Consider the following 56,365-nt stretch of genomic DNA (forward strand, 5'->3'; position numbering starts at 1 on the left):
TCAACAACTACATTCAAAAAAATCAGACATTTTTTCCAATCCGCTGTTTTTGCCCGGTTTTGTGGTGATCGGGGTGTCGTCGGCCTCGCCCCGGATCCGGCGGACTTTCCGCCCACCTGCGCGCCTTTCCCCTTATCCACAACATGCCCTGATTAAGCCATCTTCGGCCCTCAAGAACTGGGCGCGCATGCGTGCCGGTGGCATTCCCTGATAGCGGAAAGCCCGGCCAAGGAATTTGACACCGGCTGCGATATTCGGCACATGGATTGGACGATACTTATGCGCTCGAACAAGGGCCGCGAGACCACAGGCGAATGAAAAGCAAGAACAATCCCGCTCGCTCATTCGGGAAGAAAAACCCGATTGTCGTCGACGGCCGCACGCCGCCGGCCAGACGGGATGTCTCCATCCGCTGGCTTGCCGGCGCCTGCCTGACCGGGCTCACCAGTACGGCACTGATGGCGGTGGCGCTTTCGGCCGCAGTCGATGGCCGCCAGCGGCTTGCCGTACCGGCCGCCGCCTTCGCCAAGACCGCGATCGACCGTCCCGATCTTGATGATGGCGCTGCCAGGGGCAACAGGCTGGTTCCGACCACCGTGATCGCGAAACCTTCCAATCGCCGCGTGCTGCAGGTCCCGACCGCAGTCCGGCAAGGCGACCGCGACGTCATCCATTTCGAGCCCTTCTCCGAGGTGAAGATGGCGCTTGCCGCCAATTACGGCGATCCACCCTCCTACCCTGCCTTCGACCCGTTCAAGGTCTTCGCAACCTCCGACGCAGCTGACACGCCGCCCCGCAACAGCGACGTGATCTATGACACCGATGTCGCCGGCGAGGTCGAGCTGAAGACCGTCGCGTTCCCGCTCGGCAAGCCGGACCTTCCCTTCGCCGCCGACCTGACGGGCGATGAAATCGAGCGGATGATCCTCGACAACGAGAATGCGCTCACGAACAGCGTCGGCGAAATCTCGATGCTGAGCTATGTCGACCCGGACCGGTTCGAGCCCGAGACCTCGCTGATGCCGCTGAAGCCGCCGCTTACCGCACAGATCGTTGACGAGAACGTCTCGATCAGTGCGCTGCAGTCGGTCTTCACCCAGGATTTCAACGACGACGTGCTGCCGGTGCGCCAGACGGTCGATACCGAGACCCTGCTGACCGCCGCCGGCTATCCGCCGCTGCAGGCGCAGGAACTTGGCCGGCTTGTCGACCAGGGCACTGGCTCGCCGATGCTCGAGGCTGGTGACACGCTGCGCATCGGTCTCGTGCGGGTCGGCCGCAACGTGCGTGTCGTGCGTCTCAGCCTTTATCGCAGCGGCCGCCATCTGATGACCATGGCGATGAACGACAAGGGCGCGTTCGTCGACGGCGTCGAGCCGCCGATGAGCGATGCGGTCGCCAACGCCACGGCCGACGATTCCGATCTGCTGCTCGGCACCTCGCAGAAGCCGGTACGCATCTATGACGGCATCTACCGCGCGATGATGAGCTACGGTCTCACCACGCAGATGGCCGGACAGCTTGTCAATCTCCTGGCGAGCAAGGTCGACCTTCAGGCCATGGCTTCGCCGGATGACGAGCTGGAATTGTTCTTCTCCGATGCCGACGAAAGTGGGCGGGCGACCGAGAGTTCCGAGCTCTTCTATATTGATGCCCGCATCGGCGGCGAGGATATCGAGCTCTACCGCTTCCGCGATCCGGACAGCGGCGCACTCGACTTTTTCGACAGAGACGGCCGAAGCATTCGCCGGTTCCTCATCAGGAACCCGGTTCCGAACGGCCGCTTCACCTCCGGTTTCGGCATGCGCCGTCACCCGGTTCTGAAATATGCGCGTCTGCACCCCGGCGTCGACTGGGCGGCCCCCGTCGGAACCCCGATCATCGCGGCTGGCGACGGCATTGTGGAATCGGCCGGCTGGAACAGCGGCGGCTACGGCAACCAGACGATCGTCCGCCACCCGAACGGTTACGAGACCTCTTACAACCACCAGAGCAAGATCGCCAAGGGCGTCGTGCCCGGTGCCCGCGTCAAGCAGGGTCAGGTCATCGGCTATGTCGGCGCGACCGGCCTGGTCACCGGCGCCCACCTCCACTACGAGGTGTTGGTCAACGGCACCAAGGTCGATCCGATGAAGATCCGCTTCCCGAACTCGGAGGCGCTTGCCGGCGCCGAGCTCGCCCAGTTCGAGACTGAACGCAAGCGCATCGATGCGCTGCTCGGCATACCCGACGACAAGGTGGCAAGCCGCTGAGAGCGTGCTGCCAAGCAAAAGCCCCGCCGGATCGCTCCGGCGGGGCTTTTTTTTTCACATTGACGCGCCTTTGCCTCAGGCCACCTGATCGAGATGGCCGCGGGTTGCAAAGATCAGCCTGTCCGAGCCGGCATCGACCCGGACATGCGCGCCGTCGGTGATCTCGCCGCCGAGGATCTTCTCCGCCAGCGGGTCCTGAACCGCGGTCTGGATGACCCGCTTCAGGGGACGCGCACCATAGGCGGGGTCGTAGCCCTTCTCGGCAAGCCAGATCCTCGCCTCCGGCGTCAGGTCGAGTTCGATCTTTCGGTCGGCCAGCAACCGTTCCAGACGGCCGAGCTGGATGTCGACGATCTGGCCCATATCGTCCCGGTGCAGTCGGTGGAACAGGATTATGTCGTCGACGCGGTTCAGGAATTCCGGCCGGAAGGCCGCCTTCACCACATCCATCACCTGCTCGCGGGCAGCGGAGCTGTCTTCGTTGTCGGCCAACTGCGTCAGGAACTCGGCACCAAGGTTCGAGGTCATGATGATGATGGTGTTGCGGAAGTCGACCGTGCGGCCCTGGCCGTCAGTCAGCCGCCCGTCATCAAGCACCTGCAGCAGCACGTTGAAGACATCAGGATGGGCCTTTTCGATCTCATCGAACAGGACCACCTGATAGGGCCTGCGGCGCACGGCTTCCGTCAGCAGACCGCCCTCGTCGTAACCGACATAGCCGGGAGGGGCGCCGATGAGCCGGGCCACGGAGTGCTTCTCCATGTATTCCGACATATCCATGCGCACCATCGCGGTCTCATCGTCGAAGAGGAACCGTGCCAGCGACTTGGTGAGCTCCGTCTTGCCGACGCCCGTGGGACCTAAGAAGATGAACGAGCCGATCGGCCGGTTCGGATCCTGCAGCCCGGCGCGGGCACGGCGGACCGAGCGGGATACGGCCTGAACCGCCTCGCCCTGGCCAACGACCCATTTCGCCAGCTCGTCTTCCATCCGGAGCAGCTTCTCGCGTTCGCCCTCCAGCATGCTGTCGACCGGGATACCGGTCCAGCGGGAGACGACCTGAGCGATGTTGTCAGGCGTGACAACCTCCTGCAGGATGGAATCCGTCACCGTATTGTCCTCGGCTTCGGCCTCCACCAGTTCCTTTTCCAGCTTCGGGATCGTGCCATAGGCCAGTTCGCCGGCCTTCTGGTACTCGCCGCCGCGCTGAGCGATCGCCAGTTCGTTGCGGGCGGCGTCGAGCTGCTTCTTCAGGTCGGCGGCCCGGTTGAGCTTGTTCTTCTCGGACTGCCAGCGCGCCGTCAGCGTATCCGCCTCCTCCTCGAGGTTCGCCAGTTCCGCTTCGAGCTTTTCCAGACGATCCTTCGAAGCCTGGTCCGTTTCCTTCTTCAAAGCCTCTCGCTCGATCTTGAGCTGGATGATGCGGCGGTCGAGCTCATCGAGCTCTTCCGGTTTCGAATCCACCTGCATGCGCACGCGGCTCGCCGCCTCGTCCATCAGGTCGATGGCCTTGTCGGGCAGGAAGCGATCGGTGATGTAGCGGTTCGAAAGCGTGGCGGCAGCAACCAGCGCGCTGTCGGAGATGCGCACCTGGTGGTGCTGCTCATACTTCTCCTTCAGGCCGCGCAGGATGGAGATCGTGTCTTCCACCGTCGGCTCGTCAACCATCACCGGCTGGAAACGACGGGCAAGAGCCGCGTCCTTTTCCACGTGTTGGCGATATTCATCGAGCGTGGTGGCGCCAACGCAGTGCAGTTCGCCGCGGGCAAGCGCCGGTTTCAGCAGGTTAGACGCATCCATCGCGCCGTCCGCCTTGCCGGCACCGACCAGCGTGTGCATCTCGTCGATGAACAGGATGATGTTGCCGGCCTCGGCCTGAACCTCGTTCAGGACAGCCTTCAGCCGCTCCTCGAATTCGCCACGATATTTCGCACCGGCAATCAGCGCGCCCATGTCGAGCGCCATCAGCTTCTTGTCCTTCAGGCTCTCGGGAACGTCGCCGTTCACGATCCTGAGCGCAAGACCTTCGGTGATGGCGGTCTTGCCGACGCCGGGCTCACCGATCAGCACGGGATTGTTCTTGGTGCGGCGCGACAGCACCTGGATGGTGCGGCGGATCTCGTCGTCGCGGCCGATCACCGGGTCGAGCTTGCCGTCGCGGGCATCCGCGGTCAGGTCGCGCGCATACTTCTTCAGCGCGTCATAGGCCTGTTCGGCGCTGGCGCTGTCGGCGGTGCGGCCCTTGCGGATTTCGTTGATGGCGGTGTTGAGGCCGTTCGGCGTCACACCGGCACCGGAAAGCGTCTTCGCGGTCGTCGCGGACTTTTCGATGGCGAGCGCGAGCAGCAACCGTTCGACGGTGACGAAGCTGTCGCCAGCCTTCTTCGCGGCCTCTTCGGCCGTGGTGAAGACCTTGGCGAGCGGCTGGGAAAGATAGATCTGGCCGTTGCCGCCGGAAACCTTCGGCATCTTGGCGAGCGCTGCATCATTGGCCAGCCGCGCCTTGGCGGCGTCACCACCGGCGCGCTCGATCAGCGAGGCGGCCATGCCCTGCTCATCGTCGAGAAGCACCTTCAGGAGATGCTCGGCGCCAAACTGCTGGTGCCCTTCGGAAAGCGCATAGGTCTGCGCCGACTGCAGGAAACCGCGCACGCGCTCGGAGTATTTTTCAATGTTCATGTCTTTGCCTCCATTCCTCGTTCGGCCCTTGGCAGCGACCGGACGATGACCTAGATGAACCCCCTCTTCGAGGCGGGTCTGTCGCGGCGGGCGGAGCCGCCGCTTGGGTCTGATATGGGGGCAGGATCTGAGGGTTTAAAGAGGCGCCACGACAAAAACGTTGCCGATATGCAACACCCCTTAAGTCCCTCAGCTATGGGCGAAAATGTCGGTTTCTTCCCAGCCGAGCAGGTCGAGCTTGGCCCGCGTTGGCAGGAATTCGAAGCAGGCCGCCGCAAGCTCCATCCGGCGATCGCGGATCAGTCGCTCCATTAGCTTGTCGCGCAGGCCGTGGAGATAGAGCACGTCGGAGGCGGCATAGGCGAGCTGCGCCTCGGAAAGCGTCTCGGCAGCCCAGTCGGAGGACTGCTGCGCCTTGGAGACATCGACCTCGAGCATTTCCTTCAGATTGTCCTTCAGGCCATGGCGGTCGGTATAGGTCCGGGTCAGCCGCGAGGCGATCTTGGTGCAGAACACGTTCGTCGTCGTCACACCGAAGGTATAGTAGAGCACGGCAATGTCGAAGCGGCCGAAATGAAAGATCTTCTGCCGCTTCGGGTCGGCAAGCATCGCGACAAGGTTGGGCGCCTCTTTCTGGCCGGCGGCGATCTGGACGACGTCGGCCGTGCCGTCACCATTGGAAAGCTGAACCACGCAGAGCCGGTCGCGTCGCGGTACGAGGCCGAGCGTTTCGGTATCGATGGCGATCGCGCCGGTGTAGCGGGCGGCATCCTCGGCCGCGATGTCGTGTTTGTGGACGCGGATCATGACGTCTTCTCCATGGCCTCTTTTCAAATCGTTGTGGGGTCATAGCCGATCGCACCAAATTGCGATAGCACCCGACCCAGAAAACCGGCCGACAGCCAAACCGGCCCTCATGACGGCCGATCCGCGCGACAATTGACCACACCATCCGCATCTGAGACATGTTGTGCGCAGATCAGCCGACGGTTAACGGAACAAGCCCCGAGGAAGACGACGATGGCGGAAAGGACTGAAAGTCAGATGGGAAAGCTGCTCCGCGCATTGTGGACCCGCCACCGCGCGCTCTCGATCGCCTTTGTGGCGACGACGCTCCTGACCCTGATCTTCGGCCTTCGGTTCATCCTGTCGGTGTTCTACTGGCACAGCTACGAACATCGCGATCTCGACCTGAAAAGCTGGATGACACTCGGTCACGTCGCCATGATCTACCATATCCCCTCGGACCGCCTGGCCGAGGCGCTCGACCTTCCGGAGGTCTATGGCCGACGCCTGATGCTCCGGCAGATCGCCACCGCCAAGGGGCTCACACTCGACGAACTCGAAATCGAGATTGCTGACGCGCTCGACGACTATGAAAGCGCGAAATCCGATGCCGATGAGTGAACAGTTTCTGGCACTGGTGCCGATCTACGGCGTGCCGGTCATCGCGCTTTGCGTGATGCTGTCATGTCTCGGCGTGCCGCTGCCCTCGGCGCTGATCATGCTTGTCGGTGGCTCGCTGGTGGCCTCAGGCGACCTCCCCTATGCGCCGACCGTCGGCGCCTGCCTGACAGCCGCCTGCACGTCCGACCAGATCGGCTACTGGACCGGCCGTATCGGCGGCAGCCGGCTCGTCTCCCGGTATGCCGCGCGCGGGACGAAGAGCCGGCGGCTGGTGCGTCGGGCGCGCGGATATCTCCACCGCCGCGGCGCGATCGCGATCTTCCTGACGCGCTGGCTGCTGGCGATGATCGGCCCCTATGTCAATCCGGTCGCGGGCGCAGCCGGCATGCGCTGGAAGGTGTTCACGCTCTCGGCGATCCCCGGCCAGATGATCTGGGTGAATTTCTATATTTTTCTCGGCTTCATGTTCGCGAAAAACATCGTCGCCGTGGCCCAGATCGCCGGCAATGCCAGCGGCTTCCTCGCCGCCGGTGTGGTCGCGCTGTTCCTCGGGTGGCGCATCACCCGGATCGTGCAGGGCCGCCGGCGCCGCAGCATCAAACCGCGCGGCCGGATGTAACCGGACTTCCGGCGCCCAATGTTGGCCGCTCCGGCCGTGACTGCACGCCGAGATGGTATAACAATACGTCATTCGCCTGTCACCGGGCGGGATTATCGCGGATGGGCATCAACGCTTCAGCCACTCTTCTCAAAGAGGTTCCCATGCGCGCTCGTCTCGCCGTTCTCGCCGCCGCGACCTTCCTCGCCGGCGCCGCCAATGCCGCCACCATCTATCCGCTCGACCGGGCGAAGATCCTCGTCGGCTCGCCGTTCGATTTCAAGGTCGAACTCGACCAGGTCTACGACGCCGCCGATATCGACGTCACCGTCAACGGCAAGGCCTATGCCGATGTCTTCGGCCACGAGGCCGAATTCGTTTCCGACGAAAAGGGCAAGGACGACGCGAGCCTCGGTTCCGCGCTGATCCTGCGTGATCTTTCGCTCGCCAGCGCCGGCGATTACACCGTCTCCGTCAAGGCCGGCGACGCGGAAGAAAAGACCGTCAACTGGACCGTCTACAACACACCGTCGGTGGCCAAGGCCAAGAATGTCATCTTCTTCCTCGGCGACGGCCTTTCGGTCGCGCACCGCACGGCCGCCCGCATCATGTCCAAGGGCATGACCGAGGGCAAGGCCGACGGTCGTCTCGCCATGGACGACATTCCGCCGGCCGCCTTCATCGGCACCTCCTCGACCCATTCGATCGCCACCGACTCGGCCAACACCATGTCGGCCTACATGACCGGCCACAAGACCCGCGTGAACGCGCTCGGCGTCTATGCCGACCGCACGCCGGCGAGCCAGGACGACCCGAAGGTCGAAACCATTGCCGAGGCGCTGCGCCGCCAGACCGGCAAGTCGATCGGCGTCGTCTCCACCGCCGAGATCGAAGACGCGACGCCGGCCGCCATTGTCGCCCACACCCGCCTTCGCGGCGACAAGGCCGATATCGTCGGCATGTTCTATGAGGTTCAGCCCGACGTCATCCTCGGCGGCGGCTCTGCCTATTTCCTGAAGTCCGACGTGCCCGGCTCCAAGCGCAAGGACGACAAGGACTATATCCAGATGTTCACGGATGCCGGCTACACGGTCGCCATCGACGCCGCCTCGCTGGAAGACGCCGCGAAGAACAACGCCGGCAAGATCCTCGGCCTGTTCCACACCGGCAACATGGACACCAAGCTCGACCGCTCCTTCCTGAAGAAGGGTACGGTGGAAAAATTCCCGGACCAGCCCGGCCTCGTTGAAATGACCGAGACAGCGATCGACCGGCTTTCGCAGAACAAGGACGGCTTCTTCCTGATGGTCGAGGGCGCCTCGATCGACAAGATGAGCCATCCGATGGATTGGGACCGCGCCGTCGTTGACACCATCGAGTTCGACCAGGCAATCGCCAAGGCCGTCGAATTCGCCAAGTCGAACCCGGATACGCTGATCGTCGTCACCGGCGACCACACCCACGGCGTATCGCTCATCGGCACGATCGACGACAATGTCGAGGCTGACGAGATGCGCGAAAAGGTCATGACCTATGACGACGCCGGCTTCCCCGACTATGCCGACACCGATGGTGACGGCTATCCGGACAAGATCGATGTCGACCGCCGCTTCGCCATCTTCTCCAACAACTTCCCGGACTACTACGAGACCTTCCGCCCGAAGATGGACGGTCCGTTTGAGCCTTCGATCAAGGGCGAGAATGGCGAATACGTTGCCAACGAGCAGTACAAGGACGTCCCCGGCGCCGTTCTGCGCGTCGGCAACCTGCCGAAGAATGCCGACACCGCCGTCCACGCCGTCGACGATATCGTGCTCCAGGCAACCGGTCCCGGCTCCGAAGGCTTCAGCGGCTACATGGAACAGTCGGACGTCTACGAAGTGCTTGCCGATGCCTTCGCGCTCGGCACCAGCCAGAAGGCCGGTCAGTAACATCCGCATTCAGACCGGGCGGCCTCTCCGCCCGGTCTGCTTCCAGCCGTCATGAAGGAGAAATGCCATGCGTTTCACCCGCCGCTCTTTCCTCGCCGCTTCCGCGATGCTCGCCGCATCGCCGCGCCTTGCTTCCGCGGCAGCCGCGCGACTGAGTTTCGACGAACTCTACGGCTCCTTCAGCCCTCTCGGGCTCGAATTCTCCGACAAGGTCAAGGATCTCACCGGCAAGACCGTGGCGATCCGTGGCTTCATGGCCCCTCCCCTGAAAGCGGAGGCGCAGTTCTTCGTGCTCTCGGAAATCCCGATGGCGCTCTGCCCGTTCTGCTCGACCGATGCCGACTGGCCGGACAGCATCGTTGTCGTCTATCTCGACAGGAAGCAGACCTTCACCCAGCCGAACCAGATGATCGAGGTCACCGGCGCGCTCGACCGCGGCTCCTGGATCGATCCTGAAACCGGCTTCGTCAGCCAGCTTCGCCTGCGCCAGGCGCGGTATCGGACAGTCTGACCATGCTTGGCCTTTCCCTCACCGCGGTCTCGGTCACCTTTCCAGGCCTCGGCGCACCGGTGCTCGATATCCCCGCCCTTGAGATCGCCGCCGGCGCGCAGGTTGCTGTCACAGGCCCCTCCGGCTCCGGCAAGAGCACCTTCGTCAATATCATCACCGGGCTCGAACGGCTGAAGGCCGGTCGTGCGCGCTGGGGCGAGACCGATCTCGCCGCCCTCGGCGAGGGCCGGCGCGACCGCTGGCGCGGCGAGAATATAGGCCTCGTCATGCAGGATTTTCACCTTTTCCCAGGCCTTTCGGCGCTCGACAATGTGCTGCTGCCGGCGCGCCTTGCCCGTGCAGCCTCCCGCGCCCACCTGGCGCGCGCCCATGCGCTGCTGGAAGAAGTAGGGCTTTCGCGTCCCGGCCAGATGGTCGAGACCATGTCGCGCGGCGAGATGCAGCGCGTCGCGGTCGCCCGCGCGCTGCTGCGCGAACCCGCGATCATCGTCGCCGACGAGCCGACCGCGAGCCTCGACAGCGAGGCGGGTGCGGCCGTCGGCCGGCTTCTCCTCGATCTCGCCGCCCGGCGCAACAGCACCCTCATCGTCATCTCTCATGACCGCCGGATGATCGAGCCGCTCACGCGTCGCATCGGACTTTCGGCCGGCCGCATCGTTTCCGACGAAAGCGGGGAATAGCGTCATGTTCCGCTTCATCCTCTCCGATATCCGGCGGCTGTGGGCCGGCTCCATCGTCATCGTGCTGCTGATCACGCTTGCAGTCGCGCTCGGTGTCACCGTCACCCTGCAGGAGCGTGCGCTACGCCTCGGCAGCGCCCGTGCAGCCGAAAAATTCGACATCGTCGTCGGCGCGCCGGGCAGCGATACGCAGCTCGTGCTCTCATCTGTCTTCCTGCAGCCCTCCGACCTGCCGCTGATGGATGGCGACGTCCTGACCGACCTTGCCGCCGATCCGCGCGTCGCCTGGGCCGCACCCATCGGCTTCGGCGATTCCTATGCCGGCTACCCGATCGTCGGCACCACCACGGCGCTCGTCGGCGACACCATCCGCGGCTTCTCCGAGGGCACCATGTTTGCGCGCGAGGGCGAGGCCGTGATCGGCTCCGCCGTCGATCTTGCCGTTGGCGCCACGATCAAGCCGATGCATGGCAGCGCCGAAACCGGCGGCCACACCCATACCGAACTTGCCTATAAGGTCTCCGGCAAGGCTTTACCCACCGGCACACCCTGGGACCGTGCCATCCTGGTGCCGATCTCGGCCGTCTGGGCCATTCACGGCCTCGGTGATCATGATGAAGACGGGCACCATGGCGAAGAGGCTCATGAAGGTGAAGGCCACGAAGAGCATCACATCGAACCAGAGGCGCCGATCGTCGAGACCTGGGCCCATGGCGAGGCGCCCGGCCTGCCCGCAATTCTCGTCAAGCCGAAGTCGATCGGCGATGCCTACCGGCTGCGGCAGGAATATCGGGAACGGGCAGGAACGCTCGCGGTCTTTCCAGCCGAGGTGCTGACGAGGCTCTATGCCACGCTCGGCGACGCCAAGGAGGTGCTGACCGCAATTGCGGCGGGGGCGGAACTGCTGGTCGCGGCATCCCTCATGCTCGTCACCGTGATCCATGTCGGACAGCGCCGACGCCAGATCGGGGCGCTGAGAGCCTTCGGCGCGCCGCGCGGTTCGGTGTTTGCGATCGTCTGGCTGGAGCTCTTCGTTCTGGTCGCGATCGGCATCGTCCTCGGCCACGGCGTCGGCTTTGCCGCTGCCGAGACGATTTCCCGGTCGATTGCCGCGGAACGCGGCTTCGGCCTGCCGGTCGAATTCGCCCCGACGGACCTCGGCAACGCTGTTGCGCTGACCGTCTTCGCCGCCATCCTCTCGGCGTTGCCGGCCGTCATTGCCTATCGCCAATCGCCCGCTGAAGCGCTGCGCGGCTGAGGCCCCGTCAGCTTGACAGGCATGAGCGCGTGGAACATGGTTCGTCTGCGTTCCTCCCCGCATGCGCCGCCGCGCGAAAGCCAATCATGAATGAAATCTTCAGCAGTGTCGTGCCGATCTTTGCGCTCATCTTCATCGGATGGGCGGCGGTAAGGCTCCGTTATCTCGATGCCAGCCATGCCGGCATCATGACGAGTTTCGTGTTCAAGGTGGCGCTGCCGCTGCTCCTGATGCGCACCGTGGCCAATGCCGATTTCCAAAACGCCAACCCGATCCGCATCTGGCTCGCCTATTTCGGCGCCGTCGCGGTCTCGTGGACCGCCGCAGCGCTGATCGCCAGGCTCGGCTTCGGTCGTGACCGGGCGGCGAGCGTCATCATCGGGCTTTCAGGCACGTTCTCGAACCTCGCCTTCCTCGGCATCCCGCTCGTCAACCACATCATCGGCGAAGAGGGCCTCATCGCCCTGTCGCTGGTACTGGCGATCCACATGCCGGTGATGATGGTGACGGCAACCGTTCTGGTCGAGCGCGCAAAGACCCATGACGGTTCAAATGTCAGCGACCCGATGAAGATCGCCACCACGGTCGGCTATAACCTGATCACCAGCCCGATCGTCGTGGGGCTGGCCGCCGGCGCGCTTCTCCATCTTGCGGGCATTCGCCCCGCCGGCCCCCTGGCGTCAATCGTCGATATGCTCGCGGGCACCGCAGCGCCGGTGGCGCTGATCTCGATCGGCATGACGCTGACGCAATACAAGGTTGCCGGCAATGTCGGCCTCTTCAGCGCCATCACCTTCATCAAGCTGATGGCATTGCCGGCATTCGCCTTCCTCTTCGGACACCTGCTCGGCCTGCCGCAGCCGATGGCTGCGGGCCTGGTGCTGGCGGCCTCGACCCCCGCCGGGGTCAATGCCTTCGTGCTGGCAAACCAGTTCGGCACGGGCAAGAACATCGCCGCGTCGACCATCACTCTGACGACCGCTCTCGGCGTCCTAACCGTCAGCTTCTGGGTCTATATGCTCGGCTACTGATGCGGGGCACCGGCGGCGAAATCTCGCCACCGGTCAGTTGACGCCGGTTACTCGCTCGTTGCGGGCTGCTCGCTTTCGGCGGCGCCGGGCGGCGTCTCGGTGGAGCCTTCCGCAGGTTCAGCCGTCGTTTCCTGAGCCGGCACCTCGGCAGCGCCCGCTTCGGATGGCGCTCCATCGGCCGGTGCGGCTGCGGCATCGCCGCCTTCAGCCGGCGCAGCGGCCTCGGGTTCGGGAAGCGGAACCGGATCGTTGGAAAGGGTTCTGAGATAGGCCAGCAGATCGGCCCGGTCGGTGTCGCTGGCGAGGCCCGCAAAACCCATTGCCGTGCCCGGCACGTCCTTCTTCGGCGCCTTGATGAACACGTTCAGGTTCTCGAAGGTCCAGTGCTTCTCACCGCCTTCGGAGAATTCCTTCATCGCGGCCGAATATGAAAAGCCCTCATGGCTTGCAATCGGGCGATCGACGACGCCCCAGAGGTTGGGCCCGACCTTGTTCGGACCGCCCTCCGTGACGTCATGACAGGCCTGACAGCGCTTGAATACCCGCTCGCCCGCGTCCGCGCTCGCATCCGCCAGCAAGACGGCAATCGGGGTTTCGGCTTCGGCGGCCGGGGCACCGGTGTTCGATGCCTCAGCGACTTCGATCGCATAGCCTTCCTGTTCAGGATGGTGCGGATCAAAGATCGCCTCCGAAACGAAAGATACCGTCATCAGGACGAAGACCGTCCCCAACAGGGCCCCCAGGACCATATTGAGATTGAATTTCATTGCGTTGCAGCTCCCCTTCCATCCGGCCTCTCTACCGGACCACCTTGCAATCTGGAAGAACCTATGTCTTTTGGTGCCGTGATGCAACGGCGCATCGATGCCTATGTCAGCCCGCCCCTACTGTGCGCGGGCAATTAACGAAGAGCAAGCCTGTGGCCACCAGTGACACCATCATTCTCATCCCCGCCCGTTTGGCTTCCACCCGTCTTCCCGGCAAGCCGCTTGCCGATATCGCCGGCAAGCCGATGATCGTCCACGTGGCCGATCGCGCAAGCGAATCAGGCATGGGCAGGGTCGTCGTTGCCGTCGATGACCGTTCGGTTTTCGAGGCGGTCGAAAAGGCCGGCTACGAGGTGGTGATGACCGGCCACCATCACCAGTCCGGTTCGGACCGCATCTTCGAGGCGCTGAAGAAGGTCGACCCCAATGGCGAGGCCCGCCTCGTCGTCAACGTCCAGGGCGACCTGCCGACGCTCGATCCGGCCACCATCCAGGCTTCGCTCCGTCCGCTCGAAAACCCCGCCGTCGATATTGCAACGCTGACGGTCGAAATCACCGATGAATACGAGAAGACGGCCTCGCAGGTGGTCAAGGTGGTCGGTGCGCCGATCGGCGCGACGCGGTTGAGAGCCCTCTACTTCACCCGGGCAACCGCGCCCTGGGGCGAAGGCCCGCTCTACCATCACATAGGACTTTATACCTATCGCCGCGCCGCCCTCGAACGCTTCGTATCGCTGCCGCGTTCGTTCCTGGAGGAGCGCGAGAAGCTCGAGCAGCTGCGTGCGCTGGAACATGGCATGCGCATCGATGTCGAGATCGTGAAGACCGTACCGCTCGGCGTCGACACACCCGAAGATCTCGAAAAGGCGCGCCGCGTTCTTGAGGCGAAAGGTTAGGGTCATGATCATGAAGACCAACAGGATCGCCTTCCAGGGCGAGCACGGCGCCAATTCCGACATGGCGAGCCGCGATGTCTATCCGGACATGGAACCGCTTCCCTGCAAGACATTCGAGGACGCCTTTCTCGCGGTCGAAAACGGCGATGCCGATCTCGCCATGATCCCGATCGAGAACACGCTCGCCGGCCGGGTAGCCGACATCCACTATCAGTTGCCCGATTCCCGCCTGTTCATCGTCGCCGAATATTTCATGCCGATCCGTTTCCAGCTGATGGCCCTGCCCGGCGTGAAGCTCGACGAAATCAAGACCGTCCACAGCCACATCCATGCGCTCGGCCAGTGCCGCAAGATCATTCGTCGCAACAAATGGAATCCCGTGATCGCCGGCGACACGGCGGGAGCCGCGATGCTTGTGCAGGAAAAGGGCGATCGGACCATGGCAGCACTCGCGCCGCGTCTCGCCGCCTCGCTCTACGGGCTCGAAATCCTGGCCGAGAACGTCGAGGATTCCGACAGCAATGTTACCCGCTTCGTCGTGCTTTCGGACAAGGAAAAGTGGGCGGAGATGAATGGCGCCGACCGCACCATCGTCACAACCTTCATCTTCAACGTCCGCAACATTCCGGCCGCCCTCTACAAGGCGCTTGGCGGTTTCGCCACCAATGGCATCAACATGACCAAGCTCGAGAGCTACCAGATCGGCGGCAAGTTCATCGCAACGCAGTTCTATGCCGACATCGAGGGCCATCCGGATGACCCGGCCGTCGCCCGCGCGCTGGAGGAACTGCAGTTCTTCTCCGAGAAGGTCCGCATTCTCGGCGTCTATGAAGGCCATCCGATGCGCCGTCAGCTCCAGAGCAATTCCGACTGAACCACCGCATTTTTCTCAGTTCATCTTTCAAAACGCATTGAAGGCGCTGTTGCGGAGGCCTAACACCGCAGGGCGCCATCGTCCTCCTCCGGGCGTTTTCCTGTTGGCGCAGAAACATGCGGCCCTTCCCGGCATCCCAAGCGCATGTCTTTCTGAGAAGACTGAGAGATGAATATGCACAAGAACAAACTGGTGGTCGTCGGCGTCGGACACGTCGGCTCCTACGTGCTCGCCGACGCCATGAAGACGGGCCTTTTCGCCGAGATCGGCGTGATCGACATCCTCGAAAACGTCGCCTATGGCGAAGCGCTCGACCAGGCGCAGGCAACCGCGCTGACCTATATGAATAATGTCAATGTGCGCTCCGGCGGCTATGAGCAGTGCGCGGATGCCGATGTCATCGTCATTGCGGCGGGTCCAAGCGTCCTGCCGGATCCCGACAATCCGAAAGGGGAACCGGACCGGACGCTGCTGACGAAGACCAACAGCGCGGTGATCCGCGAGGTCATGGCCGGCATCGTGAAATACACGACGACCGCGATTGTCATCCTCATCACCAATCCACTCGATACCATGGTCTATATCGCCGAGAACGAGTTCGGCTATCCGCAGGGACGTGTCTTCGGAACCGGCACCATGCTCGATTCCGCCCGCCTTCGCCGGCTGCTTGCCGATAGCTACGACATCGATCCGAAATCCGTGTCCGGCTACATGATGGGCGAACATGGCAGCACCGCCTTTCCGGTGCTGAGCCACGTCAGCGTCGGCGGCATTCCCTTCGGTGAGCTGGCTTCCTACCTGCAGCCGCGGCAGGACATCAGCGATCCCGAGACTGTGAAGACAAGGATCATAAGCGCCGCCTATGACGTTCTCAATGGGAAAGGCTGGACCAATGCCGGCGTTGCCCAGTCGGCAGTGACCATGGCCAGGGCCGTGCTTCTCGACGAACGCAGCATCTATCCTGCCTCGACAACACTTCGCGGCGAATATGGTCATGACGGCGATGTAGCGCTCAGCATGCCCTGTGTGATCGGCCGCGAAGGTATCTTGAAGCGGTTGCCCGTTACTCTCGATCCGTGGGAATCAAGCAAGCTTGGCGAAAGCATCGCCTTCATCCAGGCGGCAATGCGTGACGCGAAGACCGGCCCCGCCAGGATTGCGGAACCGGCCTGAGTTCACTGAGAGAAGTTGGAGCGCGGTTGTTGCGCTCTTCGCTCAGTCCGGCTGGCAAACGCGGATGCGGTGGCCGTCCGGATCGGTGATCACGAAGGTGGGGCCGAAAGGCGACTGCACCAGCGGCTGGGCGAAGCTGCGGCCTTCCTTTCTGAAGCGCGCGTAGAGCGCTTCGACGCCTCCCTTTTCCGGCGTCATGATCCCGATCTCGGCTGAGCCCGGCCCACCTTCCGCCGGCGGATGCGCCGTCGCCTTGCGCCAAAGCCCCAGCGTCAGACCGGCTGCGGTCGCAAGCGAGGAGAACCCGTCCGACAACGCCCTGGGTTCGAGCCCAAGGACTTCGGCATAGAAAGCGGCGCTGGCTTTGGGGTCCTCGACGTAGAGAACGACGAGGTTGAGGGGAAGAGCTGACATGGTGTTTCTCCTGTTTTGAAAGACAGGAGACCGTCTAGCGCCGGCAGGTGTCAGTTTCCGTCAGCAGCAAACCGCGCAAGACGCCGTCGGTCAGTTGTCGAGATTGAGTTTCCGCCACTCGGCAAGAAGGACAGCACGTCGTTGCGGATAGCGTTCGCCGGTCTCGCGCATATTGACGATCCGGTCCGTACGGAAGTGGCGGAAGTCCTGCCTCAGCTCGCACCAGCCGAGCACCACCCGCACCTGTTCGAAATAGGCCAGACCGAAAGGCCATATCACCCGCTCGGACACGGCGCCGCCTTCGGCGCGGTAAGCGATCTCGACTTTCCGCATTGCCCGTATTGCGGCCCTGAGAGCAGGGATATCGGCCGTATCGGTGACGAGACGCCGCGGGCCGACGCTGAGCGCAGTCTCATCCACCGTTTCGGCGAGACTTTCCGGCAGCACCGCCGCGATCTTGGCAAGCGCCGTGCTGGCCGCAGCCGAAAGATGTTGATCCGTCACGCGCTCCACCCAACGCGTGCCCAGCACCAGCGCCTCGATCTCTTCCGTCGAGAACATCATCGGCGGCAGCAGGAAACCGGGGCGCAGCACATAGCCGATGCCCGCCTCGCCTTCGATCGCCGCCCCTTGTGCCCTGAGGCTTGCAATATCGCGGTAGAGCGTCCTGAGGCTGATGCCGAGCTGTTCCGCCAGCGCCGCACCGGAAACGGGATAGCGATGACCGCGCAGCGTCTGCAGGAGCGACAGCAGCCGCTCGGAGCGCGAGCCCGCCATGCTCAGCGCCAGTCGAGAAAGTCGCGCATCAGCCGGAACGCGATCGCGCCCTCCGGCGGGCCGTTGATGCCATCGGGATGGCGGTGCTCGGTGATCGCGGCCAGTTCATCGCGGGAGAACCAGCGGCAGTCTTCCAGCTCGTCGTCATCGTAGCTGACATCGAAGCTTTCGGCCTTGCCGTAACAGGCGAGCATCAGCGAATGCGGCATCGGCCAGGGCTGGGACGCGTGGTAGCGCACCGCGCCGACGCGGATGCGGCTTTCCTCCAGCGTCTCGCGCCGCACCGCGTCTTCGACCGTTTCGCCAGGCTCGACGAAACCGGCAAGGCAGGAATAGCGGCCGGCCGGGAAATGCGGGCTGCGGCCGAGCAGAACGCGGTCGCGCGCCTCATCGACGATCAGCATGATGACGACCGGATCGGTGCGCGGGAACATCATGTGGCCGCAGACCGTGCATTGCCGGCGGAAGCCGCCGGCCGTCCCATCCGACTTGCCGCCGCAGCGGCCGCAGAAGCGGTGATTACGGGTCCAGGCATTGACGCTGACGGCCAGCGCGAAGGCACCGAGCGCCTCGCCCTCGAGCAGACCCTCGCTATAGGCTGCACGGGCGCTCAGCGTCTTCAGATGGCCGGGCAGCGCCTTGGTGTCGAGCGCACTATCGATTGCAATCAGCGGCGCGCCGGCCGGCGTATGCCCGAGAAGCACAGCACTTTCGCGGTCGGGCTGAAGCGCCTGCACCTCGTAGCGGGCGAAATAGGGATCGAGCACCTGGCGTTCGTGCTTCACCAGCGCCACGCCATCGGCGAAGACGAAGAACCGGGCTTCGGGCTCGGCGGCAGCCTTCGACAGCGCATCGTCTTCGCGGTGTTCGGAATCGCGGATGATGCGACAGCCGGCAAAAGCGGTCATTGCGCTCGGGTCGTCATGCGGTCCGATGCGGTCGAAAATCGATGTCATTTTTCGCTCAGGGCCTCCGCGATGCGCCGCGCCAGCGCCGCGATTTCCGCATCGCTCATCGGCTCCGCGGTGCCAAACCCCCAGACGGGGCCGGGCCAGTTGGGATCACCCTCTGACCGGGCGATGATGTGAACGTGAAGCTGGCGCACGATATTGCCGATGGCGGCAACATTGATCTTCTCGGCGCCGGTGGCAATCGAGAGCGCGCGCGCCACCTCGTTGATCTCGAAGGTCAGCATCGTCTGGTCGAGGGGCGCGAGTTCGAACATCTCGGTTACCCCGGCTCGCTGCGGCACGGCCAGCAGCCAGGGCCAGCGGCCATCGCGCATCAGCCGGATCTGGCAGAGCCCCAGCGTCGCCACGGCAACACTATCCCTCTTCAGCCGTTCATCGAGCTCGAAATCCTGCATGACGCCCCTTTGTTGTTCCCGCCTGTTCTCTTGCCTTTGACATGTTTAACAAATAGGGCGGCTTCAACAACAGCAAACATCCAACGCGCGGGAAAAGCATCCGAGTTTTTTTGAAGCTGCGTGCTTGCATTCACACTGCAAATTGACGATATGTGCCCTCGGGAGGCTGGTGGCGGACGTGCCACTCGCCAACCGGGTCAGGTCCGGAAGGAAGCAGCCCCAACGAGCCCGGCATGGGTCGTCTTGCCAGCCTCCCACCTTATGTCCGGACTGCCGCGGAGACGTTGATGAGCATCGAAAGTGTGCGAGAACACTTGAGCCAGGCAGCCCCCGATCTCGATATCATCGAAACCGAAGACAGCAGCGCCACGGTTGCCGAGGCTGCCGCCGCGCATGACGTGGCAACCGCGCAGATTGCCAAGACTCTATCCTTCTCGGTCAAGGACCGGGTGTTTCTTCTGGTCGCCCGCGGTGATGCCCGCATCGACAACAAGAAGGCCAAGGTAGCCTTTGGCGGCAAGGTGAAGATGCTGCCGCTCGATGAGGTCGAGACGATCACCGGCCACCCCGTCGGCGGCGTTTGCCCGTTCGGGCTGGCAAAGGCAATTCCGGTCTACTGCGACGAGAGCCTGAAGGCCTTTGACGAGGTCGTTCCGGCCGCCGGTTCGCGCAATGCCGCGGTCCGGATCGCGCCGCAGCGCATGGCCGAAATCACCAATGCGGGCTGGGTCGATGTCTGCCAGGCGCCGGAAGATTGAGCGCGTGGCGAAATCAAAAATCCTGTGCATTTCCGCAGAACTTCTGCCAGACTGCCGGCCTTGATGTGACTCCGGCCTGCGGCCTGGACTATCCTCGCTGCCTGCCCGAAAGCGACCTCGGGTCGCGGGCCAAGCAGAAAACCACATGAATGGCGATGGACAAGACAACGATCGAGGCTAACACCGGCTACCGGGTTCTGGCGCGCAAATACCGCCCGAAGGACTTCTCCGACCTGATGGTCGGCCAGGAGCCGATGGTGCGCACGCTGACCAATGCCTTCGAGACCGGCCGCATCGCCCAAGCCTATATGCTGACCGGCGTGCGCGGTGTCGGCAAGACCACGACCGCCCGCATTCTGGCACGCGGCCTCAACTACAAGACCGCCACCATCGACAAGCCGACCATCGACCTGAAGGAGATCGGCGAGCATTGCCAGGCGATCATGGAAGGCCGGCATGTCGACGTCATCGAGATGGATGCCGCCTCCCACACCGGTATCGACGATATCCGCGAGATCATCGACCAGGTGCGTTACCGGCCCTCGACAGCGCGCTACAAGGTCTACATCATCGACGAAGTCCACATGCTCTCCACCCAGGCCTTCAACGGCCTGCTAAAGACGCTTGAGGAACCGCCGGAGCATGTGAAGTTCATCTTCGCCACCACCGAAATCCGCAAGGTGCCGATCACGGTGTTGTCGCGCTGCCAGCGCTTCGACCTGCGCCGCATTCCGGCCGCCGACCTGGTGCGGCTGTTCTCGACGATCTCCGCCAAGGAAGGCGTCGAGATCGAGGATGAGGCGCTGTCGATGATCGCGCGTGCGGCCGAAGGCTCGGCGCGCGACGGCCTGTCGCTGCTCGATCAGGCGATTTCGCATGGCAATGGCAAGGTGGAGGCGGCGGCGGTGCGCGGCATGCTCGGCCTTGCCGACCGCGCCCGTATCGTCGACCTGTTCGGCCATGTCGTCGCCGGCGACGTGAAGGCGGCCCTTGCCGAGTTCCTTTCTCAGTACGAGGCCGGCGCCAATCCCGTCGTCGTGCTGAACGACCTTGCCGATTTCACCCATCTGGTCACCCGGCTGAAATATGTTCCGGAAGGTGCGGAGGATGTGTCGCTGAGCGAGCTTGAGCGCACCCGCGGCGCCGAATTTGCCGCCGCCATTCCCGTTTCCGCGCTCTCGCGCATCTGGCAGATGCTGCTGAAGGGCATTCCGGAGACGGAAAACGCCGCCCGCCCCTTCGGCGCTGCCGAGATGGTGCTGATCCGCCTTGCCCATGCCGCAAGCCTACCCTCCCCCGAGGACGCAGCACGACGGCTTCTGGCGATCGAGAACGGCGACGTTCATCCCGCACCGGCCGCCCCGCGTGGTCCCTCGGGTGGCGGCGCACAGGCATCGACGCATGCCGTTTCCAGACCGGTCGCCGAGCCGCGCGCAGAGACACCCCGGCCGCCTGCGACCGTGACGATGCTGAGACCGCGTGAAGCGACCGCACCGGAGGTCTCTCCGGAGCCCGAGGTTGCCCCCGAACCTGAGGTTCTGGAGACACAGGCCGTCGAGGCCGCGCCGGAACCGGACATCGTTCCGGAGCCGGTTGTCGCCCCGGAGCCGGCACCCGCCGAAATCACAGGGCCGACGTCGAAAATCAAGTCGCTGCGGGACATCACCGATCTCTGCTCGCAGAACCGGGCAATCAAGCTGCGCGCCGAAATCCGCAATTTTGTCCATCTGGTACGGCTCGAACCGGGCCAGCTTGAAGTCAATCTCGAAAGCGGCACGTCGCAGACCTTCCTCAACGAACTCGGCACGAAACTGAAGGAATGGACCGGCGAAAAATGGTTTGTCAGCCTCAGCCGCGAGCCCGGCCAGCCAACGCTGGTGGAGGCCGAGAGGGCGGAACGCGAGCGCCTGTTCCAGGACGCGCGCGACGACCCCTCGATTTCGGCGATCCTAAAATTCTTCCCCGGCGCCAAGATCACCGATGTCAAGGTGCGCGCCGATGAACAGAACACCGAGACAACCGAGGCCGGAGCCCCGGATGCCGCCGTCAACGATGATGGTGACGTCCTGCCGGAAGACGACCTCGACGACTGAATTCAACCGATAAAGGAGACGACATGCGCGATCTGATGGGCATGATGGGCAAGATGAAGGAAATGCAGGCCAAGATGGAAAAGCTGCAGGAAGAGATTGCAGCTGTCGAGGTCGAAGGCGTTTCCGGCGGCGGCATGGTCACCGTGCGCATGACCGGCAAGGGCGAGATGCTCGGCATCAAGGTCGACCCCAGCCTGCTTTCCGCCGACGAGGCCGAAATGCTCGAGGACCTGATCGTTGCCGCTCACCGCGACGCGAAGGACCGCGCCGAGGAGAAGGCACAGGAAATGACCAAGGAACTGACTGCCGGCCTGCCGATCCCGCCCGGCATGAAGCTGCCTTTCTGAGGACGACACCATGACCCTCGGCGCCCTCGCTTTGTTTGCCATCACGCTGTTCGTCGCCGCAGGTTCTCCGGGACCGAGCGTTGCGGCACTCGTCGCCCGCGTGCTTTCGCGCGGCCACCGCGACGTGCTGCCGTTTCTGGCGGCAATGTGGCTTGGCGAGGCGCTGTGGCTGACGCTTGCGGTCTTCGGCCTGGTCGCCGTCGCCACCACCTTCCACGCGGTGTTCATCGTCATCAAATGGGCGGGCATTGCTTATCTCGGCTATCTCGCCTGGAAGATGTGGTTCGCGGAAACCGAAACGACGGGCGAGGAACTGCCGCAGACAACCTCCGGCTGGAAGATGTTTCTCACCGGCATGAGCATCACCATCGGCAACCCCAAGATCATGATGTTCTACGTCGCGCTGCTGCCGACGATCCTCGACCTCGGCAGCATCACCGTCGTCGGCTGGGCGGAACTGACCGTCACGCTCCTGCTGGTGCTCGCCGTCGTCGACCTCTCCTGGGTGTTTCTCGCATCGAAGGCCCGCAGACTGTTGAAGAGCCCGCGCGCGATGAAGATCGCCAACCGCCTCAGCGCGGGCATGATCGGCGGCGCTGCGGTCGCGATCGCAACCCGCTGACAATCCTTCCATCGGACTGCAAAAGCGGTTTCCGTTTTGGAGGCCGATGGGATAGTGAAATTCTATGGCAAAACGTGTAACCGGCCCCGAAATCGAAAAACTGATCCAGCTTCTGGCGAAGGTGCCGGGGCTTGGGCCGCGTTCGGCGCGGCGTGCGGCGCTGCACTTGATCAAGAAGCGCGACCAGTTGATGGGCCCGCTTTCGGGCGCGATGCAGGATGCCTATGACAAGGTGAAGATCTGCTCCACCTGCGGCAATGTCGACACCTCAGATCCCTGCACGATCTGCACCGATCCGACGCGCGACCAGAGCCTCGTCATCGTGGTGGAAGACGTCGGCGACCTCTGGGCGCTGGAGCGGGCGGCGGCACTCAATGCCGCCTATCACGTGCTCGGCGGCACCCTGTCGCCGCTCGATGGCATCGGGCCGGACGATCTTACCATCGCCGCATTGGTCGATCGGGTGAAGGCAGGCGAGGTCAAGGAACTGATCATCGCGGTCAACGCCACGGTCGAAGGCCAGGCGACGGCGCATTACATCACCGACCAGTTCGACGGCCTCGACATTAAGGTGACCCGTCTCGCCCATGGCGTGCCGGTCGGCGGCGAGCTCGACTATCTCGACGAGGGCACGCTGGTGGCCGCCCTCAGGTCGCGCACGGCGCTTTGATTCTGCTTGCAGCACGAGATTCGTTTTTGTAGCTTCGGATTATCTCTGGATCGAGCGGGCGGGCCATGATCGTCGAATATCTTCGCTACAGTGTGCCTGACGATCAACAGGCCGCATTCATCCGAGATTATCAGGCGGCCAAGGAGCCGCTGTTGCACTCACCCTATGCGATATCCTTCGAGATTGCGCAATGCAGCGATGAGCCCACCCAATTCATCATCCGCATCGAGTGGACCTCTGCGGAGGACCACCTGAAATCATTCAGGGCAAGCGCGGAGTTTCGAGAATTCTTCATCCATATCCGCCCGTATGTCGGCATGATCGCTGAAATGCGCCACTACCAGCCCTGCTGAGCAGCAGTATTGACGAGGCTGATGAGGTCCTGCCTGCCGGTCCAGTGCAACGGATGCCAGCCGAAAGCCCTTGCCGCCTCGATGTTTCCCAGTTGATCGTCGATGAAGACACATTGCTCGCCGGTAAAGCCGCTGACCCTTTCTGCCGCCGCGAAGAAACCCGGGCGCGGTTTCTTTTCGCCGATGGCCGCCGAATAGATGATGCCGTCGACATCTGCAGCCAGACCCATCGCCTCCATCAGGTAGCGGGCGCGCTGGTGTTCCTGGTTGGTGGCGAGATAGATGGCGAACCCCTCCCCCTTCAAGGCCCGCGCATCCGCCAGCACCGCCTCGTCGATCATCGAATCGCGCGAGAACCAGTAGTCGATGAATTCCTGGGCAGTCAGCGTTTCGGAAAGTTCGGGCAGGCAATCGTCCAGGGCCGCGTGCAGGTGCTTGCGGCCGAGGATGACATCCGGCCAGTGCGTGGCGAAGAATTCGGCGGAGAGCCGATCCGGGTCGATGCCGAGATCGCGCTCGATATCTGCCGCCCACGAGCCGCCATTGTGGCTGTGGACCAGCACGCCGTCGACGTCGAGCATCAGGACACGTTTCATTGCACTTCCCTTTCGGCCGATGGTCCTATCGGCCGAGCAAGCCGTCAAGCGCCTGATAGCTGGTCGGATTGTCCGGGCAGAGGCCGAGGCCGCATTCGGCAAGCGTGGAGACACCATTGCCAAGGCTCATAACGGCAAACAGCGCCACAGCGACAAGGCCGATGCCGGTTGTCTTCTCCGCTCCGCGGCTACCGCCGCCGAGAAGCAGCATCAGGCCGGTGCCAAGCACCACCAGCGTGAACACGACGAAGGCCCAGGTGTAGAAATGCAGGCCAAGGAACGGGTCGCCGTAGCTACCGGTGCCCGGCACCACATGCAGCGCCACCTGCCTGAGCGCCGCCATGCCGCCGACAACGGCGCCGAGCAGCATCAGCGCGTAATGACGCACGGCAACGCCGCAGAGAACGTTGAGGGCGAGCCCGGTGCCAACGATGACGAAACCGGCGCGCTGCAGAAGGCAGAGCGGACACGGCAGGTCGCCATTGGCGAACTGATCATAAAAGGCATAGCCGAGCACCAGCGAAATCGCCAGAAGCCCCAGTGCATTGAGAAGGCGGGCAAGATTATCGGACATGGCTCACCTCAAAGCGAAATCTGCAGCGCATCGGTCGCGTGCAATCTGTAGAGCACGGCAACGAGCAGGACGGCGAGCATGGTGGCGGCGATCGCCGCCATCCGGTTTCCGCGCCAGGCGAGCCAGAGCCCGGCAAAGCAGAGAAGAAATGGCAGTGCCATCATGGTCTTGTTCTTGAGCCTCCCTTGTGAAGACACGGCAGCCGCGAGGCCGCCGTGTCGGGTCTTTTCTGGTGTTTTGCTTATTTGGCGTCCGGCCACGCGGTCGGATCGGTATCGAGATCGGCAAACTTCTTCGGATCGAAGAGCGGCCGCTTGTTGCCTGCTGCAAGCTGGGAACGGAAATCGTTGATGAGCCGCAGTGCGATCGGGAACAGCATCATCAGCGCCAGCAGGTTGACGACGGCCAGCACGCCCATCATCGGATCGGAGAAGTTGAACACCGCCGTTGCCCCGGGCGCCACGGCACCGAGCAGCACGATGAAGACGATGACGATCCTGAGGATATGGATCGCGTTCTTGTTGGCAGTCATGAAGGAGAGCGCATTCTCGCCAAGATAGTAGTTGTAGATGATCGAGGAGAACGAGAACAGGAAGATCGCCGCCGTCAGATAGTACTGCGCCCAGGCGCCGACATGATCGACCATGCTCTGCTGGGTCAGGATCACACCGTCAACATCGGCCTGTCCGGGCTGGTAGACGTCGCCGAGCAGGATGATGAAGGCGGTGCAGGAGCAGACCACCATGGTATCGATGAACACCGAAAAGCTCTGGGTGATGCCTTGGCTGACGGGATGGCGCACATAGGCGGTTGCCGCGACGTTCGGCGCCGAACCGAGGCCAGCCTCGTTGGAGAAGAGCCCGCGCCGCAGCCCGTTCGAAAGGGCTGCACCGACACCGCCGGCGACAGCCTCGCGAATGCCGACGGCATTGGCGACGATATCCCAGATGACGCCCGGAAGCGCCGTGATGTTCATGACGATGATCACCAGCGCCAGGCCGATATAGCCGATTGCCATGATCGGGATGATGACGTCGGACGCCTTGGCGATGCGGTGAATGCCGCCATAGACGATGAAGCCGGTGGCCGCGGCGAGGAAGATGCCGGTGGCGTAGCGCGGAATGCCGAGACTGTCGGCGGCGGCCCCCGCCACCGTATTGCCCTGGAAGGCGTTGAAACCGATGGCGAACGAGGCAATCAGGCAGACCGCATAAATGATGGCGAGCCAGCGATAGTTGGCGCCAAGGCCGTAGATGATCGCCTGCGCCGGGCCGCCGCGATAATCGCCCTCGTCCGTGGTGCGCTTGAAGGCCTGGGCGAGCGTCGCCTCGACAAGGCCGGAGCACATGCCGACAAGGGCGATCGCCCACATCCAGAACACCGCGCCCGGACCGCCGGCGGTGATCGCCACCGCCACGCCGGCGATGTTGCCGCCGCCAACACGACCGCCGACGGAAACCAGAAGCGCCTCGCGGGCGCTGATCTTGGTCGGATCGCCGTCCTCATCGCCCCACAACACACCAAACATGCGCTTGAAGAAACGGAACTGCACGAAACCGCTGGCCATGGTGAAGAACACACCGAGCACAACCAGGAACGGAATCAGCGCCCATCCCCATGTCAGATCATTGATGAGATTGAAGATCGTATCGAAAAACTGCACGGCACATCCCCCTGTGGCGCTATTGTCGCCGATCAGCGCGCCTTGCGGACGCGCACGCGTTGGTCCGAAGGGTCCCCACCCTCGGCCACGTCGTCTCCGCGACGTTTCGCCTTATATTACAAGACGGTAGATTCTATTTTCCGTTTGGGCAAGCAATGATGTGGCTTGGCATATGTAAAAAGGCCCGAACGCAAGACGCGCCGCGAAGTCAATCGCGGCGCGTCTTGATGTTTCGTCAAGGCCAGTTGCCCGGCCGTCAGCGCCAGCCGAGCGCCGGAGCGATATGGGTCAGAATGTCTTCGATGACATGGGCGTTATAGGCGACGCCGAGCTGGTTCGGCACCGTCAGAAGCAGGGTATCGGCCTCCGCGATCGCCTCGTCCTCCTTCAGCTGCTCGATCAGCCTTTCCGGCTCATCGGCATAGGATCGGCCGAAGATCGCGCGGGTCTTCTCATCGATATAGCCGATCGAATCGCTTTCCTTGCCGCCGCGGCCGAAATAGGCCCGGTCCATGTCGGTGGTGAGCGCAAAGATCGAGCGGCTGACGGAAACCCGCGGCGTGCGGGTGTGGCCCGCCTCCTTCCAGGCGGCGCGGTAGGCGCGAATCTGGTCGGCCTGCTGCTTGTGGAAGGGTTCGCCGGTCTCGTCGTCCTTCAGCGTCGAGCTCTGCAGGTTCATGCCGAGCTTTGCCGCCCATTCTGCGGTCGCGTTCGAACCGGCACCCCACCAGATACGTTCGCGCAGCCCCTCCGAGTGCGGCTCGAGACGGAGCAGGCCGGGCGGGTTCGGAAACATCGGCCGCGGGTTCGGCTCGGCAAAGCCCTTGCCGGCGAGCATGTCGAGGAACACCTCGGTGTGGCGGCGCGCCATGGCGGAGGCATCCTCGCCTTCGCCGGGCTGATAGCCGAAGTAGCGCCAGCCATCGACCACCTGTTCGGGCGAGCCTCGGGAAATGCCGAGCTGCAGGCGGCCGTTCGAGATCAGGTCGGCAGCCCCCGCATCCTCGATCATATAAAGCGGATTTTCATAGCGCATGTCGATGACGCCCGTGCCGATCTCGATGCGGCTCGTCCGTGCGCCGATCGCCGCAAGCAGCGGAAACGGCGAGGCGAGCTGGCGGGCGAAATGGTGGACGCGGAAATAGGCGCCGTCGGCGCCGAGTTCTTCGGCCGCCACAGCGAGATCGATCGACTGGTGCAGCACGTCGGAAGCCGAGCGTGCGCCCGATTGCGGCGATGGCGTCCAGTGACCGAAAGACAGAAATCCGATCTTCTTCATTTGCTGCGGTCCCTTCATGGGGCCGGACATGCGCCCGGCCTGACAGATTATGCGGAAAGCGGCGGCAATTTGCGCCGCGCTTCTCACTCTTGCCCCATATGTGCATTGGCGAGCTTTCCGCTGCAATGCGGGCGAAGATGAACACTGCGTCAAACGTCTGTCGCGCGATGCTTTGGCGCGAGGTGAAACCAGGTGGCGCATAAAAAAACGGCCCGCTCGGAAAGCGGGCCGCTATCGGTCACATCGGCCGGGAACCGGGTTCCTGGCCAGTACTGCTCAACCAGCCGCAACAGCGGCGTCCGCAGGCCTCACTTGGCAGGCTTGCGGGACCGTTTCTTCTTCTCGGGCGCGGGCGCGGCAGCATCAGCCTCCTCCCGTGCGAGCCTGAGCTTGCGCAGACGGTCGGTCTTCTTCTGCAGGGAGGTCGCCTCCTCGGTAATGATCTCGCGCGCCGCGCGATCGGTGATCGATGCCTTGTCGGTGGCGGACATCCGGCCCGGCTTGAAGAACTGGTCTTTGGTTGCAGTCATGGTGATCTCCAGTGATGCTGACGGGGCTGTCAGCGACGGTGGGCGGCAGCCTTGCGCTTCGGCCCCGGGATCAGTCCCTCGCGCTGGGCGCGCTTGCGCATCAGCTTGCGCTGACGCCGCACTGCCTCGCCCTGCTCCCGGTTACGCTTCTCGGAAGGTTTTTCGTAAGAACGACGCGCACGCATCTCGCGATAAAGACCCTCGCGCTGCATCTTCTTCTTCAGAACGCGAAGCGCCTGATCGACATTGTTGTCTCTTACAACGACCTGCATGAAAAGCTCCTTTTCTTGTTATCATATCGTCCGTGAACACACGAACCTGTTCGAAACGGCCAGCCTCCCGCGGCGCTGCGGAAAACAAAAAGGCCGGGTAAAACCCGACCTTCCTCACAATCACTGCCAGTACATCCGTGGTCAGCGATCCTGTGTGACAAATCACACGCCGCCATGATCCGGGAAAAACCCTTGAATGCTGTCATCCGGCTGCCAGTACATCCGTGGTCAGCCAGAAGAGCAAAATGATCAGGCCGCCTGAAGGTTGCCGGCCGCGCTCTTTCCAGAGCGGTTATCGCGCAGGACATCGAACGTCACCTTCTGGCCGTCTTTCAGCGAGCTCATGCCCGCTTGCTCGACTGCAGAGATGTGCACGAAAACATCCGCGCCGCCATCATCGGGCTCGATAAAACCAAAACCCTTGGTGGCGTTGAACCATTTTACGGTACCTGAAGACATAACGATTTTCCTTTTCCAAATCGTCGTTGTTCCGCAATACTCTGCGGATTAGATCGATTTTGAGAGGAAATCGTGAGAAACTAAAAAGCTTCTCTGACAAAGTCACAAGCAATGGTCGATAGACGTGATATAGGCCCTGGCTTCGATAATTGCAACAGTTCATCAGAGAAATAACTTGCGTGCACCGTCGCGAAAGGGGATCAAAACTATGATCCGCAAGGCTTCTCGAGGGACGTTTATTTCGCAGACCGCGAGAAGACGCCCGCTACCGCCGCCGGCTTGCAGCCAGCCGGCGCGCCAGCACGACATCCTCAGGTTGAAATCGCAGATTCCTCCCGTCGATCAGCTCTTGAGCGCCTCGAGGCCTTCGAAGCAGGCAAGCGCCTCGGGATTGGCCAGCGCTTCCTTGTTCTTGACCGGGCGGGCGTGCACAACCTCGCGGACGGCAAGCTCGACGATCTTGCCGGATTTGGTGCGGGGGATATCGGAGACAGCAATGATCTTTGCCGGCACATGCCGTGGCGACGCGCCCTCCCGGATGCGTGTCCGGATCCTCTTTTCAAGCTCCGACGTGAGGGTCACGCCCTCGGCAAGACGGACGAACAGGATCACCCGGACGTCATCGTCGAAGTCCTGGCCGATGCAGATCGCCTCCAGCACCTCTTCCAGCTGCTCGACCTGATTGTAGATCTCCGCTGTGCCGATGCGCACGCCACCGGGGTTCAAGGTCGCGTCTGACCGGCCATGAATGATCATGCCGCCATGGGCGGTCCATTCGGCGAAGTCACCGTGGCACCAGACGCCCGGAAAGGAGGAGAAATAGGCCGCACGGTATTTCGCACCGTCCGGATCGTTCCAGAAGCCGACCGGCATGTTCGGGAATGCGCGGGTGCAGACGAGTTCCCCCTTCTCGCCGAGGACGGGCTTGCCGTCCTCATCCCAGACATCGACCGCGAGACCGAGCCCCGCGCCCTGGATCTCCCCGCGCCAGACCGGTTTTACCGGAATGCCGAGCACGAAACAGGAGACGATGTCCGTGCCCCCCGAGATCGATGCAAGCTGCACGTCGGTTTTGATGGCATCATAGACGAAGGCGAAGCCTTCCGGCGACAGCGGCGATCCCGTCGACGTCACCAGTCGAAGGCTCGAAAGGTCATGCAGCGCACCCGGCCGCAAGCCCGCCTTGCGAACGGCGTCAATGTATTTGGCCGAGGTGCCGAAAATGGCGAAGCCTTCCCGCTCGGCATAGTCGAACAGGATGTCCGGTCCCGGCGCGAAGGGCGAACCGTCATAAAGGCAAAGCGTTGCGCCGCTGGCGAGTCCGCTCGCCAACCAGTTCCACATCATCCAGCCGCAGGTAGTGAAATAAAACAACCGCTCTCCCGCCTTCAGCGAGCAATGCAGCCGATGCTCCTTCAGGTGCTGCAGCAGAACGCCGCCGGCCGAATGGACAATGCACTTCGGAATGCCGGTCGTCCCCGACGAGAACAGGATGTAGAGCGGGTGGGAGAATGGCAGCGGCGTATATTCGATCGGGCGCGCCTCGTAAGGGGCAAGGAACGAGGCAAGCGTCGTGGCGCTTTCGATGGCAGAGGCGACCGCCTCCGCATCGCCCGCAAGCGGCACGATGACCGTCGGCACATCGAGCGCGGCGGCAACCGCCCTCGCCTTCTCGCCGACATGTTGGACCTTACCGTTATACCAGTAGCCGTCGCAGCAGATGAACAGTTTCGGCCCGATCTGGCCGAAACGATCGAGCACGCCGTTGACGCCAAAATCCGGCGAACAGGACGACCAGACCGCCCCGAGGGAGGCGGCGGCAAGCATGCAAGCGATCGTTTCCGGCATGTTCGGCATCATCGCCGCGACACGGTCTCCCGGGCCTATGCCGAGGGCCTTCAAGGCCTGCTGCAGGCGCGAGACCGTGTCCGCCAGCCGCTGCCAGCTCCAGCGTATCTCGAACTGGTCCTCGGCGCGGAACACCATCGCATCGCCCGGACCGGGCCGGTGCAGCAGGTTTTCCGCGAAATTGAGGCGCGCATCGGGGAAGAAGCGGGCGGAAAGCATGTCGCCATCATCGACGAGCGCGCGCTCCCCCTTGTCGCCGGCCACCCCGCAAAAATCCCACAGCGCCGACCAGAAGTCGCCTCGCTCGGCCACCGACCAGCGATGAAAATCGTCGTAATCGGCAAACAGGCGGTGATGGCGGGCCGCACAGAAATTCATGAAATGGGTCACCGGCGCGCCGGCAATGTCCTGCACCGTCGGCCGCCAAAGGGGCGTTTCCTCGGCCATCCTCTCCTCCCGATCGTGCAGCACCCTCTGCACCTTGCGGACTTGTCTTATCGCAAGATTCCGGGCCGAGGAAGTCCCTCCATTCGGCCAAGCCCTTCCGTCTTCGGAGCAAAAACAGTATCTGCAATTGTCTGCGTTGCGGATTTCCGCTATCCGCCACGGGACTGATTCCTGAAAGTGGTGCAATGTTCGGCAGAAGCAAAGAGGCTGGCAATCCGCAAAGGACACGACGGTTTTTCCGCCGTCGTCCCCTGCGCTATGTGCTGGTCGCCGTGATCCTGCTTGGCGTCATCGCCTATCATGCCGTGCCGACGATCATATCGCCGCGCGGGCTTTCAGGCACACTGGCCGATGACGCCTCAGCCTGGCTCGGGGCACCGGCGTCGATCAGCGGGGACACCCGAATCAGCTTCTGGCCGCGGCCGGAGATCACGGCCACAGGCTTTGCGGTTGCGCGTCCGGGTGGCAGCGGCCCGCTGGTCTATGGCAATGCCGGTGAGCTCAGCGCCCATATTGGATGGTTCAGCGCCCTGATCGGCAGTCCGACCTTCTCCGATTTCACCCTCAAGGATGCCGTCGTCATCTTCGAGGTGCCGGAGGGCGACGAGGGCCTGCCGGGCGGCGCGCTCGCACGCACGGTGGCGGCGATGCAATCGGCCGACGAAGAGGCGACCGAAAATCCGGGCCCGGACACGCTGACGCTCATCAACAGCACACTCGGCTTCAGCCGCGAGGGAGAGACGACCATCGTCAAGGCCGTCAACGGCACGCTCGAATGGCCGCAGCTCGCCGGTTCGGCACGTTTTAACGGCACCGCCCTTCTCGACGATCATGCTACCAGGATCTCCTTCCGCGCCTCGAAGGCGGCGGCGCTTCTTGCCGGTCAGCCCTCCGATGTCAGCATCGACATCTCCAACGACGTCACCCATCTCGCCTACTCAGGCGCCGCATCGGGCCGCCAGCCTTACCTCTTGAACGGCAACCTTTCGCTTTCGACCACGCGCCTGAAGGAACTGATGCAATGGGTTGGTGTGGACAGCCAGCTGCTCAGCAATGTCGAGACCGCCTCGATCGACGGCAAGGTGACCCAAAGCGGCCAGTCCCTGCGGTTCTCGCCGGCCAACGTCACCATAGCCAAGGCAAAGGGCAATGGTGTGCTGGATGTGCTGCCGCCGGGCGAACCCGGCCCCGTCGGCATCGCCGCCACCATGGCCTTCGGAGACATCACGCTGTTCAACGCCAAGTCCTCGCTGCCCGCCTGGATCGATGCGGTTGCACAGGACGCCCAGGAGCAGTCGACGGGGGCAGAACCCTTGCCCAAGCTCGACCTCAGGGTTTCGGCCAAATCGGTACAGCTTTCCGACCTGACGCTCCGCAATGTCGCGTCAAGCATCATCCGCTCCAGCCGGCAGGCGAGTTTCGACATCGTCGATTCCCAGCTCGATGATGGAACACTCTTCGCCCATGTCGGTGTCGAACAGGGCGGCACGGCCAATGTCGAGATCAATGCCGAGGGCGTTCATGCCGGACCGCTTTTCCGACAGCTTGGCTTTGACGTGCCACTTGAGACGGATCATCTGAATTTCGAGATGGCCGCCGAAGCACTGCTGCCGCTCAGCGCTATCAGCCAGAACGATGTGACCGGCACGATCCGCTTCTCGGCCAGCAACGGCTCACTCTCCTGGCTCGCTTTCGGTTCGCTCATCGACAAGGCGCGCGCGCTAGACTCCTTCGCGTTTTCGCCGATGGAAAACAGTCCGCGCGCTTTCGAACAGCTTAAGGGTGAGGCCCGCCTCGCCGGATCGACACTCGAACTTCAGTCAGTGACGATGCAAAGCGGCAACGACACGATCACGCTCGATGGCACGCTCGACACGATGACCGGCGCGATCAAGGCCGACGTCACGATCGCCAACAGGGCGAACGAGGCCAACCCGATCAACCTTGAGATCACCGGCAATGCGCTGGCGGCATTTGCCCGCAGGCTCGATTGAAAACGGGCGCGGCAAAGGCCACGCCCGTCCGGCATCATGGATGCGTCGCGCGTCAGAAACGGTAGCTGACGCCGATCTGTGCGACCGGATAGAACTTGTAGTCGCTGATCTTGTCGCGGAAGTTGTCGATGTTGTTCTGCAGCGACTGGTAGACCGGGCCATCCCAGTATTCGTCGAGCTGCGGTGTGCCCATGTAATAGGCGCCGAGGGCGAAGTCGATCGACACCTTCTCGTTGACCTTGGCGCCGTAGCCGACGCCCAGATAGGGCTGAAATTCGTATTCCGGAGAAAGTTTCACCAGAACGCTGCGGTTGGTGCCGAGCGAGGGGTCATACTTGGTGAAGGTTAGATCGGCTGACGGATCGGCCCAGCGGGCACCAGCTGAAAGCCTGAAATTGGAGCCATTGACGTAATAGTCGAAGGTTGCTCCGAGGCCGAACAGCTTCGCATTGCCGTCATAGGTCGTGCCCTGATACGTCCCCGACGGGTGGAACCCGAAGCCGTTGATCGAACCGGTAACACCGAAACTCTCATTGAACTTGTAACCGCCCTCAAGGCCGAAGCCCAATGTGCCAAGTGTTGGCTTGATCGAAGCTTCCTGTGCAGACGCCGCGGAGGCCGTCATGACCGCCGCAGCACATACTAGCGAAAGAAAGCCGCCGCGCTTTGCAAAATTCGCTTTCATCAGTTCCCGCTCTCCTGGGTTCGAAACAATTCCTCGTGGTTCAATTTATATGAGATTGTGGTTAATAACTTTATACTAAATTAAAGAGCAGCCAGTCCCTGGAAGAAAATCAAGCAAAATCCGGCATTTTTTGCTTCCGTTGCTGCGGTTCTGTACGTCAAAGCGCACGGAACCACGCTTCCGCGACTACTCGGTCTCGGCGCGCCTGCCGGCATAGAGCGCCGAGCGCGCCTTGATGAAATGCATGAGGCGATCGGCAACAATGCGGATTTCGGGGCGATAGCGATCCTCCTCATGCGTCACCAGCCACTGGGGCTGGGTGAGCATTTCGATGATCGGACCGGCGCGTTCCAGACGCGGCGAGACATCGCCGATGAAGCATGGCAGTACGGCGATGCCGGCACCGGCCTCGGCGAGATCGAGTACGCTGCGCGGCCGGCTGGCGGTCATGACGATGTCGGCGGCATGGTGTTCGTGGGGCCAGCGCAGATAGGCCGAAACGGCGGCATCCTGAGTGACAGCGAGCCAGCGATGGGCGACCGACAGCGGGGCGTTCTTTGCCCGAAACGGGGCATAGGCGACGCTGCAAAGACGGATCGAAGCGAGGTTCAGTTCCTCCGGCTCGAACGAGCGGATGCCGATGTCGTTTTCGCGGTGGGCAAGGTTCGCCCGCGCCTCGCCGACAAGGAATTGCAGGCGGAACGTGTCGCCTTCGCGGCAGAACTCGTTGATGTGGGCACTGACCAGAAACGCATTCCAGGTGCCGATCGCCAGCCGCACCAGCGCCGGCGCCGCCGCTTCGCCGCGCCAGTCATCGACCCGCCTGAGGTTACCGTCGGCCTCGCCGAGCAAGGCCTGCAGCCTTTCGCCATCCGCCGTCAGCCGGTAGCCCGCCTGGCTGCGCAGGAACAGGGATCGGCCGGTCAGGCGCTCGAGATCCAGCATGTGCCGGCCAAGCGTCGCGGGACTGAGGCCAGTTTCAGCGGCAGCGCCAGAAAGCCCGCCATTGCGGCAGACGGAGAGGAAAAGCTGGTAATGGGACCACGGGATGTTTTTCATGGATGAAAAATACCCTGCGTTTCGCCCTGTATCAAACAGCAAATATGATCGCTAATAAAAGGGATGCCTCAAAACACCAGGAGACATCCATGATGCCGATCACCCGACAGGATTCGCCCTCTCAACGCCCTATCAGCCGCCCCTATGTCATCGAGGACCAGCTGAATCTGCGGTATCTCAGCGAAGACGAGTACTACCGGACCTTCGCCGAACCGCTGCCTCTCCCAGCCCATGCCGCCACGCGGCTTTTTCGCTTTCTGATGCGCCTGATGGTCACAAGGCCTCGGCCGCGGCATCGCCCGATGCCCAGGCCCACTGGAAATTGTAGCCGCCCAGCCAGCCGGTGACATCGACGCACTCACCGATGAAAAACAGACCCGGAACGTCCTTCGCCTCCATCGTCTTCGAGGAAAGCGCATTCGTGTCGACGCCGCCAAGGGTCACTTCTGCGGTGCGGTAGCCCTCGGTGCCAGCGGGTTTCAGGCGCCAGTCCTGGATCGATGCCGCCAGCCGATGCAGGGCCTTGTCCGGCGTATCGGCGAGCGCCTTTTCGGCACCGGCCTTTTCTGCGAAATACTGGGCGAGACGTTTGGGCAGATGGGTCGACAGCGCCGTGACCGCCGCCTGTCGCCCGTTTTCGCGCTTCGCGTCGATCAGAACGGCGGCCAGATCGGTCTCGGGCAACATCGCCACCGCGATCTCGTCACCGGGCTGCCAAAAGGAGGAAATCTGCAGTACGGCAGGGCCGGAAAGGCCGCGATGGGTGATCAGCATCGCCTCGCGGAAACGCGTCTTGCCGCAGCGGATTTCGGATGCGATGCCTATGCCGGAGAGCGGCTGCAGTGATGCCTGCAAGGCGGGATCGAGGGTAAACGGCACGAGCCCTGCGCGCGTCTCCGTCACCGGCACGCCGAATTTGGCAGCGACGTCATAGGCAAAGCCCGTCGCACCCATTTTCGGGATCGACTTGCCGCCCGTGGCGATGACCAGAGCCGCCGCCCGGATCGTCTCTTCTTCGAGGTCGATGCGGAAACCGCCCTCCTGCCGCTCAAGCCCGGTCACGGGCGTCCCGAAACGGTTTTCGACGCCGCCTGCCGCGCACTCTTCGATCAGCATCGCCACGATCTGCTTTGCCGAACCGTCACAAAAGAGCTGCCCGAGCGTCTTCTCATGCCAGGCGATGCCGTGGCGTTCTACAAGGGCGATGAAGTCGGACGGCCGATAGCGCGACAGTGCCGACTTGGCGAAATGCGGATTGCCGGAAAGGTAGTTGCCGGGACCGGCATGAATATTGGTGAAGTTGCAGCGTCCGCCGCCGGAGATCCGGATCTTCTCGCCGGGCGCCTTTGCGTGATCGATGAGGAGCACGCGACGACCGTGTTTGCCGGCGCGCGCGGCACACATCAGTCCCGCGGCTCCGGCGCCGATGACCACCACGTCGAACTGCTTCATCATTTCGGTCGCCTGTTGTGAACTGCCGCTTTGTTCTGTCTCAGACCGAGAAAGTCAACAGGAGGGCCTCGCCAAGTCGATTGAGGGCGCTATGATAGGGCAAAACAACAGGATAACCGGCGAACAACATGCCAGCCAAGAAATCGACGTTCAAGACCGCAGGCAAGACACATTCGGGCACCGGCAGGGCGGGCAAGAAGCCCGGAATGTCCACCTCCCTCATCCCGCCACGCGGCGTCAGCGACTGGAAGGATGCCGCCCGCTTTCTGCGCGCACGCGGTATCGAGGACATCGAATGCATCACCCCCGATCTTGCCGGCGTGCCGCGCGGCAAGATGATGCCAACCTCGAAATTCACCTCGAACACGTCACTGGCGCTGCCTTCGGCGCTCTATCGCCACACGATTTCGGGGGACTATCCGGATGAGCATGGCGGCTTCCGCTACGAGCCGCGCGACAGCGACCTCAAGCTCGTCCCGGACCTTTCCACGCTGACCACGGTTCCGTGGGAAAGCGACCCGACCGCACAGGTCATCTGCGATGTCGTCGGTTCCGACGGCGAGGATGTGCCCTATACGCCGCGCTCGGTGCTGAAGCGGGTGCTGTCGCTCTATGAGAAGCGCGGCTGGCGGCCGGTCGTCGCCCCGGAAATCGAGTTCTATCTCGTCGCCCAGACCGATGACCCGGACCTGCCTCTGTCGCCGCCGATCGGCCGCTCCGGACGCCCGATCGTCGCCGGCCAGGCCTACTCGATCGCCGGCATCAACGAGTTCGACGAGCTGATCGACGACATCTATCATTTCTGCGAGGCGCAGGGTCTCGAGATCGACACGCTGATCCATGAGGAAGGGCCGGCGCAGCTCGAGATCAACCTGCGTCATGGCGATCCGCTCGAACTTGCCGACCAGGTGTTCTATTTCAAGCGCACCATCCGCGAAGCCGCGATCAAGCACGGCACCTTCGCGACCTTCATGGCCAAGCCGATGCAGGGCCAGCCGGGCTCGGCGATGCACATCCACCAGTCGCTGGTGGACATCGAGACCGGTCGCAACGTGTTCTCGCTCGAAAACGGCGAGCCGTCACCCGAGTTCTTCCACTTCATCGGCGGCATGCAGAAATACGTGCCTTCGACGCTGGTGATGATGGCGCCCTATGTGAATTCGTATCGCCGCCTGACGCCCGACATGGCCTGCCCGGTCAACACCGCCTGGGGTTATGACAACCGCACGACCGCCTTCCGCATCCCGGTCTCCGATCCGGTCGCCCGCCGCGTCGAGAACCGGCTGCCGAGCTCCGACGCCAACCCCTATCTGGCGCTGGCGGCATCGCTTGCCTGCGGCTATCTCGGCATCGAGAACCAGGTCGATCCCTCGGCGCCCACGGCGGACACCGCCAACGAGGGTGACATCGACCTGCCGCGCGGACTTCTGGAAGCGCTCGCGCTGCTGGAAGACGAGCCGGCGCTGACGTCGGTGCTGTCCGGCGAGTTCATCGACCTTTACGCCGGCATCAAGCGCGGCGAATTCGAAACCTTCATGGAGGTCATTTCTCCCTGGGAAAGGGAATTTTTGCTTCTTCATGTATAATTGACGGCATGGATTCGATTGCGCTTACAGAAAAAGACCGGAGAAGAGCACCCATGGAATGGCAAAGCCCGATCGCCCCTGGCCTTTCGTGGTATCAGGTCACGCTGAAGGACCGGCCGACCTACCCGATGCTGGACGGTTCGGTGAGTGCCGATGTCGCCATTGTCGGCGGCGGCTATACCGGCTTGCAGGCGGCCTACCAGCTTGCCGCCAACGGTGTCGACGTGGTGCTTGTCGATGCCGCACGTTTTGGTGATGGCGCTTCGGGGCGCAATGGCGGCCAGCTTGGCACCGGCCAGCACTGGTGGCCGGAGGAGATGGAGACCAAGCTCGGACAGGCGAGATCCCATGCCTTCTTCAAGCTGGCCGAAGACGCCAAATCGCACCTTCTCGACTTCGCCCGCGCCCACAAGATCGATGTCGACTTCCGGCCGGGCCAGCTGACCGTTGCCCACAAGCGCGGCATGGAAGACAGCTATCGCCACCATATCGATGCGCTGGCCGATCGCTACGACTATCCCCACCTCTCCTTCATGAGCCGGCAGGAAACGGCGGAGCGGCTGGGCTCCGAGCGGTTTTTTTGCGGCATCCGCGATATCGGCACCGGTCATATCCATCCGTTGAAGCTCTTGGTCGGAACGGCAAAGGCTGCAGCCAAGGCCGGCGCTCGGCTGTTCGAGCAGACCAAGGCGCTCAACATTGACCGCGCCGATGGCCGCATCGCCGTCGAGACCGAGCGCGGCACGATTTCCGCCGAACGTGTCCTGATCGCCTGCAATGGCTATATCGAGGAGCACCTCGACCCGAGGACGGCGGCAAAGATCATGCCGATCCGCTCGTTTATCGGCGCGACAGTGCCCGTGCCGAAGAGCAAGAATGTCCTCCCGGGTGGAGAATCGGTCGACGACAGCCGTTTCGTGGTGCGCTATTTCCGCAAGACGCCGACGGGCGAACTGCTGTTTGGCGGCCGCGAGGCCTATACCGCCAACGATCCGAAGGACATCACACGTCATCTCTACCGCCAGATCGCGGAGATCTATCCCTCGCTTGCCAAGATCGAGATCACCCATGCCTGGGGCGGTTCGGTGGGCATCACCCTGCCCCGCCATCCGCTCGTCGAGGAAATCATGCCCGGCGTGACCTCGATCGGCGGTTTTTCCGGGCACGGGCTGATGCTGTCAAATTACTGTGGCAAGCTGTATGCAGAAGAGATATTGGGACGTTCTCAGGATCTCGATCTCTACCGCGATCTTGACGTCCCGGCATTCCCGGGCGGCGGGCCGCTCAGAAAGCCACTTCTGTTCCTGGCATTGACCTGGTTTGCCCTGCGCGACCGGTTTTGAAGGAAATTGCAGGATTCGGACTGGCTTTTTTAAATCGATTTGATACAACACGCGCAGCTATTGACGATTGGAAGAAACGACCATGAGCAGTCAAATTATCCCCGTCGAACCCTTTGACTACGTCGTCTTCGGTGCGACGGGCGACCTTACGGAACGCAAACTGCTGCCGGCGCTCTATCACCGGCAGATCGCCGGGCAGTTCACCGAGCCGACCCGGATCATCGGCTGTTCGCGCTCGGAGCTGACCTCTGACGATTTCCGCAAGCACGCCCAGAAGGCGCTGAAGGAACATCTCAAGCGCGGCGAATATGACGACGACCAGGTCGCCAAGTTCCTCGCCCGCATCGAATATGTTCCGGTCGACGCAACGACCAACAAGGGCTGGGACGCGCTGAAGAAGATGCTCGATGATGGCAAGGAGCGCGTCCGCGCCTTCTATCTTGCCGTTGCACCCAGCATTTTCGGCCCGATCTGCGACGGCGTGCGCGATCACAAGCTGATCACCAAGCACACCCGCATCGTCGTCGAGAAGCCGCTCGGCCGCGACCTCGAGTCGGCCCTGGCGCTCAACAACATGATCGGCAAGGTCTTCCACGAGGAGCAGGTCTTCCGTATCGACCATTATCTCGGCAAGGAAACCGTGCAGAACCTGATGGCGCTGCGCTTTGCCAACGCGCTCTACGAGCCGCTGTGGAACGCCAACCACATCGACCACGTGCAGATCACGGTCGGCGAGGAAGTCGGGCTCGAGGGCCGCGCAGGTTACTACGACAAGTCCGGCGCGCTGCGCGACATGGTGCAGAACCACATTCTGAACGTGCTTTGCATGGTGGCCATGGAAACTCCGTATTCGATGGATTCGGAGGCCGTGCGCGACGAGAAGCTCAAGGTGCTGCGCTCTCTGAAGCCGATCAATGCCGACAATGCCGGTTACCTGACCGTGCGCGGCCAGTATCGCGCCGGCGCCTCCAAGGGCGGCCCGGTGAAGGGCTACCTCGAGGAGCTCGGCGACGAATCCAACACCGAGACCTTCGTTGCCATCAAGGCCGAGGTCGAGAACTGGCGCTGGGCCGGTGTTCCCTTCTACATCCGCACCGGCAAGCGGCTTGCCAGCCGTGTTTCCGAAATTGTCATCACCTTCAAGCAGATCCCGCATTCGATCTTCGAGCCGAATGCCGGTCGCATCTCCTCCAACCAGCTCGTGCTGCGCCTGCAGCCGGACGAGGGCGTGAAGCAGTGGCTGATGATCAAGTCGCCGGGCCCGGGCGGCATGCGCCTGCGCCAGGTCGCGCTCGACATGAGCTTCGCCCAGGCTTTCGACGTGCGCAATCCGGACGCCTACGAGCGCCTGCTGCTCGATGTCATCCGCGACAACCAGACGCTGTTCATGCGCCGCGACGAAGTCGAGGAAGCCTGGAAATGGGTTGATCCGATCCTGAAGGCCTGGGACGAGACCAGCCAGCCGGTGCAGGGTTACACCGCCGGCACCTGGGGTCCGTCGAAGGCAATCGCGCTTATCGAACGCGACGGCCGCACCTGGCACGAGCCGCAATAAGGGCTTCCCGCGAAGGACTATCATGACCACGATGATGCATACATTCGAAAGCGGCGCGGAACTGGCCCTTGCCCTCGCCACAGCCGTCGCGGACAAGCTTTCCGAAGCTGTCGCCGAAAAGGGGACGGCTTCGATCGCCGTCTCCGGCGGCTCGACGCCGAAAGGCTTCTTCCGGGCCTTGTCCGAAAAGCCGATCGACTGGGAAAAGGTCGCGATCACGCTCGTCGACGAGCGCTTCGTGCCGGAAGACAATCCGCGCTCCAACCACAAGCTGGTGAAGGAAAACCTGCTTGTCGGACCGGCGGCAGCGGCCCGCTTCATTCCGCTCTATCAGGCCGTCAACACCGCAGAGGAAGCCGCCGAGATCGTCACCAACAAGGTGTCGGCCGCGAGCCTTCCCTTTGATGTGGTGGTGCTCGGCATGGGAACCGATGGCCACACGGCCTCGTTCTTCCCCGGAGGCGATACGCTCGGCAAGGCGCTCGACATGTCGACGCCCGCCGGCGTGATGGCCATGCATGCCGAAGGCGCCGGCGAAGCGCGTCTGACCTTCACCTTCTCCAGCCTCGAGAATGCCGGCCTTCTGGTCCTGCACGTCGAAGGTGCCGAGAAGAAGGAGGTTCTTGAAAAGGCCCTCGACGGGAACGACGAGGCGGAAATGCCCATCCGCGCCGTTCTGAAGCGGGCCACGTCCCCCGTGGACATCTACTGGGCGCCCTGACATCACTGCCGGGCGCCTTCCGCTGTTTCATTCCGAAAACAGGAAAAGCCCATGACCGCCGATCCCCGCATAGCAGAGATCACCGCCCGTATCATCGAGCGGTCCAAACCCACCCGAGAAGCCTATCTCGACCGTGTCTCCCAGGCGGTCGCACAAGGCGTCCACCGCTCGGTTCTGTCCTGCGGCAACCTTGCCCACGGCTTTGCCGTCTGTTCCCCCGCCGAGAAGGTCGCGCTTTCGGGCGATACCGTTCCCAATCTCGGCATCATCACCGCCTATAACGACATGCTCTCGGCGCATCAGCCGTTCGAGACCTATCCGGCGATGATCCGCGACGCCGCGCGTGAGGCCGGCGGCGTGGCCCAGGTTGCAGGCGGTGTACCCGCCATGTGCGACGGCGTCACCCAGGGCCAGCCGGGCATGGAACTGTCGCTGTTTTCGCGCGACCTAATCGCCATGGCCGCTGCCGTCGGCCTGTCGCACAATATGTTTGACGCCGCTGTCTTCCTCGGCGTCTGCGACAAGATCGTGCCCGGCCTCGTGATGGCGGCGCTGACCTTCGGCCACCTGCCGACGATCTTCATTCCGGCCGGGCCGATGACCACCGGCCAGGGTAATGACGAAAAGTCCCACATCCGCCAGCTCTATGCCGAAGGCAAGGTCGGCCGCAAGGAACTGCTGGAATCGGAATCGAAGTCCTATCACGGTCCCGGCACCTGCACCTTCTACGGCACCGCCAACTCCAACCAGATGCTGATGGAAATGATGGGCCTGCACATGCCGGGTTCCTCGTTCATCAATCCGAACACGCCGCTGCGCGACGCGCTGACCAAGGAAGCGGCGAAGCGGGCGCTGGCGATTACTGCCGGCGGTAACGAATTCACCCCGGTCGGCCAGATGATCGATGAGCGTTCGATCGTCAACGGCGTCGTCGGCCTGCATGCGACGGGCGGCTCCACCAACCACACCATGCACCTGATCGCGATGGCGCGTGCGGCCGGCATCCAGCTCACCTGGCAGGACATCTCCGACCTCTCCGACATCGTGCCGCTGCTCGCCCGCGTCTATCCGAACGGACTTGCCGACGTGAACCACTTCCACGCCGCCGGCGGCATGGGCTACCTCATCCGCCAGCTTCTCAAGGCCGGTTTCCTGCATGACGATGTCCGCACCGTCTTCGGCGAGGGCATGGAGGCCTATGCGATCGACGTGAAGCTCGGCGAGGACGGCACCGTCAAGCGCGAGCCGATCGATGATGGCCCGAGTGCCGATCCGAAGGTGCTCACCACCCACGACAAGCCGTTCCAGCCGAATGGCGGCCTGAAGATGCTGACCGGCAATGTCGGCAAGGCGGTGATCAAGATTTCCGCGGTCAAGCCGGAACGGCGACTGATCGAGGCCCCGGCGATCGTGTTCCACGATCAGCAGGCGCTGCAGGATGCCTTCAAGGCCGGCGAGCTCAACCGCGATTTCATCGCCGTTGTGCGTTTCCAGGGTCCGAAATCGAACGGCATGCCGGAACTTCACCGGCTGACCCCGCCGCTCGGCGTGCTGCAGGATCGCGGCTACAAGGTCGCCCTCGTTACCGATGGCCGCATGTCCGGCGCCTCCGGCAAGGTTCCGGCCGCCATTCACGTGACACCGGAAGCCAAGGACGGCGGTCCGATCGCCAAAATCCAGGATGGCGACATGCTGCGGCTCGACGCCGAGACCGGCACGCTGGAAGTGCTGGTTGACGCCGAGACCTTTGCGGCAAGGGAGGTGGCTACCGCCGATCTTTCGGGCAACGAGTTCGGCATGGGCCGGGAGCTGTTTGCGCCGTTCCGCCACCACGTCGGCACCGCCGACCAGGGCGCGAGCGTCGTCTTCGGCTGAGACCTTTACACCTGAAAATAACGGCCGGCGCGATGACTTGTCGCGCCGGTTTTGTTTTGCTCAAATGTCATCGCACCATCATCGCGCCGACGTATAGACGGGGCGGATTTTTCACAGCCCGTTTTCCGGAGATATTCGATGACCGTTTTTCCGATCCGGCGCCGTTCGGCGCTCCAGCTCATGGCCTCGGCCGCCATCATGCCCTTTGCGGGCCTTGTCGCCCCTGCCCGCGCCTTCCAGGCAGGTATCGATTTCATCGTGATGGCCGACCTGCACTCGGCCTATGAGCGCACCGGCCAGCTGCTCGCCGCCGTAGAGGACCGTGTTGCCGCCAGCGGCAACCCGTCCGTCATCATCATCAATGGCGACCTCTTCGAGAGCGGCAACATCGTCGCAAGCCGGTCGAGCGGCGAAATCGACTGGGCCTTCCTCGAGGCGCTCGCGGAAACCGCGCCGGTCGTCTTCAATATCGGCAACCACGAGGCCGACATCGACAACGATCTCGCCCATTTCGTCAGCCGGGCGCAACAGCTCGGTATCACCGTGCTCACCAACATATCCGACACGCGCACCGGCGCCCTCTACGCACCGGCCTCGGCAAGCCTTGATGTCGATGGCAAGACTGTCAACTTTGCCGCGCTCGGCGTCGACAATCTTTTCACCTATCCCAAGCCGACCCGCGATCAGCTTTCGATCCCGGAACCGGTGCAATGGGCGAAGGACAATCTGGCGGACCAGCTCAAGGATGGTGAGGTCAACATTGTCCTCAGCCATGCGGGCGTTGTTCCCGACAAGGCGATCCTGCCGATGCTGCCCGACGGCACGCTGATGATCGGCGGCCACGATCACCTCAACATCGAGCACAGCGATGGCGATACGCGCTACCTGCACACCGGCTGCTGGTCGACGGCCTGCACGGTCGCCACCATCCCGGCCGCCGGCGCTCCGGCAAGCTTCACCCGCCTCGACATCGACGCCGAAGCCCCGGCATCTGAGAGGCTCGCAGAGCTGATCCCGGCCGTCATGGCCGCGCACCTGACCGCGGATGACACCACCGTGGTCGGCACGACCGGGAAGGCGCTCAGCAATGACGAGACCGGCCTGTTCGTCGCCGCGGCGATGGCGGAAGCCGCCGGAGCCGACATCGGCTTCATCGGCCACACCACCTTTGGGGCCGGCCTGCCGCAGGGTTCCGTCAGCCGCTATGCCTTTGATTCCTCGGTGCGCTTCGATGGCACGCTGAAGCAGGCGACGGTCGATGCCGAAACCCTCCGGCAGATCCTGGAGCGCTGCAACCAGTTCGGCGACTTTCCCTTCGACAAGCGGACCGGCGATTATCTCTACGCGGCGCCTGCGGCTGAGGGGAAGGACACGTTCGTTCTGGTCTGCAATGACTGGTCGGCGACCAATGCCAAGAACTACTTCGGTCGCGACGACCTCACGTTCTCTGACATAGACGACATGAACGTGAAGTCCGTCACCCTGGCAGCCATGAAATAGCCACAAGCAACACATCAAAAAAACATACCGCAAAATTAATCGGCAGGGCACGGGAAACAATTTCCCGGCCCTTTTCGTTTGCGGGGTAGGCGGCGATCGTTTGAGGGCCTCGAGGGTGTAACATTCCGGCAACAGCAATCATCGGAATTCGTCATCGCGGGCCGTTTTTAATTGAACGATTGATCTCTCAACCCATTTACCCTGCATCGAATGTAACGAAGGAGTACAGTCATGAAAAAAATTCTTCTCGCTTCCGCCGCCCTTATCGCGATGTCGGCCGCAGCAGAAGCCGCGGACGTCGTTATGACCCCGCCGAGCGAGCCCTATGTTGCTCCGCAGGTCATTCCGCAGACGTTCAGCTGGACCGGTTTCTACCTCGGTGGCACCGCTGGCTACGACTGGGCAACGGTTGACCCGTATGTCAACGGTGTTAACACCGGTTCTGAGGATCTCAACGGTGGCAAGCTCGGCGGTTTCGCTGGCTATAACTACCAGTTCTCGAACAACATCGTTCTCGGTGCCGAAGGTGAACTCGACTACGCCTGGAACGAACAGAAGTTCTATCCGGGTGGCGTTGAGTACAAGATTGGCTCCGACTGGGAAGGCTCGATCCGCGCCCGTCTCGGTTACGCGTTCGACAACGCCCTGCTTTACGCAACGGGCGGCTGGGCCATTGCCAACGGCTATGTTGACGGTGCTGGCACCGACCAGAACGAAGCCTTCAACGGCTGGACCGCTGGCGTCGGCCTCGACTATGCCTTCTCGAAGAACGTGTTCGGTGGTCTTGAGTACCGCTACACCGACTTCGGCAAGAAGGACTTCGACAACGGCCTCGAAGGCAAGGACTTCACGTCGAACCGCGTCATGGCACGCGTCGGCTACAAGTTCTGATTGGACGGGCCGGCAATGCCGGCCTGACCCACGCTTTTCCGGCAGCGATCTCCTCCCCCTCCCGCGCCGGAAAAACGGAAAAGGCCCGCCAGTTTCTGACTGGTGGGCTTTTTTTTTGGCTCGAAGACTGACCTCCCGGCCCGATGAAAGGCGTGACAGTCGTGTGAACCGGCGGAACCCGGCGGCAGACCTCGCGTTTACCCGGCATGAAACATTTATCCGCCGCCGCGGTCACAGGCATCATCATCGCGCTTTCCGCATGTTCCCCCGCCCCACAGGCCGGCAACACCGCAGTGGCCCCGGTCGCGGAGCAGGCAGCTCCCTCCAGGACCATCGGCCTTGACGGCCTCGGATCGCTGAAGATCGGAGAGCCGGTTCCCGCCGGCAGCAGCTGGAAGGAACGGGGCGCGCAGACCAGCGAAGCCTGCCGGACGGTCACCTCGCCGGACTATCCCGGCGTTTATGCGATCGTCACCGATGGCAAGGTGCACCGGATCACCGTCGGCCAGCGATCGGATGTCCGGCTTTTCGAGGGCATCGGCGTCGGCGCGAGCGAAGCCGATGTCCGCAAGTGGTTTGCCGGCTTCCGCGAAACCCCACACAAATACGAGGCGGCACCGGCCAAATACCTCACCGCACCGAACGCCGAAAGCGGCGACCCGGCCCTGCGCTTCGAGATCGGCAGCGACGGCAATGTTCGGCTGATCCATGTCGGAACCATGCCCGTGCTTGGCTATGTCGAGGCCTGCGCCTGATCCGAAGGGACAGCTTCCGCCCCTTCGCGGCTTGCATTCCGGCCCCCCTTCATGCACCGTCAGCCATCGGTGAGATCCAACCGGGGGGATGGTGATGGTTGACTGGCTGGCAAGGCGATGGGTTGCTTCGGCGCTGTTCATGGCTTGCGGCTTTATCGCGCTTGCGCCGGCCATTGCCGTTTCGTTTTCTGCTTTCCTGACCCTCATCTATCTGCACATACCCATCTACATGTTCCACCAGTTCGAGGAACACTCCGGTGACCGCTTTCGCAGCTTCGCCAATGACAGGATGTTCGGCGGCAAAGAGGTGATGCGGCCGGTCGATATCATCATTGTCAATCTGCCGGCCGTCTGGGGCGTAAACCTGATCGCCTTCTACGCGGCCGCTTTCGTGGCGCCGGGCCTCGGCCTCGTCGCCCCCTACCTGCTGCTGGTCAATGCCGTCCTGCACATCGTGACCACCCTGCGGCTGCGGTGCTACAATCCGGGCCTCGTCACCGCAATTCTCCTGTTCCTGCCGTTGAGCATCGCGGCATTAATCGTTGCCGCGAACATGCCGGAGGTCACGCTGGGGTACCACGCTCTGGGCCTGGCCTTTGCCATTGCCATCCACATTGCCATCATGGCGCAAGCCGGCTGGCGCTACCGTCATATGGCCGCGGCCGCCGAGGGCTGAGGCTCGCCCCGGCCGCCCCCCGCATTTTCCTTGCGTCAAATTGACAAGTTGCAATAACGTGCGGTTTCCATTCCTGTCCTGCCAGATTTTGCGTGCGATGCGCCTGCTGCAGGCGGCGGAGTGATGGGGAGGGTTCGGCTTGCGGGGAATGAAGGCAGCGATGCGGGAGCTGGCGGCGGCACTGGCCGTGATCGCCGTCTTTGCGCTGACCTTCGTCTACCAGCCCTATCTGCCGACGATTCTTCATCAGGATGGTGTCAGGACGCTGGTTTCCAGCGCAATCATCTGCGGCGACATCGGCGATCAAGGCCATGCCGATCACGGCCCTTGCCACGCCTGCCGGGAAAAGCCGGCCATCCTGCCGCCGCCTTCCGACATCGCCGCTCCCGCCTATGGCCGCTTTATCGCCGTCGTCTATGCGGTGACGGGCGAGACTGCGCTGCGACCCATCCGGACACCTCACTACAATCCGCGCGCACCGCCGTTTGCCGTCTGATCTGAACCCGGCCGTTCCCGGCCAGACAATCAAGACAATTGCAAACGGAGTTTCCCATGAACCTTTTCATGAACCGCCTCGCGTGGGCAGGTGCGATCAGCCTGGTCGGCCTTTCCACCGCCAATGCCCATATGACGCTCGAGACCGGCACGGCCGCCGCCGGCAGCAGCTACAAGGCCGTCGTCCGCGTGCCGCATGGCTGCGACGGCGCCGCAACGACCGAAATCCGCGTCAAGGTTCCGGAAGGCTATTATAGCGTCAAGCCGATGCCGCATGCCGGCTGGACGCTTGAGACCGTCAACGGTCCCTACGCCGAAACCTACATGAACCACGGCACTCCGGTGAGCGAAGGGGTTACCGAGGTCGTCTGGACAGGCGGCAATCTGCCGGATGCCTTTTACGACGAGTTCGTGATGAGCGGCTCGCTTTCGGCCGATATCGCGCCCGAGACGGTGCTGACTTTTCCGACTGAACAGCTTTGCGCCGATGGCAGCGCCAATCACTGGACCGGCGAAGACGGCGGTGAACCCGCGCCGAAGCTGATCGTGACCGCAGTCGCCGATAACGACGCCCACGCCAGCCATGGCGAGATGGCGCACGACATGGATCATGCCATGCCCAATGGCATTACGGTGGGTGATCTCGACATCACCGGCGCCTTTGCCCGTGCGACCCTTCCGGGCGCTCCGGTGGGCGGCGGCTTCCTCACGATCACCAACAAGGGCGAAACCAATGACCGCCTCGTTGCCGCATCCTCCGATGCCGCCGGCGACCTGCAGCTTCACAACATGCGCATGGATGGCGATGTGATGAAGATGTACCAGATGACCGACGGCGTGCCTGTCCCCGCCCACGAGAGCGTGACGCTTGCCCCCGGCGGCATGCATGTGATGTTCATGCAGCTCAACGGCCCAATGGTCGAGGGCAGCACCGTCGACGTCGAACTGACCTTCGAAAAGGCCGGCACGGTCATCGTGCCGTTCCCCGTCAGGGGCATTGCGGCCAAGGACGCCGGCCCGGAGGCCGGTATGAACCATGGCAACATGGATCACGGCCAATAGGAACGGGCCCCACTCCAGTTGATCTTCCCCATGCGAACGGCCGGACACAGTCCGGCCGTCTCTCGTTGTCCACGCCCCGGCAATATTGTGCAGCGCCGTTGGGCGCGATGGCGGAGCGTGTTTGCGGCGATCGGTCACGCTATCCACATCCCCCTTTGACAGAACGCACATAACCGATAATATGTCGACAAACTGAAGACAAATCGTCATCGGCGACACCACGCCGGGATGGGGAACCGGAGGCGCTTTTGAAGCCCAACAAGCAACCGCAGGCCGATTTCAATGGCTTTGCGGACGAAGAATCCGCATTGATCGCACTTGGCCCGGTCGTCTCGTCACAGCATCTCGCTGCGGGCGGCTCACCGGGATTGTCCGAGGTCGAATACGGTCTGATCCTCGCCTCACATGCCTTTTCGCGCTGGATGGTGCGCTGCATGGCGGCGGCAGGTCTGCCCGGCCTATCGCCCATCGAAGTGCTGATCCTGCACTCGATCCGCCATCGCGGCCGCGAGAAGAAGCTCGCCGACATCTGCCATGTGCTCGACATCGAGGACACCCATGTCGCGACCTATGCGATCCGCAAGCTTGAGGCCGCCGGTCTTTTGACCAGCAGCAAGCGCCGCAACGAGAAGATGGTCAAGATCAGCGACAAGGGCGCAGCCGCCTGCGACCGTTATGCCCAGATCCGCGAGCGGCTTCTCGTCGAATCGACCGCCGACACGCGCCCGTCCGAGGAGGTGCTGTCGCAGCTCGCTTCCGTGCTGCGCTTCATGTCCGGCGCCTATGCCCAGTCCGGCCGCGCCGCGGCGACATTCTGAAAGGCGAAACCGTGAGCGCAGAACACCCGCTGCTGAGCGTCGAAAACCTCACGGTCGCCTTTGGCGAAAACCGCGTGGTCGAGGAGTTGAGCTTTTCGGTAAAACCGGGACGGACACTCGCCATCGTCGGCGAGAGCGGCTCCGGCAAGTCGATCACCTCGCTTTCCACCCTCCGCCTTGCCGACATGCTCGGTGCGCATTATCCGAGCGGGCGCATCGTCTTTTCCGGCGACGGCAAGGAGACCGACCTGCTGACGCTGTCGCAAAAGCGCATGCGCGCGATCCGCGGCAAGGAGATCGCGATGATCTTCCAGGAGCCGATGACCTCGCTCAACCCGGTCTATACGATCGGCGACCAGATTGCCGAAGTGCTGATGCTGCATGAGGAAATGGGCCGCAAACAGGCGCTCGACGAAGCCGTGCGGCTTTTGAAGATGGTCCGCCTCGGTGATGCCGAACGGCTGGTGCACCGCTATCCGCATCAGCTTTCCGGCGGCATGCGCCAGCGCGTGATGATCGCCATGGCGCTTGCCTGCCGGCCGAAACTGCTGATCGCAGACGAGCCGACGACCGCGCTCGATGTCACCATCCAGGCCCAGATCCTGGCGATCCTGCGCGACCTCAAGGCGCGCCTCGGCATGGCGATCATCTTCATCACCCACGATATGGGCGTGGTCGCCGAAATGGCCGACGACGTCATCGTCATGCGCAAGGGGCGCAAGGTCGAGGAGCAATCCGTCGAGGGCATCTTCGAAAACCCGCAGCATCCCTACACCAAGGCGCTGCTTTCGGCCGTGCCGAAGCTTGGCGCGATGACGGGTGAAGATTTTCCGAAGCGCCTGCCCGTTACCCTGTTCGACGAGAAGGGACTGCGCACCGACGGCGAGACCCGCGTCCAGGACACCGCCCGCTTCGCCGACAAGCCGCTGCTTTCGGTCAAGGACCTCGTTGTCCGCTTCGATGTGAAGAAGACCCTGCTCGGCCGCCCGACCCACCGGGTTCACGCGGTCGAAAAGGTCACCTTCGATATCCACGCCGGAGAAACACTGGCGCTGGTCGGCGAAAGCGGCTCGGGCAAATCGACGATCGGCCGCACCATCCAGCAACTGCAGGCATCGAATTCCGGCAGCGTCATCTATGACGGCAAGCCCCTCTCCGCGATGAGCGCCGGGCAAAAACGCATGCTGCAGCGGAAGGTCCAATATATCTTCCAGGATCCCTTCGCCTCGCTCGATCCGCGTCGCACGGTCGGCTTCTCGATTTCCGAACCGATCCGCACTCATGGGCTTCTCGGCGATGAGGCCGCGATTGAAAAGCGCGTCCATGCGCTTCTCGAGCGCGTCGGCCTTTCCGCAGATCACGCCCGCCGTTTCCCGCACGAATTTTCCGGCGGCCAGCGCCAGCGCATCTGCATCGCCCGCGCGCTCGCCTCCGACCCGGAACTGATCATCGCCGACGAAGCGCTGTCGGCGCTCGACGTCTCGGTGCAGGCGCAGATCATCAACCTGTTCATGGACCTGCAGGCCGAACGCGGCCTCGCCTATCTGTTCATCAGCCACGACATGGCCGTGGTCGAACAGATCAGCCACCGCGTCGCCGTGCTCTATCTCGGCCAGGTGGTCGAGTTCGGCAGCCGCCGGCAGGTGTTCGAGACCCCGCAACATGCCTACACGCAGAGCCTGCTCGCCGCCGTTCCGGTGGCCGATCCGGCGCGGCGCAATCCTGTCGCGGTCAATGACAAGGAAATCCCGAGCCCGATCCGGGCCGTGGGCAACGAGCCGGAGATCCTCGTCCACCGCGAGATCAACCCCGGCCATTTCGTCGCAATGTGAAGCTTCAACTCCGCATCCGGAAGGGATAACAACATGCTGAAATCCGTCTTCAAGACCACCGCCGCCTCTGCGCTGGTGGCACTCGCCGGCCTCGCCGCCACCGCCTCCCCCTCGCTTGCCGACGGCAAGATGACCGTCGCGATCGCACTCGATCCCGGCAGCTGGGATCCGATCGATACATTCCTGGTCGCATGGGGCGCCGTCGGCTCCAACATCTTCGACGGCCTGACCTATCGCGACGAGAACGCGAAACTCGGCCCGGGTCTCGCGACAAGCTGGGACGTTCTGGACGATGGCAAACGCATCCGCTTCAGCCTGCGCGAGGGAGTGACCTTCCATGACGGCGAGCCCTTCAATGCCGACGCCGTGAAATACACCTTCGACCGCCTGCTCGGCGATGAAGGTGCCAAGGGCCCGCAGCGCGCCAACTACACCTCGATCGAAAGCGTCGAGGTGATCGACGAGAACACCGTGGACTTCCACCTGACCGCCCCCGATCCAGTGCTGCTCACCAAGCTTGCCGGCTACGGCGCGATGATCGTGCCGCCGAAATATCTCGAGGAAAACGGCGACGAGTATTTCAACACCCATCCCGTCGGCACCGGTCCGTTCAAGTTCGTTTCCTACAATCCGAAGGTCGATCTCGACCTCGAGGCCAACCCGGACTACTGGGGCGGCGCGCCGAAGCTTTCGGAATTGCAGTATCGCTTCATCGCCGAATCCGCCACCGCCGTTGCCGAGCTCCAGGCTGGCCGCGTCGACCTGATGGAAGACCTGCCGATCAGCATGATCCCGGTCGTCGAGGGCGATTCCAAGCTTGAGGTGCTGTCGACCACCGGCCCGACCGTCTATGGCCTGCGCTACAACACCCGCGACGGCATCACCAAGGATGCCAACGTGCGCAAGGCACTGACCATGGCCGTCGATCGCGCCACCATCATCAGTTCGCTGCTTGGTGGCGAGGCGTCGGAAATCGCGAGCTTCCAGAGCGCGCTGTCGTTTGGCGACGATCCGGACCTGAAGCCGCTTCCCTACGATCCGGAAGGCGCGAAGAAGCTGCTTGAGGAAGCGGGCGTTGCGCCCGGTGCCGAGGTGCAGATCGACATCCGTGCCGGCAACTCCACCATGAATGAAGTGGCACAGGCGATTGCCGCCTATCTTCAGGTGGTCGGCATCAAGGCGACCGTGAAGCCTTATGAATCGAGCGTTTTCCTGAACGACATCGTTCCGCAGGGCAAGACCGGTGCGATGTTCCAGCAGAGCTGGGGCGGCTGGACGCTCGACTACGACAACACCGCCTACCTGCTTTACCACACCGGCGAAAAGTGGAACCCCTACGGCAATGACACGACGCTCGATGCCATGCTGGAGGAACAGCGCCCGATGACCGACGTCGCCGAACGCGAGAAGAAGCTGCAGGCGATCGCCGGATACATTGCCGATCAGGCGCTGGAAATGCCGCTCTATGCCCTCAACAGCATCTACGGCATCAACAAGCGGGTCGAAGGCTTCGTTCCGGCGCCGGACAACCGCATCAAGCTCAACAATGTCAGCATCGCCGAATAAGGCGTTCTTCCGGCGCCGCCTCCGGGCGGCGCCGTTTCGCTTCGGTTGAGACACCGTTCACGAACAAGCGGAGGTCGCGCCCATGGCCGGCTTTATCATCAAGCGCCTGCTCCAGGCCATTTTCGCCACGCTCGCCGTCACGCTGCTGGTCTCCTTCGCCATCCGCCTGACCGGCGATCCGGCGCTGATGCTGACCCAGGGCGCCGGCAGCATCACCGAGGCCGACCTTGAACGGATCCGCGAGGCGCTCGGCGTCAATCGGCCGTTCTTCGTTCAGTATTTCGAGTTCCTGAAGGGCATGGTGACGTTCGATTTCGGCCGTTCCTTCCTTGGCGGCACGCCGGTCTCGAGGTTGATCGCCACAGCACTTCCCGCCACGCTGGCGCTCGCTTTCTGGTCGATGCTGATCTCGGTCGTCATCTCCATACCGCTCGGCATCAAGGCTGCGACCAGCCGGGGCCGGTTCGCCGACCAGATCATCCGGGTGCTTTCGCTCGTCGGCCTGTCCTTCCCGAACTTCTGGCTGGCAATCATGCTGGTGCTGGTCTTCGGCATCACCTGGAACCTTCTGCCGCCCAGCGGCATGAGCGACTGGACGAGCTACATCATGCCCTCGGTCACCATGGGTGTGATCCTGACGGCGGTGAATGTGCGGCTGGTGCGCACCACCATGCTCGAGACGCTGAATTCGCAATACATCATGGTCGCCCGTGCCAAGGGACTGAGCGAGACCCGCGTGCTCTACAAGCACGCGCTGCGCAATTGCGCGATCCCGCTGGTCACCTATCTCGGCCTCCAGTTCGGCGGGCTTCTCGGCGGCATTGTTGTTGTCGAGCGGGTGTTCAACTGGCCGGGCATGGGCACGCTTGCCTTCGATGCCGTCAGCGCCCGCGACTATCCCGTCCTTCAGGCGACGATCATGGTGCTTTCGCTGATGATCATCGCCGTCAACCTTCTGGTCGATATCGCTTACGGGCTGATCGACCCGCGCATCCGCACGGAGTGAGACCATGGCCACAGCAACGACCACAGCCAGAAGAAGGCCCCGGCGTTTCGGCGCGGAGTTCATCGTCGGCGCCACGCTGGTCGCCGTCATCGTTCTCGCGGCGCTGTTTGCCAACGTGCTGTTTCCGGCCGGCTTCGACAGGATCGACCTGATGGCACGGCTGAAGCCGCCATTCGCAAGCCTCGCCCATCCCTTCGGCACGGACCCGCTCGGTCGCGATGTGCTGGCGCGCGTGGTGGCCGGTGGCCGGCTTTCCCTGCTTGTCGGCTTCTCCTCGGTCATCGGGGCGGTGATCATCGGCGTGGCGGTGGGCCTCATCGCCGGCTATTATCGCGGTATCACCGATACGCTGATGATGCGCTTTGCCGATGTGCAGCTGGCGCTTCCCTTCATCCTGCTTGCAATCACCTTCATCGCCATTCTCGGCGGCAGCCTGCTCAACACGATCATCCTGCTGATCATATCGCAATGGGTCCAGTATGCGCGGCTGGTGCGCGGCCAGGTGCTGGCGCTGCGCGACCGCGAATTCATTCTCTCCGCCCGGGCGATCGGTGTGAAGAACTGGCGGATCATCGTTCAGCACCTGCTGCCGAACCTCACCGGCCCGGTCATCGTGCTGATGACGCTCAATGTCGCGACCAACATTCTGCTTGAAAGCAGCCTGACCTTCCTCGGCCTCGGCGTCGACCCGACCATCCCGACCTGGGGCGGGATGCTGGCGGAAGGCCGTACCTATCTGCAGACCGCCTGGTGGGTCAGCGTCTTCCCCGGCCTTGCCATCATGCTGACCGTTCTCGGCCTCAACCTCCTCGGCGACTGGCTGCGCGACCTGCTCGACCCGACCGGAAAGACCTCGCTATGACCGTGATCTTCGAAGAGACCTTCGAACCGACCATCGACAACCTCGTCGCCCGTTTCGCCGATGGCAGCGCGAAGACCGTCGAGGCATGGGTTTTCGCCGACACCGAAACACGCCGAAAAGCGGAGGAGACACTTGCGGCAAAGGGTATCACCGCCCGGTTCCGCAGCGCCTACAAGCCGCTGGTCCACTTCTTCAGCGAGGACGTCCGGACCGATGGCCTCGTCTCTGCGGCGATCACCTATCCGGTTCACCCCGAAGCGCCCGAAAACCGTTTTCTGCTCGAAGCCTATCCGCTGTCGGGCCTGCTGGGCGACACCAAAGTCTCCTTCGCGCCCGCAACGGATGGAAGCGATCTTTTCTATACCGTCGTGCTGAGCTGGTCCGACGGCCGCAGCGAAACGAAGGCGGTATTCGCGCCGAACCGGCTGCATGACGATTTCGCCGGCGAGCAGGTGCTGTCGCCGACCGGCTGGCTCAGCATCGACGGCGCCGAAGGCGCGCGCCTCAAGACCGATTACGAAGCGCTGTTCTCGCGGACTATGCAGGCCATTGCCGCGCATCGATGGGGAGACGCCGAGCCGTTCTTCGAGGAACTCAACATCACCGCCAGCCTGCCGGCCGAAGACGAATGGCTGCCGCTTTCCCCGAGCGATGCGCTGATCAGCCTGCGCGAGGCCCTGCACGAGGATTTTTACTTTTCGCTTCTGGAGGTATTTCAGACGAGATCGGGCCGCCCGCTCGGCGACCGGGGCCTGAGGCCCGGCCAGATCGTGCCGGAAATCCGCTTCGCTGCCGGTCCCGCAAGGGTGCGGGTGGAAACGCGTCCGCTCAACGCGGACGAGACCGATGATGACGCCGGTGAGGCCGTCGCCACGGCCGCCAATCCGTTCTCCGCAGCCCGCGTGCGAAGGGAACTCGAAACGATCGAGGGCGAAGCCTTCGCCGCCCGCTCGCGTGCCGGCCGCGCCGTCTCGGCCCGTTATCACAGGGGCAGCGACCGGCCGGTGATGATCAGCGGCGGCCAGCATCCAAACGAGGTGACGGGCATTGCCGGCGCGCTGCGGGCCGGCCTTGCGCTCGCCGAACGGCCGAACGTCCACTTCACCATCTCGCCACTCGAAAACCCGGACGGCTATGCGGTCGACAACCGCCTTCGCGCCGACAACCCGCGCCACATGCACCATGCCGCCCGCTACACGGCCTTCGGCGACGATCTCGAATACCGCCCCCGCGAGGCGCCGTTCGAGACCGGCATCCGCTTCCAGGCCGAAGCGATCAGCGGCGCCCTCCTCCACGTCAACCTGCACGGCTATCCGGCGCACGAATGGACCCGGCCGCTTTCGGGCTATGTGCCGCGCGGCTTCGCCATGTGGACCGTGCCCAAGGGCTTCTTCCTGATCATGCGCCACAAGTCCGGCTGGGAGGAACAGGCGCGCACCCTGATCGACAGGGTCACCGAACGCCTTGGGCAAAACCGTGCCCTCGTCGACTTCAATGCCCGCCAGAT

General features: G+C 63.0%; 54 protein-coding genes and 1 other RNA gene (1 of these 55 cut by a window edge). 36 read left to right on the forward strand and 19 right to left on the reverse strand.

Annotated features, from left to right (window positions below; all coding sequences use genetic code 11):
• Positions 1 to 314 precede the first annotated feature (314 nt).
• Positions 315 to 2,252, forward strand: a complete 1,938-nt coding sequence (locus TM49_RS00005; protein WP_045678990.1) for a M23 family metallopeptidase — start codon at positions 315 to 317, stop codon at positions 2,250 to 2,252.
• Positions 2,253 to 2,327: 75 nt separating this feature from the next.
• On the opposite strand, the gene clpB is transcribed toward TM49_RS00005, so the two are convergent.
• A complete protein-coding gene (clpB, locus tag TM49_RS00010; RefSeq protein WP_045678991.1) occupies positions 2,328 to 4,931 on the reverse strand; it encodes an ATP-dependent chaperone ClpB in 2,604 nt (867 codons plus the stop codon).
• Positions 4,932 to 5,120: 189 nt separating this feature from the next.
• Positions 5,121 to 5,738: a ribonuclease D gene (locus tag TM49_RS00015; protein ID WP_045678992.1), complete on the reverse strand. Its 618-nt coding sequence runs from the start codon at positions 5,736 to 5,738 to the stop codon at positions 5,121 to 5,123.
• A gap of 213 nt (positions 5,739 to 5,951) precedes the next feature.
• Between TM49_RS00015 and TM49_RS00020 the strand changes: the two genes are divergently transcribed.
• The 7 genes from TM49_RS00020 to TM49_RS00050 all read left to right on the forward strand — a co-directional run bounded on the left by TM49_RS00020 (position 5,952) and on the right by TM49_RS00050 (position 12,347).
• Positions 5,952 to 6,338 carry a hypothetical protein gene (locus TM49_RS00020; RefSeq protein ID WP_144409404.1) on the forward strand — a complete coding sequence of 129 codons (387 nt, stop codon included), beginning with the start codon at positions 5,952 to 5,954 and terminating at the stop codon, positions 6,336 to 6,338.
• Positions 6,331 to 6,957 (forward strand): DedA family protein, encoded by a 627-nt coding sequence (locus tag TM49_RS00025; RefSeq protein ID WP_158498587.1) that lies wholly within the window; start codon positions 6,331 to 6,333, stop codon positions 6,955 to 6,957. Before TM49_RS00020 ends, TM49_RS00025 begins: the two co-directional genes overlap by 8 nt.
• Before the next feature lie 143 nt (positions 6,958 to 7,100).
• Positions 7,101 to 8,867 (forward strand): alkaline phosphatase, encoded by a 1,767-nt coding sequence (locus TM49_RS00030; protein WP_045684514.1) that lies wholly within the window; start codon positions 7,101 to 7,103, stop codon positions 8,865 to 8,867.
• Positions 8,868 to 8,973: 106 nt separating this feature from the next.
• Entirely contained in the window at positions 8,974 to 9,378 is a 405-nt protein-coding gene (locus TM49_RS00035) for a hypothetical protein (RefSeq protein WP_244464886.1), read from the forward strand.
• Positions 9,379 to 9,380: 2 nt separating this feature from the next.
• Positions 9,381 to 10,058 carry an ABC transporter ATP-binding protein gene (locus TM49_RS00040; protein WP_045678995.1) on the forward strand — a complete coding sequence of 226 codons (678 nt, stop codon included), beginning with the start codon at positions 9,381 to 9,383 and terminating at the stop codon, positions 10,056 to 10,058.
• 4 nt (positions 10,059 to 10,062) lie between these two features.
• Positions 10,063 to 11,316, forward strand: coding sequence for an ABC transporter permease (locus tag TM49_RS00045; RefSeq protein WP_045678996.1), 1,254 nt, complete (start codon positions 10,063 to 10,065; stop codon positions 11,314 to 11,316).
• An 86-nt stretch (positions 11,317 to 11,402) separates the two neighbouring features.
• Positions 11,403 to 12,347: an AEC family transporter gene (locus tag TM49_RS00050; RefSeq protein ID WP_045678997.1), complete on the forward strand. Its 945-nt coding sequence runs from the start codon at positions 11,403 to 11,405 to the stop codon at positions 12,345 to 12,347.
• Positions 12,348 to 12,394: 47 nt separating this feature from the next.
• On the opposite strand, the gene TM49_RS00055 is transcribed toward TM49_RS00050, so the two are convergent.
• Positions 12,395 to 13,114 carry a c-type cytochrome gene (locus tag TM49_RS00055; protein WP_045678998.1) on the reverse strand — a complete coding sequence of 240 codons (720 nt, stop codon included), beginning with the start codon at positions 13,112 to 13,114 and terminating at the stop codon, positions 12,395 to 12,397.
• Positions 13,115 to 13,266: 152 nt separating this feature from the next.
• Between TM49_RS00055 and TM49_RS00060 the strand changes: the two genes are divergently transcribed.
• From TM49_RS00060 to TM49_RS00070, 3 genes are all read left to right on the forward strand, one after another.
• The gene (locus TM49_RS00060) at positions 13,267 to 14,010 is read left to right on the forward strand and encodes a 3-deoxy-manno-octulosonate cytidylyltransferase (protein ID WP_045678999.1); all 744 of its coding nucleotides are present in this window, start codon (positions 13,267 to 13,269) and stop codon (positions 14,008 to 14,010) included.
• A gap of 4 nt (positions 14,011 to 14,014) precedes the next feature.
• Positions 14,015 to 14,884 (forward strand): prephenate dehydratase, encoded by an 870-nt coding sequence (locus tag TM49_RS00065; RefSeq protein ID WP_045679000.1) that lies wholly within the window; start codon positions 14,015 to 14,017, stop codon positions 14,882 to 14,884.
• A gap of 174 nt (positions 14,885 to 15,058) precedes the next feature.
• Positions 15,059 to 16,057: a lactate/malate family dehydrogenase gene (locus TM49_RS00070; protein WP_045684516.1), complete on the forward strand. Its 999-nt coding sequence runs from the start codon at positions 15,059 to 15,061 to the stop codon at positions 16,055 to 16,057.
• A 42-nt stretch (positions 16,058 to 16,099) separates the two neighbouring features.
• On the opposite strand, the gene TM49_RS00075 is transcribed toward TM49_RS00070, so the two are convergent.
• The 4 genes from TM49_RS00075 to TM49_RS00090 all read right to left on the reverse strand — a co-directional run bounded on the left by TM49_RS00075 (position 16,100) and on the right by TM49_RS00090 (position 18,614).
• Positions 16,100 to 16,471, reverse strand: coding sequence for a VOC family protein (locus TM49_RS00075; RefSeq protein ID WP_045679001.1), 372 nt, complete (start codon positions 16,469 to 16,471; stop codon positions 16,100 to 16,102).
• 90 nt (positions 16,472 to 16,561) lie between these two features.
• Complete coding sequence (locus TM49_RS00080; protein ID WP_045679002.1) at positions 16,562 to 17,248, reverse strand: helix-turn-helix transcriptional regulator; 687 nt, start codon at positions 17,246 to 17,248, stop codon at positions 16,562 to 16,564.
• Positions 17,249 to 17,250: 2 nt separating this feature from the next.
• Positions 17,251 to 18,204: an NAD(+) diphosphatase gene (gene nudC, locus TM49_RS00085; RefSeq protein ID WP_045679003.1), complete on the reverse strand. Its 954-nt coding sequence runs from the start codon at positions 18,202 to 18,204 to the stop codon at positions 17,251 to 17,253.
• A complete protein-coding gene (locus tag TM49_RS00090) occupies positions 18,201 to 18,614 on the reverse strand; it encodes an HIT family protein (protein ID WP_045679004.1) in 414 nt (137 codons plus the stop codon). Before TM49_RS00090 ends, nudC begins: the two co-directional genes overlap by 4 nt.
• A gap of 161 nt (positions 18,615 to 18,775) precedes the next feature.
• Between TM49_RS00090 and ffs the strand changes: the two genes are divergently transcribed.
• The 7 genes from ffs to TM49_RS00120 all read left to right on the forward strand — a co-directional run bounded on the left by ffs (position 18,776) and on the right by TM49_RS00120 (position 23,457).
• An RNA gene (gene ffs / locus TM49_RS22830) (signal recognition particle sRNA small type) lies at positions 18,776 to 18,872 on the forward strand.
• A gap of 29 nt (positions 18,873 to 18,901) precedes the next feature.
• Complete coding sequence (locus TM49_RS00095) at positions 18,902 to 19,372, forward strand: YbaK/EbsC family protein (protein WP_045679005.1); 471 nt, start codon at positions 18,902 to 18,904, stop codon at positions 19,370 to 19,372.
• A 149-nt stretch (positions 19,373 to 19,521) separates the two neighbouring features.
• On the forward strand, positions 19,522 to 21,465 hold the full coding sequence (locus tag TM49_RS00100; protein ID WP_045679006.1) for a DNA polymerase III subunit gamma/tau: 1,944 nt from the start codon (positions 19,522 to 19,524) through the stop codon (positions 21,463 to 21,465).
• A gap of 23 nt (positions 21,466 to 21,488) precedes the next feature.
• Entirely contained in the window at positions 21,489 to 21,812 is a 324-nt protein-coding gene (locus tag TM49_RS00105; protein WP_045679007.1) for a YbaB/EbfC family nucleoid-associated protein, read from the forward strand.
• A gap of 10 nt (positions 21,813 to 21,822) precedes the next feature.
• Positions 21,823 to 22,434, forward strand: a complete 612-nt coding sequence (locus TM49_RS00110) for a LysE family translocator (protein ID WP_045679008.1) — start codon at positions 21,823 to 21,825, stop codon at positions 22,432 to 22,434.
• Positions 22,435 to 22,498: 64 nt separating this feature from the next.
• Positions 22,499 to 23,104 (forward strand): recombination mediator RecR, encoded by a 606-nt coding sequence (recR, locus tag TM49_RS00115; protein ID WP_045679009.1) that lies wholly within the window; start codon positions 22,499 to 22,501, stop codon positions 23,102 to 23,104.
• 65 nt (positions 23,105 to 23,169) lie between these two features.
• Positions 23,170 to 23,457, forward strand: coding sequence for an antibiotic biosynthesis monooxygenase family protein (locus TM49_RS00120; protein ID WP_045679010.1), 288 nt, complete (start codon positions 23,170 to 23,172; stop codon positions 23,455 to 23,457).
• Here the strand turns inward: TM49_RS00120 and TM49_RS00125 are convergent.
• From TM49_RS00125 to TM49_RS00160, 9 genes are all read right to left on the reverse strand, one after another.
• Positions 23,442 to 24,053 (reverse strand): HAD family hydrolase, encoded by a 612-nt coding sequence (locus TM49_RS00125; RefSeq protein WP_045679011.1) that lies wholly within the window; start codon positions 24,051 to 24,053, stop codon positions 23,442 to 23,444. The genes TM49_RS00120 and TM49_RS00125 overlap by 16 nt on opposite strands.
• A 25-nt stretch (positions 24,054 to 24,078) precedes the next feature.
• Positions 24,079 to 24,627, reverse strand: coding sequence for a disulfide bond formation protein B (locus tag TM49_RS00130; protein WP_045679012.1), 549 nt, complete (start codon positions 24,625 to 24,627; stop codon positions 24,079 to 24,081).
• A gap of 8 nt (positions 24,628 to 24,635) precedes the next feature.
• Positions 24,636 to 24,791, reverse strand: coding sequence for a DUF5993 family protein (locus TM49_RS23570; protein WP_158498588.1), 156 nt, complete (start codon positions 24,789 to 24,791; stop codon positions 24,636 to 24,638).
• A 77-nt stretch (positions 24,792 to 24,868) separates the two neighbouring features.
• On the reverse strand, positions 24,869 to 26,290 hold the full coding sequence (locus TM49_RS00135) for an alanine/glycine:cation symporter family protein (protein ID WP_045679013.1): 1,422 nt from the start codon (positions 26,288 to 26,290) through the stop codon (positions 24,869 to 24,871).
• A 256-nt stretch (positions 26,291 to 26,546) separates the two neighbouring features.
• On the reverse strand, positions 26,547 to 27,569 hold the full coding sequence (locus tag TM49_RS00140) for an LLM class flavin-dependent oxidoreductase (protein WP_045684518.1): 1,023 nt from the start codon (positions 27,567 to 27,569) through the stop codon (positions 26,547 to 26,549).
• 308 nt (positions 27,570 to 27,877) lie between these two features.
• Positions 27,878 to 28,099 carry a hypothetical protein gene (locus TM49_RS00145; protein WP_045679014.1) on the reverse strand — a complete coding sequence of 74 codons (222 nt, stop codon included), beginning with the start codon at positions 28,097 to 28,099 and terminating at the stop codon, positions 27,878 to 27,880.
• A 29-nt stretch (positions 28,100 to 28,128) separates the two neighbouring features.
• Complete coding sequence (gene rpsU, locus TM49_RS00150; RefSeq protein WP_045679015.1) at positions 28,129 to 28,371, reverse strand: 30S ribosomal protein S21; 243 nt, start codon at positions 28,369 to 28,371, stop codon at positions 28,129 to 28,131.
• Positions 28,372 to 28,620: 249 nt separating this feature from the next.
• Positions 28,621 to 28,830: a cold-shock protein gene (locus tag TM49_RS00155; protein ID WP_045679016.1), complete on the reverse strand. Its 210-nt coding sequence runs from the start codon at positions 28,828 to 28,830 to the stop codon at positions 28,621 to 28,623.
• Positions 28,831 to 29,172: 342 nt separating this feature from the next.
• Positions 29,173 to 31,125, reverse strand: a complete 1,953-nt coding sequence (locus TM49_RS00160) for an acetoacetate--CoA ligase (protein WP_045679017.1) — start codon at positions 31,123 to 31,125, stop codon at positions 29,173 to 29,175.
• A 185-nt stretch (positions 31,126 to 31,310) separates the two neighbouring features.
• Here TM49_RS00160 and TM49_RS00165 point away from each other — a divergent pair, with 185 nt between their 5' ends.
• Positions 31,311 to 33,119, forward strand: a complete 1,809-nt coding sequence (locus TM49_RS00165; protein ID WP_045679018.1) for an AsmA family protein — start codon at positions 31,311 to 31,313, stop codon at positions 33,117 to 33,119.
• 52 nt (positions 33,120 to 33,171) lie between these two features.
• On the opposite strand, the gene TM49_RS00170 is transcribed toward TM49_RS00165, so the two are convergent.
• The 3 genes from TM49_RS00170 to TM49_RS00185 all read right to left on the reverse strand — a co-directional run bounded on the left by TM49_RS00170 (position 33,172) and on the right by TM49_RS00185 (position 36,318).
• Positions 33,172 to 33,804 carry a hypothetical protein gene (locus tag TM49_RS00170; protein ID WP_045679019.1) on the reverse strand — a complete coding sequence of 211 codons (633 nt, stop codon included), beginning with the start codon at positions 33,802 to 33,804 and terminating at the stop codon, positions 33,172 to 33,174.
• Positions 33,805 to 33,990: 186 nt separating this feature from the next.
• Positions 33,991 to 34,863 (reverse strand): LysR family transcriptional regulator, encoded by an 873-nt coding sequence (locus tag TM49_RS00175; RefSeq protein WP_045679020.1) that lies wholly within the window; start codon positions 34,861 to 34,863, stop codon positions 33,991 to 33,993.
• A 273-nt stretch (positions 34,864 to 35,136) separates the two neighbouring features.
• Entirely contained in the window at positions 35,137 to 36,318 is a 1,182-nt protein-coding gene (locus TM49_RS00185) for a BaiN/RdsA family NAD(P)/FAD-dependent oxidoreductase (protein ID WP_045679022.1), read from the reverse strand.
• Between the two features lie 125 nt (positions 36,319 to 36,443).
• Between TM49_RS00185 and TM49_RS00190 the strand changes: the two genes are divergently transcribed.
• The 17 genes from TM49_RS00190 to TM49_RS00270 all read left to right on the forward strand — a co-directional run.
• Positions 36,444 to 37,901: a glutamine synthetase family protein gene (locus TM49_RS00190; protein ID WP_045679023.1), complete on the forward strand. Its 1,458-nt coding sequence runs from the start codon at positions 36,444 to 36,446 to the stop codon at positions 37,899 to 37,901.
• A 53-nt stretch (positions 37,902 to 37,954) separates the two neighbouring features.
• Complete coding sequence (locus tag TM49_RS00195; protein WP_082074551.1) at positions 37,955 to 39,244, forward strand: NAD(P)/FAD-dependent oxidoreductase; 1,290 nt, start codon at positions 37,955 to 37,957, stop codon at positions 39,242 to 39,244.
• Between the two features lie 82 nt (positions 39,245 to 39,326).
• On the forward strand, positions 39,327 to 40,799 hold the full coding sequence (gene zwf / locus TM49_RS00200; protein ID WP_045684520.1) for a glucose-6-phosphate dehydrogenase: 1,473 nt from the start codon (positions 39,327 to 39,329) through the stop codon (positions 40,797 to 40,799).
• A 22-nt stretch (positions 40,800 to 40,821) separates the two neighbouring features.
• Positions 40,822 to 41,520 carry a 6-phosphogluconolactonase gene (gene pgl / locus TM49_RS00205; RefSeq protein WP_045679025.1) on the forward strand — a complete coding sequence of 233 codons (699 nt, stop codon included), beginning with the start codon at positions 40,822 to 40,824 and terminating at the stop codon, positions 41,518 to 41,520.
• 51 nt (positions 41,521 to 41,571) lie between these two features.
• Positions 41,572 to 43,395 carry a phosphogluconate dehydratase gene (edd, locus tag TM49_RS00210; RefSeq protein WP_045679026.1) on the forward strand — a complete coding sequence of 608 codons (1,824 nt, stop codon included), beginning with the start codon at positions 41,572 to 41,574 and terminating at the stop codon, positions 43,393 to 43,395.
• Positions 43,396 to 43,533: 138 nt separating this feature from the next.
• Positions 43,534 to 44,895 (forward strand): metallophosphoesterase, encoded by a 1,362-nt coding sequence (locus TM49_RS00215; protein ID WP_045679027.1) that lies wholly within the window; start codon positions 43,534 to 43,536, stop codon positions 44,893 to 44,895.
• Positions 44,896 to 45,126: 231 nt separating this feature from the next.
• Complete coding sequence (locus tag TM49_RS00220) at positions 45,127 to 45,786, forward strand: outer membrane protein (RefSeq protein ID WP_045679028.1); 660 nt, start codon at positions 45,127 to 45,129, stop codon at positions 45,784 to 45,786.
• A gap of 206 nt (positions 45,787 to 45,992) precedes the next feature.
• Positions 45,993 to 46,541 carry a hypothetical protein gene (locus TM49_RS00225; protein WP_045679029.1) on the forward strand — a complete coding sequence of 183 codons (549 nt, stop codon included), beginning with the start codon at positions 45,993 to 45,995 and terminating at the stop codon, positions 46,539 to 46,541.
• A 94-nt stretch (positions 46,542 to 46,635) separates the two neighbouring features.
• Positions 46,636 to 47,217 carry an HXXEE domain-containing protein gene (locus tag TM49_RS00230; protein ID WP_045684522.1) on the forward strand — a complete coding sequence of 194 codons (582 nt, stop codon included), beginning with the start codon at positions 46,636 to 46,638 and terminating at the stop codon, positions 47,215 to 47,217.
• A gap of 139 nt (positions 47,218 to 47,356) precedes the next feature.
• On the forward strand, positions 47,357 to 47,713 hold the full coding sequence (locus TM49_RS00235) for a hypothetical protein (RefSeq protein ID WP_144409406.1): 357 nt from the start codon (positions 47,357 to 47,359) through the stop codon (positions 47,711 to 47,713).
• A gap of 56 nt (positions 47,714 to 47,769) precedes the next feature.
• Entirely contained in the window at positions 47,770 to 48,774 is a 1,005-nt protein-coding gene (locus tag TM49_RS00240) for a DUF1775 domain-containing protein (protein ID WP_045679031.1), read from the forward strand.
• A 308-nt stretch (positions 48,775 to 49,082) separates the two neighbouring features.
• Positions 49,083 to 49,592: a winged helix DNA-binding protein gene (locus tag TM49_RS00245; protein WP_144409645.1), complete on the forward strand. Its 510-nt coding sequence runs from the start codon at positions 49,083 to 49,085 to the stop codon at positions 49,590 to 49,592.
• An 11-nt stretch (positions 49,593 to 49,603) separates the two neighbouring features.
• A complete protein-coding gene (locus TM49_RS00250) occupies positions 49,604 to 51,424 on the forward strand; it encodes an ABC transporter ATP-binding protein (protein ID WP_144409408.1) in 1,821 nt (606 codons plus the stop codon).
• A 33-nt stretch (positions 51,425 to 51,457) separates the two neighbouring features.
• Positions 51,458 to 52,990, forward strand: a complete 1,533-nt coding sequence (locus TM49_RS00255; RefSeq protein ID WP_045679034.1) for an ABC transporter substrate-binding protein — start codon at positions 51,458 to 51,460, stop codon at positions 52,988 to 52,990.
• A gap of 82 nt (positions 52,991 to 53,072) precedes the next feature.
• The gene (locus tag TM49_RS00260) at positions 53,073 to 53,996 is read left to right on the forward strand and encodes an ABC transporter permease (protein WP_045679035.1); all 924 of its coding nucleotides are present in this window, start codon (positions 53,073 to 53,075) and stop codon (positions 53,994 to 53,996) included.
• A gap of 4 nt (positions 53,997 to 54,000) precedes the next feature.
• Positions 54,001 to 54,858 carry an ABC transporter permease gene (locus tag TM49_RS00265; RefSeq protein ID WP_045679036.1) on the forward strand — a complete coding sequence of 286 codons (858 nt, stop codon included), beginning with the start codon at positions 54,001 to 54,003 and terminating at the stop codon, positions 54,856 to 54,858.
• Positions 54,855 to 56,365, forward strand: the 5' portion of a protein-coding gene (locus TM49_RS00270) for a M14 family metallopeptidase (protein ID WP_045679037.1). 229 nt of this gene lie beyond the right edge of the window; only the first 1,511 of its 1,740 coding nucleotides appear in the window; the start codon lies at positions 54,855 to 54,857; its stop codon lies off the right edge, out of view. The genes TM49_RS00265 and TM49_RS00270 overlap by 4 nt, the downstream gene beginning before the upstream one ends.

This window comes from Martelella endophytica (genome assembly GCF_000960975.1).
GTDB classification, from domain to species: domain Bacteria; phylum Pseudomonadota; class Alphaproteobacteria; order Rhizobiales; family Rhizobiaceae; genus Martelella; species Martelella endophytica.

What these genes read in the sequence shown, in the direction of transcription:
- TM49_RS00025 (WP_158498587.1), top strand. Translation starts at nt 6,331, where the DNA reads ATGAGTGAACAGTTTCTGGCACTGGTGCCGATCTACGGCGTGCCGGTC.
- recR (WP_045679009.1), top strand. Translation starts at nt 22,499, where the DNA reads ATGGCAAAACGTGTAACCGGCCCCGAAATCGAAAAACTGATCCAGCTT.
- TM49_RS00165 (WP_045679018.1), top strand. Translation starts at nt 31,311, where the DNA reads ATGTTCGGCAGAAGCAAAGAGGCTGGCAATCCGCAAAGGACACGACGG.
- TM49_RS00260 (WP_045679035.1), top strand. Translation starts at nt 53,073, where the DNA reads ATGGCCGGCTTTATCATCAAGCGCCTGCTCCAGGCCATTTTCGCCACG.
- TM49_RS00075 (WP_045679001.1), bottom strand. Translation starts at nt 16,471, where the DNA reads ATGTCAGCTCTTCCCCTCAACCTCGTCGTTCTCTACGTCGAGGACCCC.
- TM49_RS00215 (WP_045679027.1), top strand. Translation starts at nt 43,534, where the DNA reads ATGACCGTTTTTCCGATCCGGCGCCGTTCGGCGCTCCAGCTCATGGCC.
- TM49_RS00220 (WP_045679028.1), top strand. Translation starts at nt 45,127, where the DNA reads ATGAAAAAAATTCTTCTCGCTTCCGCCGCCCTTATCGCGATGTCGGCC.
- TM49_RS00045 (WP_045678996.1), top strand. Translation starts at nt 10,063, where the DNA reads ATGTTCCGCTTCATCCTCTCCGATATCCGGCGGCTGTGGGCCGGCTCC.
- TM49_RS00080 (WP_045679002.1), bottom strand. Translation starts at nt 17,248, where the DNA reads ATGGCGGGCTCGCGCTCCGAGCGGCTGCTGTCGCTCCTGCAGACGCTG.
- TM49_RS00160 (WP_045679017.1), bottom strand. Translation starts at nt 31,125, where the DNA reads ATGGCCGAGGAAACGCCCCTTTGGCGGCCGACGGTGCAGGACATTGCC.
- TM49_RS00100 (WP_045679006.1), top strand. Translation starts at nt 19,522, where the DNA reads ATGGCGATGGACAAGACAACGATCGAGGCTAACACCGGCTACCGGGTT.
- zwf (WP_045684520.1), top strand. Translation starts at nt 39,327, where the DNA reads ATGAGCAGTCAAATTATCCCCGTCGAACCCTTTGACTACGTCGTCTTC.
- TM49_RS00110 (WP_045679008.1), top strand. Translation starts at nt 21,823, where the DNA reads ATGACCCTCGGCGCCCTCGCTTTGTTTGCCATCACGCTGTTCGTCGCC.
- TM49_RS00035 (WP_244464886.1), top strand. Translation starts at nt 8,974, where the DNA reads ATGCTCGCCGCATCGCCGCGCCTTGCTTCCGCGGCAGCCGCGCGACTG.
- TM49_RS00090 (WP_045679004.1), bottom strand. Translation starts at nt 18,614, where the DNA reads ATGCAGGATTTCGAGCTCGATGAACGGCTGAAGAGGGATAGTGTTGCC.
- TM49_RS00030 (WP_045684514.1), top strand. Translation starts at nt 7,101, where the DNA reads ATGCGCGCTCGTCTCGCCGTTCTCGCCGCCGCGACCTTCCTCGCCGGC.
- nudC (WP_045679003.1), bottom strand. Translation starts at nt 18,204, where the DNA reads ATGACATCGATTTTCGACCGCATCGGACCGCATGACGACCCGAGCGCA.
- rpsU (WP_045679015.1), bottom strand. Translation starts at nt 28,371, where the DNA reads ATGCAGGTCGTTGTAAGAGACAACAATGTCGATCAGGCGCTTCGCGTT.
- TM49_RS00140 (WP_045684518.1), bottom strand. Translation starts at nt 27,569, where the DNA reads ATGAAGAAGATCGGATTTCTGTCTTTCGGTCACTGGACGCCATCGCCG.
- TM49_RS23570 (WP_158498588.1), bottom strand. Translation starts at nt 24,791, where the DNA reads ATGATGGCACTGCCATTTCTTCTCTGCTTTGCCGGGCTCTGGCTCGCC.
- TM49_RS00225 (WP_045679029.1), top strand. Translation starts at nt 45,993, where the DNA reads ATGAAACATTTATCCGCCGCCGCGGTCACAGGCATCATCATCGCGCTT.
- TM49_RS00255 (WP_045679034.1), top strand. Translation starts at nt 51,458, where the DNA reads ATGCTGAAATCCGTCTTCAAGACCACCGCCGCCTCTGCGCTGGTGGCA.
- TM49_RS00175 (WP_045679020.1), bottom strand. Translation starts at nt 34,863, where the DNA reads ATGAAAAACATCCCGTGGTCCCATTACCAGCTTTTCCTCTCCGTCTGC.
- clpB (WP_045678991.1), bottom strand. Translation starts at nt 4,931, where the DNA reads ATGAACATTGAAAAATACTCCGAGCGCGTGCGCGGTTTCCTGCAGTCG.
- TM49_RS00190 (WP_045679023.1), top strand. Translation starts at nt 36,444, where the DNA reads ATGCCAGCCAAGAAATCGACGTTCAAGACCGCAGGCAAGACACATTCG.
- TM49_RS00125 (WP_045679011.1), bottom strand. Translation starts at nt 24,053, where the DNA reads ATGAAACGTGTCCTGATGCTCGACGTCGACGGCGTGCTGGTCCACAGC.
- TM49_RS00155 (WP_045679016.1), bottom strand. Translation starts at nt 28,830, where the DNA reads ATGTCTTCAGGTACCGTAAAATGGTTCAACGCCACCAAGGGTTTTGGT.
- TM49_RS00145 (WP_045679014.1), bottom strand. Translation starts at nt 28,099, where the DNA reads ATGACTGCAACCAAAGACCAGTTCTTCAAGCCGGGCCGGATGTCCGCC.
- TM49_RS00130 (WP_045679012.1), bottom strand. Translation starts at nt 24,627, where the DNA reads ATGTCCGATAATCTTGCCCGCCTTCTCAATGCACTGGGGCTTCTGGCG.
- TM49_RS00120 (WP_045679010.1), top strand. Translation starts at nt 23,170, where the DNA reads ATGATCGTCGAATATCTTCGCTACAGTGTGCCTGACGATCAACAGGCC.
- TM49_RS00050 (WP_045678997.1), top strand. Translation starts at nt 11,403, where the DNA reads ATGAATGAAATCTTCAGCAGTGTCGTGCCGATCTTTGCGCTCATCTTC.
- TM49_RS00020 (WP_144409404.1), top strand. Translation starts at nt 5,952, where the DNA reads ATGGCGGAAAGGACTGAAAGTCAGATGGGAAAGCTGCTCCGCGCATTG.
- TM49_RS00230 (WP_045684522.1), top strand. Translation starts at nt 46,636, where the DNA reads ATGGTTGACTGGCTGGCAAGGCGATGGGTTGCTTCGGCGCTGTTCATG.
- TM49_RS00095 (WP_045679005.1), top strand. Translation starts at nt 18,902, where the DNA reads ATGAGCATCGAAAGTGTGCGAGAACACTTGAGCCAGGCAGCCCCCGAT.
- TM49_RS00015 (WP_045678992.1), bottom strand. Translation starts at nt 5,738, where the DNA reads ATGATCCGCGTCCACAAACACGACATCGCGGCCGAGGATGCCGCCCGC.
- TM49_RS00195 (WP_082074551.1), top strand. Translation starts at nt 37,955, where the DNA reads ATGGAATGGCAAAGCCCGATCGCCCCTGGCCTTTCGTGGTATCAGGTC.
- TM49_RS00040 (WP_045678995.1), top strand. Translation starts at nt 9,381, where the DNA reads ATGCTTGGCCTTTCCCTCACCGCGGTCTCGGTCACCTTTCCAGGCCTC.
- TM49_RS00055 (WP_045678998.1), bottom strand. Translation starts at nt 13,114, where the DNA reads ATGAAATTCAATCTCAATATGGTCCTGGGGGCCCTGTTGGGGACGGTC.
- TM49_RS00265 (WP_045679036.1), top strand. Translation starts at nt 54,001, where the DNA reads ATGGCCACAGCAACGACCACAGCCAGAAGAAGGCCCCGGCGTTTCGGC.
- TM49_RS00070 (WP_045684516.1), top strand. Translation starts at nt 15,059, where the DNA reads ATGCACAAGAACAAACTGGTGGTCGTCGGCGTCGGACACGTCGGCTCC.
- edd (WP_045679026.1), top strand. Translation starts at nt 41,572, where the DNA reads ATGACCGCCGATCCCCGCATAGCAGAGATCACCGCCCGTATCATCGAG.
- TM49_RS00065 (WP_045679000.1), top strand. Translation starts at nt 14,015, where the DNA reads ATGATCATGAAGACCAACAGGATCGCCTTCCAGGGCGAGCACGGCGCC.
- TM49_RS00240 (WP_045679031.1), top strand. Translation starts at nt 47,770, where the DNA reads ATGAACCTTTTCATGAACCGCCTCGCGTGGGCAGGTGCGATCAGCCTG.
- TM49_RS00185 (WP_045679022.1), bottom strand. Translation starts at nt 36,318, where the DNA reads ATGATGAAGCAGTTCGACGTGGTGGTCATCGGCGCCGGAGCCGCGGGA.
- TM49_RS00105 (WP_045679007.1), top strand. Translation starts at nt 21,489, where the DNA reads ATGCGCGATCTGATGGGCATGATGGGCAAGATGAAGGAAATGCAGGCC.
- TM49_RS00005 (WP_045678990.1), top strand. Translation starts at nt 315, where the DNA reads ATGAAAAGCAAGAACAATCCCGCTCGCTCATTCGGGAAGAAAAACCCG.
- pgl (WP_045679025.1), top strand. Translation starts at nt 40,822, where the DNA reads ATGACCACGATGATGCATACATTCGAAAGCGGCGCGGAACTGGCCCTT.
- TM49_RS00170 (WP_045679019.1), bottom strand. Translation starts at nt 33,804, where the DNA reads ATGAAAGCGAATTTTGCAAAGCGCGGCGGCTTTCTTTCGCTAGTATGT.